The sequence below is a fragment of the Paenibacillus planticolens genome (assembly GCF_013141725.1).
GTDB lineage: Bacteria > Bacillota > Bacilli > Paenibacillales > NBRC-103111 > Paenibacillus_E > Paenibacillus_E planticolens.
In genome coordinates this window covers 1-57,671 of sequence record NZ_WHNZ01000085.1, presented here as the reverse complement: position 1 = coordinate 57,671, position 57,671 = coordinate 1, and the positions used below count along the sequence as shown (strand labels likewise).

Annotated in this window: 55 protein-coding genes and 1 pseudogene (1 of these 56 running past the window's edge); 40 read left to right on the top strand and 16 right to left on the bottom strand. The window is 48.4% G+C overall.

The genetic code is table 11. The features are described 5' to 3' along the window. On the bottom strand, positions 1 to 176 hold the beginning of the coding sequence (locus GC097_RS32300; RefSeq protein WP_171687370.1) for a sensor histidine kinase. 2,101 nt of this gene lie to the left of the window's left edge; the window shows 176 of its 2,277 coding nt (coding positions 1-176); the start codon lies at positions 174 to 176; its stop codon lies beyond the left edge, outside the window. A 123-nt stretch (positions 177 to 299) separates the two neighbouring features. On the opposite strand from GC097_RS32300, the gene GC097_RS32295 reads away from it, so the two are divergent. From GC097_RS32295 to GC097_RS32280, 4 genes are all read left to right on the top strand, one after another. Continuing rightward, complete coding sequence (locus tag GC097_RS32295) at positions 300 to 485, top strand: hypothetical protein (RefSeq protein ID WP_171687369.1); 186 nt, start codon at positions 300 to 302, stop codon at positions 483 to 485. 224 nt (positions 486 to 709) lie between these two features. Further along, the gene (locus GC097_RS32290) at positions 710 to 880 is read left to right on the top strand and encodes a hypothetical protein (RefSeq protein ID WP_171687368.1); all 171 of its coding nucleotides are present in this window, start codon (positions 710 to 712) and stop codon (positions 878 to 880) included. Beyond that, positions 870 to 1,244 carry a hypothetical protein gene (locus GC097_RS32285; protein ID WP_171687367.1) on the top strand — a complete coding sequence of 125 codons (375 nt, stop codon included), beginning with the start codon at positions 870 to 872 and terminating at the stop codon, positions 1,242 to 1,244. The genes GC097_RS32290 and GC097_RS32285 overlap by 11 nt, the downstream gene beginning before the upstream one ends. A 154-nt stretch (positions 1,245 to 1,398) precedes the next feature. After that, positions 1,399 to 3,165 carry a methyl-accepting chemotaxis protein gene (locus tag GC097_RS32280; RefSeq protein ID WP_171687366.1) on the top strand — a complete coding sequence of 589 codons (1,767 nt, stop codon included), beginning with the start codon at positions 1,399 to 1,401 and terminating at the stop codon, positions 3,163 to 3,165. Positions 3,166 to 3,547: 382 nt separating this feature from the next. Here GC097_RS32280 and GC097_RS32275 read toward each other — a convergent pair whose 3' ends face one another. Beyond that, positions 3,548 to 4,765 (bottom strand): Stk1 family PASTA domain-containing Ser/Thr kinase, encoded by a 1,218-nt coding sequence (locus tag GC097_RS32275; RefSeq protein WP_171687365.1) that lies wholly within the window; start codon positions 4,763 to 4,765, stop codon positions 3,548 to 3,550. Positions 4,766 to 5,189: 424 nt separating this feature from the next. Between GC097_RS32275 and GC097_RS32270 the strand changes: the two genes are divergently transcribed. The 3 genes and pseudogenes from GC097_RS32270 (at position 5,190) to GC097_RS35385 (ending at position 12,128) form a co-directional block, all read left to right on the top strand. Next, positions 5,190 to 6,842 carry a hydroxysqualene dehydroxylase gene (locus GC097_RS32270; protein WP_171687364.1) on the top strand — a complete coding sequence of 551 codons (1,653 nt, stop codon included), beginning with the start codon at positions 5,190 to 5,192 and terminating at the stop codon, positions 6,840 to 6,842. 90 nt (positions 6,843 to 6,932) lie between these two features. Further along, positions 6,933 to 11,621: pseudogene (locus GC097_RS32265) on the top strand (AAA family ATPase); the annotation flags it as partial. Positions 11,622 to 11,675: 54 nt separating this feature from the next. Continuing rightward, the gene (locus tag GC097_RS35385; protein WP_376768442.1) at positions 11,676 to 12,128 is read left to right on the top strand and encodes a sensor histidine kinase; all 453 of its coding nucleotides are present in this window, start codon (positions 11,676 to 11,678) and stop codon (positions 12,126 to 12,128) included. A 57-nt stretch (positions 12,129 to 12,185) separates the two neighbouring features. On the opposite strand, the gene GC097_RS32260 is transcribed toward GC097_RS35385, so the two are convergent. Beyond that, positions 12,186 to 12,524, bottom strand: coding sequence for a L,D-transpeptidase (locus GC097_RS32260; protein WP_171687362.1), 339 nt, complete (start codon positions 12,522 to 12,524; stop codon positions 12,186 to 12,188). A 132-nt stretch (positions 12,525 to 12,656) separates the two neighbouring features. On the opposite strand from GC097_RS32260, the gene GC097_RS32255 reads away from it, so the two are divergent. From GC097_RS32255 to GC097_RS32235, 5 genes are all read left to right on the top strand, one after another. Beyond that, positions 12,657 to 13,823, top strand: coding sequence for an iron-containing alcohol dehydrogenase (locus GC097_RS32255; protein WP_171687361.1), 1,167 nt, complete (start codon positions 12,657 to 12,659; stop codon positions 13,821 to 13,823). Next, positions 13,820 to 14,740, top strand: coding sequence for an EamA family transporter (locus GC097_RS32250; protein ID WP_246294592.1), 921 nt, complete (start codon positions 13,820 to 13,822; stop codon positions 14,738 to 14,740). Before GC097_RS32255 ends, GC097_RS32250 begins: the two co-directional genes overlap by 4 nt. A 259-nt stretch (positions 14,741 to 14,999) precedes the next feature. Beyond that, the gene (locus GC097_RS32245) at positions 15,000 to 16,463 is read left to right on the top strand and encodes an RICIN domain-containing protein (RefSeq protein WP_246294591.1); all 1,464 of its coding nucleotides are present in this window, start codon (positions 15,000 to 15,002) and stop codon (positions 16,461 to 16,463) included. A 117-nt stretch (positions 16,464 to 16,580) separates the two neighbouring features. Beyond that, a complete protein-coding gene (locus GC097_RS32240; RefSeq protein WP_171687360.1) occupies positions 16,581 to 17,342 on the top strand; it encodes an AAA family ATPase in 762 nt (253 codons plus the stop codon). A 2-nt stretch (positions 17,343 to 17,344) separates the two neighbouring features. After that, positions 17,345 to 18,139 (top strand): sporulation protein, encoded by a 795-nt coding sequence (locus tag GC097_RS32235; RefSeq protein WP_171687359.1) that lies wholly within the window; start codon positions 17,345 to 17,347, stop codon positions 18,137 to 18,139. 559 nt (positions 18,140 to 18,698) lie between these two features. On the opposite strand, the gene GC097_RS32230 is transcribed toward GC097_RS32235, so the two are convergent. Together GC097_RS32230 and GC097_RS32225 are read right to left on the bottom strand one after the other, a co-directional pair. Continuing rightward, positions 18,699 to 20,507, bottom strand: coding sequence for a cache domain-containing sensor histidine kinase (locus tag GC097_RS32230; RefSeq protein ID WP_171687358.1), 1,809 nt, complete (start codon positions 20,505 to 20,507; stop codon positions 18,699 to 18,701). After that, positions 20,508 to 22,151, bottom strand: coding sequence for a response regulator (locus GC097_RS32225; RefSeq protein ID WP_171687357.1), 1,644 nt, complete (start codon positions 22,149 to 22,151; stop codon positions 20,508 to 20,510). A 220-nt stretch (positions 22,152 to 22,371) separates the two neighbouring features. Here GC097_RS32225 and GC097_RS32220 point away from each other — a divergent pair, with 220 nt between their 5' ends. From GC097_RS32220 to GC097_RS32195, 6 genes are read left to right on the top strand one after another with little or no spacing between them, the layout of a single operon-like run. Next, complete coding sequence (locus tag GC097_RS32220) at positions 22,372 to 23,757, top strand: ABC transporter substrate-binding protein (protein ID WP_171687356.1); 1,386 nt, start codon at positions 22,372 to 22,374, stop codon at positions 23,755 to 23,757. 56 nt (positions 23,758 to 23,813) lie between these two features. Next, the gene (locus tag GC097_RS32215; protein WP_446686400.1) at positions 23,814 to 24,731 is read left to right on the top strand and encodes a carbohydrate ABC transporter permease; all 918 of its coding nucleotides are present in this window, start codon (positions 23,814 to 23,816) and stop codon (positions 24,729 to 24,731) included. A gap of 9 nt (positions 24,732 to 24,740) precedes the next feature. Next, positions 24,741 to 25,634 (top strand): carbohydrate ABC transporter permease, encoded by an 894-nt coding sequence (locus tag GC097_RS32210; RefSeq protein WP_171687355.1) that lies wholly within the window; start codon positions 24,741 to 24,743, stop codon positions 25,632 to 25,634. A gap of 47 nt (positions 25,635 to 25,681) precedes the next feature. Beyond that, entirely contained in the window at positions 25,682 to 26,608 is a 927-nt protein-coding gene (locus GC097_RS32205) for a dihydrodipicolinate synthase family protein (protein WP_171687354.1), read from the top strand. Beyond that, on the top strand, positions 26,605 to 27,282 hold the full coding sequence (locus tag GC097_RS32200) for an N-acetylmannosamine-6-phosphate 2-epimerase (protein ID WP_376768441.1): 678 nt from the start codon (positions 26,605 to 26,607) through the stop codon (positions 27,280 to 27,282). The genes GC097_RS32205 and GC097_RS32200 overlap by 4 nt, the downstream gene beginning before the upstream one ends. Positions 27,283 to 27,297: 15 nt before the next feature. Further along, positions 27,298 to 28,263 (top strand): ROK family protein, encoded by a 966-nt coding sequence (locus GC097_RS32195; RefSeq protein WP_171687353.1) that lies wholly within the window; start codon positions 27,298 to 27,300, stop codon positions 28,261 to 28,263. 293 nt (positions 28,264 to 28,556) lie between these two features. Here the strand turns inward: GC097_RS32195 and GC097_RS32190 are convergent, their stop codons facing one another. Further along, on the bottom strand, positions 28,557 to 29,039 hold the full coding sequence (locus GC097_RS32190; protein WP_512699058.1) for a phage lytic cycle repressor MrpR family protein: 483 nt from the start codon (positions 29,037 to 29,039) through the stop codon (positions 28,557 to 28,559). A 224-nt stretch (positions 29,040 to 29,263) separates the two neighbouring features. On the opposite strand from GC097_RS32190, the gene GC097_RS32185 reads away from it, so the two are divergent. After that, positions 29,264 to 29,866: a stalk domain-containing protein gene (locus tag GC097_RS32185; RefSeq protein ID WP_171687351.1), complete on the top strand. Its 603-nt coding sequence runs from the start codon at positions 29,264 to 29,266 to the stop codon at positions 29,864 to 29,866. 25 nt (positions 29,867 to 29,891) lie between these two features. Here GC097_RS32185 and GC097_RS32180 read toward each other — a convergent pair whose 3' ends face one another. From GC097_RS32180 to GC097_RS32170, 3 genes are all read right to left on the bottom strand, one after another. After that, positions 29,892 to 30,779 (bottom strand): LysR family transcriptional regulator, encoded by an 888-nt coding sequence (locus GC097_RS32180; RefSeq protein ID WP_171687350.1) that lies wholly within the window; start codon positions 30,777 to 30,779, stop codon positions 29,892 to 29,894. A gap of 82 nt (positions 30,780 to 30,861) precedes the next feature. After that, a complete protein-coding gene (gene tatC / locus GC097_RS32175) occupies positions 30,862 to 31,620 on the bottom strand; it encodes a twin-arginine translocase subunit TatC (protein ID WP_171687349.1) in 759 nt (252 codons plus the stop codon). 28 nt (positions 31,621 to 31,648) lie between these two features. Then, entirely contained in the window at positions 31,649 to 31,879 is a 231-nt protein-coding gene (locus GC097_RS32170) for a MerR family transcriptional regulator (protein ID WP_281364431.1), read from the bottom strand. Positions 31,880 to 32,117: 238 nt separating this feature from the next. Here GC097_RS32170 and GC097_RS32165 point away from each other — a divergent pair, with 238 nt between their 5' ends. The 6 genes from GC097_RS32165 to GC097_RS32140 all read left to right on the top strand — a co-directional run bounded on the left by GC097_RS32165 (position 32,118) and on the right by GC097_RS32140 (position 37,361). After that, positions 32,118 to 33,725, top strand: coding sequence for a flavin monoamine oxidase family protein (locus tag GC097_RS32165; RefSeq protein WP_171687347.1), 1,608 nt, complete (start codon positions 32,118 to 32,120; stop codon positions 33,723 to 33,725). Positions 33,726 to 33,745: 20 nt separating this feature from the next. Further along, positions 33,746 to 34,306: a RidA family protein gene (locus tag GC097_RS32160; protein WP_171687346.1), complete on the top strand. Its 561-nt coding sequence runs from the start codon at positions 33,746 to 33,748 to the stop codon at positions 34,304 to 34,306. Between the two features lie 21 nt (positions 34,307 to 34,327). Continuing rightward, entirely contained in the window at positions 34,328 to 34,540 is a 213-nt protein-coding gene (gene tatA, locus GC097_RS32155; protein WP_167063262.1) for a twin-arginine translocase TatA/TatE family subunit, read from the top strand. 218 nt (positions 34,541 to 34,758) lie between these two features. Next, positions 34,759 to 35,604, top strand: coding sequence for a helix-turn-helix transcriptional regulator (locus GC097_RS32150; RefSeq protein WP_171687345.1), 846 nt, complete (start codon positions 34,759 to 34,761; stop codon positions 35,602 to 35,604). 365 nt (positions 35,605 to 35,969) lie between these two features. Then, on the top strand, positions 35,970 to 36,812 hold the full coding sequence (locus GC097_RS32145) for an SDR family oxidoreductase (protein WP_246294590.1): 843 nt from the start codon (positions 35,970 to 35,972) through the stop codon (positions 36,810 to 36,812). Positions 36,813 to 36,851: 39 nt separating this feature from the next. Next, the gene (locus tag GC097_RS32140; RefSeq protein WP_171687343.1) at positions 36,852 to 37,361 is read left to right on the top strand and encodes a hypothetical protein; all 510 of its coding nucleotides are present in this window, start codon (positions 36,852 to 36,854) and stop codon (positions 37,359 to 37,361) included. 399 nt (positions 37,362 to 37,760) lie between these two features. On the opposite strand, the gene GC097_RS32135 is transcribed toward GC097_RS32140, so the two are convergent. Both GC097_RS32135 and GC097_RS32130 read right to left on the bottom strand, forming a co-directional pair. Then, positions 37,761 to 38,072 (bottom strand): hypothetical protein, encoded by a 312-nt coding sequence (locus GC097_RS32135; protein WP_171687342.1) that lies wholly within the window; start codon positions 38,070 to 38,072, stop codon positions 37,761 to 37,763. Further along, the gene (locus GC097_RS32130) at positions 38,069 to 39,094 is read right to left on the bottom strand and encodes a LacI family DNA-binding transcriptional regulator (protein ID WP_171687341.1); all 1,026 of its coding nucleotides are present in this window, start codon (positions 39,092 to 39,094) and stop codon (positions 38,069 to 38,071) included. The genes GC097_RS32135 and GC097_RS32130 overlap by 4 nt, the downstream gene beginning before the upstream one ends. A gap of 131 nt (positions 39,095 to 39,225) precedes the next feature. Here GC097_RS32130 and fucU point away from each other — a divergent pair, with 131 nt between their 5' ends. The 9 genes from fucU to GC097_RS32085 all read left to right on the top strand — a co-directional run bounded on the left by fucU (position 39,226) and on the right by GC097_RS32085 (position 50,767). Then, positions 39,226 to 39,651 (top strand): L-fucose mutarotase, encoded by a 426-nt coding sequence (gene fucU, locus GC097_RS32125; RefSeq protein ID WP_171687340.1) that lies wholly within the window; start codon positions 39,226 to 39,228, stop codon positions 39,649 to 39,651. Between the two features lie 81 nt (positions 39,652 to 39,732). Beyond that, entirely contained in the window at positions 39,733 to 41,523 is a 1,791-nt protein-coding gene (locus GC097_RS32120; RefSeq protein ID WP_171687339.1) for an L-fucose isomerase, read from the top strand. A gap of 19 nt (positions 41,524 to 41,542) precedes the next feature. After that, positions 41,543 to 43,042: a rhamnulokinase gene (locus GC097_RS32115; protein ID WP_312875758.1), complete on the top strand. Its 1,500-nt coding sequence runs from the start codon at positions 41,543 to 41,545 to the stop codon at positions 43,040 to 43,042. Positions 43,043 to 43,049: 7 nt separating this feature from the next. Beyond that, positions 43,050 to 43,709, top strand: coding sequence for a class II aldolase/adducin family protein (locus GC097_RS32110; RefSeq protein ID WP_171687338.1), 660 nt, complete (start codon positions 43,050 to 43,052; stop codon positions 43,707 to 43,709). Positions 43,710 to 44,148: 439 nt separating this feature from the next. Beyond that, positions 44,149 to 45,471 (top strand): response regulator, encoded by a 1,323-nt coding sequence (locus tag GC097_RS32105; protein WP_171687337.1) that lies wholly within the window; start codon positions 44,149 to 44,151, stop codon positions 45,469 to 45,471. Between the two features lie 113 nt (positions 45,472 to 45,584). Further along, a complete protein-coding gene (locus GC097_RS32100) occupies positions 45,585 to 47,009 on the top strand; it encodes an ABC transporter substrate-binding protein (RefSeq protein ID WP_171687336.1) in 1,425 nt (474 codons plus the stop codon). Positions 47,010 to 47,075: 66 nt separating this feature from the next. After that, positions 47,076 to 47,987, top strand: a complete 912-nt coding sequence (locus GC097_RS32095) for a carbohydrate ABC transporter permease (RefSeq protein ID WP_171687335.1) — start codon at positions 47,076 to 47,078, stop codon at positions 47,985 to 47,987. Beyond that, positions 47,984 to 48,865, top strand: a complete 882-nt coding sequence (locus GC097_RS32090; RefSeq protein WP_171687334.1) for a carbohydrate ABC transporter permease — start codon at positions 47,984 to 47,986, stop codon at positions 48,863 to 48,865. The genes GC097_RS32095 and GC097_RS32090 overlap by 4 nt, the downstream gene beginning before the upstream one ends. A gap of 138 nt (positions 48,866 to 49,003) precedes the next feature. Further along, positions 49,004 to 50,767: a sensor histidine kinase gene (locus GC097_RS32085; RefSeq protein WP_171687333.1), complete on the top strand. Its 1,764-nt coding sequence runs from the start codon at positions 49,004 to 49,006 to the stop codon at positions 50,765 to 50,767. Positions 50,768 to 50,856: 89 nt separating this feature from the next. On the opposite strand, the gene GC097_RS32080 is transcribed toward GC097_RS32085, so the two are convergent. Then, a complete protein-coding gene (locus GC097_RS32080; RefSeq protein WP_171687332.1) occupies positions 50,857 to 51,051 on the bottom strand; it encodes a hypothetical protein in 195 nt (64 codons plus the stop codon). A 294-nt stretch (positions 51,052 to 51,345) separates the two neighbouring features. On the opposite strand from GC097_RS32080, the gene GC097_RS32075 reads away from it, so the two are divergent. The 5 genes from GC097_RS32075 to GC097_RS32055 all read left to right on the top strand — a co-directional run bounded on the left by GC097_RS32075 (position 51,346) and on the right by GC097_RS32055 (position 53,954). Continuing rightward, positions 51,346 to 51,561 carry a hypothetical protein gene (locus tag GC097_RS32075; protein ID WP_171687331.1) on the top strand — a complete coding sequence of 72 codons (216 nt, stop codon included), beginning with the start codon at positions 51,346 to 51,348 and terminating at the stop codon, positions 51,559 to 51,561. 25 nt (positions 51,562 to 51,586) lie between these two features. Next, positions 51,587 to 51,910, top strand: coding sequence for an HPr family phosphocarrier protein (locus GC097_RS32070; protein ID WP_171687330.1), 324 nt, complete (start codon positions 51,587 to 51,589; stop codon positions 51,908 to 51,910). A gap of 95 nt (positions 51,911 to 52,005) precedes the next feature. Continuing rightward, entirely contained in the window at positions 52,006 to 53,013 is a 1,008-nt protein-coding gene (locus tag GC097_RS32065) for an LLM class flavin-dependent oxidoreductase (RefSeq protein ID WP_171687329.1), read from the top strand. Positions 53,014 to 53,111: 98 nt separating this feature from the next. After that, the gene (locus GC097_RS32060; RefSeq protein WP_171687328.1) at positions 53,112 to 53,330 is read left to right on the top strand and encodes a hypothetical protein; all 219 of its coding nucleotides are present in this window, start codon (positions 53,112 to 53,114) and stop codon (positions 53,328 to 53,330) included. A 150-nt stretch (positions 53,331 to 53,480) separates the two neighbouring features. Further along, complete coding sequence (locus GC097_RS32055; RefSeq protein ID WP_171687327.1) at positions 53,481 to 53,954, top strand: GlcG/HbpS family heme-binding protein; 474 nt, start codon at positions 53,481 to 53,483, stop codon at positions 53,952 to 53,954. Positions 53,955 to 53,998: 44 nt separating this feature from the next. Here the strand turns inward: GC097_RS32055 and GC097_RS32050 are convergent, their stop codons facing one another. From GC097_RS32050 to kduI, 4 genes are read right to left on the bottom strand one after another with little or no spacing between them, the layout of a single operon-like run. Continuing rightward, positions 53,999 to 54,829 carry a sugar phosphate isomerase/epimerase family protein gene (locus GC097_RS32050; protein ID WP_171687326.1) on the bottom strand — a complete coding sequence of 277 codons (831 nt, stop codon included), beginning with the start codon at positions 54,827 to 54,829 and terminating at the stop codon, positions 53,999 to 54,001. Then, entirely contained in the window at positions 54,830 to 55,582 is a 753-nt protein-coding gene (gene kduD, locus GC097_RS32045) for a 2-dehydro-3-deoxy-D-gluconate 5-dehydrogenase KduD (RefSeq protein ID WP_171687325.1), read from the bottom strand. It abuts the gene before it with no gap. Positions 55,583 to 55,600: 18 nt separating this feature from the next. Next, a complete protein-coding gene (locus GC097_RS32040) occupies positions 55,601 to 56,356 on the bottom strand; it encodes a DeoR/GlpR family DNA-binding transcription regulator (RefSeq protein ID WP_171687324.1) in 756 nt (251 codons plus the stop codon). Positions 56,357 to 56,391: 35 nt separating this feature from the next. Continuing rightward, positions 56,392 to 57,225 carry a 5-dehydro-4-deoxy-D-glucuronate isomerase gene (gene kduI / locus GC097_RS32035; protein WP_171687323.1) on the bottom strand — a complete coding sequence of 278 codons (834 nt, stop codon included), beginning with the start codon at positions 57,223 to 57,225 and terminating at the stop codon, positions 56,392 to 56,394. A 173-nt stretch (positions 57,226 to 57,398) separates the two neighbouring features. Here kduI and GC097_RS32030 point away from each other — a divergent pair, with 173 nt between their 5' ends. After that, on the top strand, positions 57,399 to 57,554 hold the full coding sequence (locus GC097_RS32030; RefSeq protein WP_171687322.1) for a hypothetical protein: 156 nt from the start codon (positions 57,399 to 57,401) through the stop codon (positions 57,552 to 57,554). Positions 57,555 to 57,671 lie beyond the last annotated feature (117 nt).

Below are 57,671 nucleotides of genomic sequence, written 5' to 3'. Positions count from 1 at the left end.
TCATTGGGATCTTTCCCATTAATGGAAACAATTTTGTCTCCAACCTGCAGATCGAGCTCCGAACGTATCTCTTCAATTTGAAATAATTTGATGCTCCATTCCATTTGTTCATTTCTTTGCAGCTGAATGCCAAAAAACGTATGTTGAAACGTTACGAACAAAAACCAGATTTGCATGCCTATTAAACAAAAGGATAATAGGATTTTATATAATTTATGATTCAACCACTATATCTTCCTCTCAATCACTGCTATAATAACAGTGGCTACTTAATCTTAATTCAATTAGGGGGTATGGGTATGATCAGTGCTACTTGGTCACCAAATTTATCAACAACGATTGCTTCTCTCACAAAGCTAGATTTAAGTGAAAGATTGACTGCCTTGAAAAGCATCACAAATGTTTCGGATTTAGAAAAACAGGCAATTTTGAAAACGTTTACCAAATCTAGGAAAAACGAACCAAAAGAAGATTTTTGGTTTTAGTTTATTACACCGTTCCTTAATTTTACCAAATCTCTCAAAAAGATTGCAATTAGATTTTTAAAATCTAGCTGCAATCTTTTTTTATTGCGCAAAAAAATGTGCGTTTTTTCGAGAATCGGAGGTGTTTTTACGAAAATAATTATTGCGCTGATATTCCGGACGCTTCGAGATATGATGTAAGTAGGTAATTTTCCAATATCATGTAAATAAGGAGGGAAATCATAATGAATAACGAACAGTTTGAATGTATGTTTGATACGGTGTTAACGGAAGTTGTTAAACAAACCTACAGCACGCTTTCCTTGCCCTCAAAGGAACAAATTCAAATTTCAATGAAGAAGATGATGGACATCATCGAAGCGAATCATCGCTGGAATACAGGAAATGAACGGTAAAAAGCTGAATCGGTGGAGTACTTACGAGCCTTTTGCCGCAAAGTTGGCTGGTAAACAAATAGCCGGCCTCGTTGTTACCGGTCATGCCCAATCCCGCTGGGGCGAGCGTGTCACGCATAAAATAGCGGAGCTTGAAGAAGTTAATTTATTTGTGAGAAAAAAGCTGCAGGACGAACGGATCAAACCCAGTGACGGCAACGAACCGACGGTATTTATCATTGATGATGACGTACAGATGGTTGCTGAATTTGAGTTGATGGAAGAAAACGAGCTGCAACCGGATCATTCGCACTACAAGATGATCGTCGTTACCTTTCTTGAACGGCTGTCTAATAACAATGAATACAGGGATTTAAAATCTTAATATATACGTGTAAAAATGGTTAGGCAGGAGTATTTCTGTCTAGCCATTTTTTTATGGTGTGACTTTTGAACTAAATAAGTTGATGGAAGAAGAAGGTATTGGTGTTATTTTGTCGAAAATAATCGAAGAAAGAAAAAGTAAAGGGGAATTTCTTATGTTGCATAGTGTTGCATGGTTTAGAAGACACTTGGTGGTTCGACTTGTAACCGCTGTTATGATCGTCATATTGGCATTGTCAGCCGGTTATATCACGATGGAATTCCGAAATGCCAAGCACGCAGGAGTGGAAGCGATATCCAGTTATGGCATGCGGCTTTCGGAAAGCTATGCCAGAGGGATGGATGCCGGTAAATTGGAGCAGTTTTTAAAAGATCCGAAAGAAAACGATCTCTACTGGAATATCAGACAGGAGCTGGATCAATACCGCACGCAAATTGGAGCGCTATATGTATATATCGTGCGTTTTGACGAGCAGCGCAAACCATTCCTCATGATCGACGGGCAGCCAAAAGGATCGGACGTCGCTTCCCCCATCAATGAGGAAACGGATATTACGGACGCTGAAATTGATATCCTGTTGAAGGGAGATTCGGCCAGTTCCGAGATGATTGATAATCCCAAATATGGGAAATACATATCGACCTATACGCCCGTGAAAAATGCAGAGGGCAAAGTCATCGCTGCCTTTGGTATCGATACGGCGGCAGGGGTGACGGAGCAAATTTCCTCACGCGTTATTAAAAGCAATCTGCCAGTCTATGGGCTCATGCTTGTTCTTACTATTGCTGCGCTTGGACTTGTTATGCTGTTTGTGTCCCGTGCACTTCGCCCGCTTCAGTGGGTTGGGGCAGGTGCGGAAAGCATTGCCAAAGGCGATTTCATAAGTGCAAGACAGCAATTAGCCGCGAACCCGGTTCGGTCTATTGACGAAATCGGCACGGTGTACAATGCGATGATGAAGATGTCAAACGAGATTAATGATATGCTTCGTACGATCGTGTCAAACGTTTCGCACACATCCCATCAATTCGTTGTGACGACCCAGCACTTCAATGTGCAGGCGCATCGTTTGCTCGAGATGAACACGAACGTGAATGCCTCGCTGCAGGTGGTCGCCGACGGCGCGAACACCGTACAGTTCAGCACCAGCGAAAGCGCGCGCTCTATGGAGGAAATGGCAACGGCCATTCAGCGCATATCCGAAGCTTCTTTAACCGTTTCCGATGCGTCGGACAATGCGCTGCAGAGCGCACAATCCGGACAAACGATCGTCCGGAATATGAATGGCCAATTCGTTACGATTACCACGGCGACGGAAGAAGCTCTTCGCCGGGCAGCGCTGCTGCGTGGTCATTCGCAGGAAATTGGCGTAGCTTTATCCGCCATCTCCGATATCTCGGAGCAAACGAAATTGCTGGCTTTGAACGCATCGATTGAGGCGGCAAGAGCAGGCGAACACGGAGCGGGCTTCGCCGTCGTAGCCGGGGAAGTACGCAAGCTGGCTGATCATGCTGCGGATTCGGCGAAGCTTATCGCCGCTTTGCTGCAAAATATTCATCGCGAGATTGAGCGGATGGGAGAAGCGATGGAAGCGGGCATGAGCGAGATTCAGACAGGCGCCGATTTATCCAAAAAGGCAGAGGAGTTTTTCCGACATATCGTGGAACAGTTCCGTTTCGTATCTGAACAGATTCAAGATATATCCTCAGTTACGGAGCAAATGTCAGCAGGCTCCGAAGAAGTAGCCGCCTCGGTGGTCGATATCGCGCACATTGCCAAATCGTCATCGGACGGAACGTCGAACATCCATCAATTGACGTATGAGCAGCTCAAAATCGCTCAAGAGATTGCCGATTCGGCAGATGCGCTGAGCGGGCTCACGGATGAAATGAGAAAGTCCATCGAACAGATTAAAGTGTAGCTCGTGAGAACCGCCTGATGGAGGGAACACTGTTCCCTTATTTCGGCGAAAAGCTGGATTTCGGGCGCCTCAGGGGAACTACAGGGTCTTAATTCACCTCAAGTACCTAACGATCAGTTAGGAATGGTGAAATAGCGGCCCCTAGTTCCCTTCCCTTTGCCCAAAGGGCTGTTTCTAGCAAAATAGCGCCCTGTAGTTCCCCTTCTATTCCAGCGGGGCATTATCACGGGGAGAGGTAAGGTTTGCTTTTTATTGCAAGCTTACATGCAAAAGGACCGTCAGGAATTTCCCTGACGGTTTTCTTATGCAACAACAGCAGCGGCGTTGCGCGCGGTTTGCATGTTGCCCATAGGACCCGGATTACCTACGGAATTACCACGCCCTACTGACCCTCTTTACTCACCCAGAACGTAACATTGTCACCCTGCATGCCTTTTGCTCCTGGCTGCGGGTCCTGTCGAATGACCGTTCCTTTGGGAAGATTACTCGCTTCGATCACATAGTTATAGTGGAGCCCCATAGCTAAAGCTTGTTGCTCGGCATCCGCCAGCGATTGCCCGACCAAATTGGGCACTACGATTTCCTCTAATTGCTTGTTCGCAGTCCCTCCAGCCTTGGTTGGAACAGGTGTTGCTGAGGGGCTGGTCGTCGGCGCAGCCGGAGTGGAGGTTTGTACCGGTGTCACGGCAGCCGGACGTTCCTTCTCCGAGGATGGCCAAAGCACCCAGCCGGCAGTAGCTGCAACGATAACGGCAGCCGCACCGATTCCAGCCTTGCGCAAGCGGCTCTTGGTGGAGCTTTGCTCTGTTTCATCTTCCGAATCCGTGGCGTCCTCTGCTTCGACGGCTACTTGGACCCTTTGGGACCTGGATGGCCGCAGAAGTACAGGAGGTGCCGCTTCTTCGTTCTGAACGGAAGGCTGCAAGCTGCGCAATCCAAACACGAAGGAGGACAGGGAAGCTTGACCTTGACAGATGAGCTTCACCAGCTTCACCAAAGCATCTTTCTGCTCAGGCGAGGCGGTTGTGATTGGCGTACGCTCCAGCTGCGTGTGCATTACTTCAAATGCGCTCGTAACCGGCTGCGTGCCGCTAAAGAGTTGAAGCATCAACCGGCATAGGCCAACGGCTCCTTGCGCCTGCGGATCTCCTTTGTCCCAATAATTAATGACAGTAAGCTTATTATGATCGTCTAGCCATAGATTGTCGGCGGCAACGGAAAATCCTGTTATCCGCTCCTCCAAGGCGTCAAGCAGGGAGACACCCAAATCAGCGATCATAGCGGTAATCTGATGGAACGACCACGCTTTCTTATGAACTTGCCGGGAAAATAAAGAGCCTGGTTTTGCTTGCAAAATAATGGTTACCGAATCTTCCTCTACGGAAGTATCAAGGATATGCTGAAAACCGTCATGAATAAATGCGGCTTTGTGATGGAGAGTTCGCATATAATCTGCGCCAATCTGTCCTGGTCCAAGCTTTATGTTATAAAGAAGAACTTTACGAGTCAGAAATAAATCTTCTCCATCATGAAGAGCACCCTGAGGTAAGCTGATGATTTGGGTCCCAGGTATGTAACGTGTACCCATCTTGTTATGCATGGAATTTCCATCCTCTCTTGATGGCATCATGAAGCAGTGCCTATATTATATACGATTCGAAGAGATATAGGAATTTTGGTAGATTGTTAGCAAAAATAACATGGAAATCCGAATTTTTTGTTAGAATGATATTACAATTGTTCGGGTTGGATGAGGTGGAGAAAGGAGTAATGCCGAGTTTAACAGCTTGAGGTGGAAAGCATTTTATTTCGTTGACTTTACTGTACACTTTTTTCTCCGAATTTGGAATAAGACTTTACCAAATAATCATAGAAATCGTTGCAAGACCTAATTAAGCATGAAATCCGCACCTGGTTTCTGCTTTTTCTGTTTCTATTGAACTAAAAGTCTATGATTCAAATGGCCTAAATGTTATGATAGTTTACAGATAATTTTACAATATGATCCAATTTGAGGAGGAAAAATGGTGAAAAAAGTCGCAATTTTGGGTGGCGGCGTCGCCGGGATGAGCGCTGCGCATGAATTAATTACAAGAGGTTACGATGTATCCGTTTATGAGTTCAAGAACATCCCTGGAGGCAAAGCAAGATCGATGCCATTCGTTGGCAGCGGCGTCGATGGGAGAAGGGATCTTCCAGGCGAACACGGCTTCCGACTTTTTCCACGATTTTACAGACATGTTATTGATACGTTGAAACAAATTCCTTATGAGAGCGGAACCGTGTATGATAATTTAATGGAAGTAACGCGGCTGGATATTGCTACCTATACGGCTCCCTTGCTGCCTTTGCTCGCGAAGATCGAGTTCAGTCTCGATAACTTCCTTGTTGTTATTCGAGATCTGTTCGATAATAACTTGGGCTTGACGATGGACGATATGGAGCAATACGGGCGAAAGCTGTGGCAAGTTATGACTTCCTGCGAGGAGCGCATTCGCGAGGAATATAATCTGATCGACTGGTGGACGTTCATTGAAGCCGAACAGCAGTCGCCTGCTTTTCAAAAAATATTTGCAGGCTTCACGAAGACACTTGTAGCTTGTCAGTCCAAAATCGCCAACACGCAAACCGTAGGCCCTGTAGCGGCCCAAATGACACTGGATATTACGACGCCGGGGACGAGCTTCGTCCGTCTCTTGAACGGTCCTACGAATGACAAATGGGTGAACCCTTGGTTATCCTTTCTAACGGAAAAAGGCGTTGACTATCATTTGGCTGCAAAAGTAGAAAGCATTGATTGTGTCGACGGCGTCATTCGCAGCGCCAAGGTAACTGAGAACGGAGAAACTTTTGACGTTGAAGCGGATTATTACATAGCAGCCTTCCCGGTCGAGGTAATGGGGAAATTCATTACGGGCGCAATGCTGGAAGCAGATCCAGGCCTCGCCGGTGTGCAGAGGCTGGTTGATTCCGTGGCGTGGATGAACGGGATTCAGTTTTATTTGAACAAAGATGTGACGATTACACACGGCCACGTCATTTATTTGGACGCTCCGTGGTCCCTTACGTCCGTTTCGCAGAAACAATTCTGGCCTGACGTTCACTTGAGCGAGTACGGCGACGGCAAGGTACGGGGGGTGCTTTCCGTTGATATTTCCGATTGGGATACGCCGGGAATCTTATTCGGCAAGCCGGCTACGCACTGCAGCGCGGAAGAGATTAAAGCCGAAGTTTGGGCGCAAATGAAAAAGAGCCTGAATGTGGACGGAGCGGTCATTTTAGAAGACGAAGTTCTACATTCTTGGTTCCTGGATACCGATATACACTTCGAGAACCCTGACCAAGCCTGCACGAATATGGAGCCTCTGCTCATTAACCGCGTAGGGACTTGGGATGATCGTCCCGAAGCATTTACCGCTATTCCGAATCTGTTCCTGGCGGCTGATTACGTACGTACGAATACGAATCTGGCTACGATGGAAGGGGCCAATGAAGCGGCACGCCGTGCGGTTAATGCGATTTTGAAACAAGACGGATCCAAGGAAAAACCTTGTAAAATATGGGAGATGTACACCTTTGAGCTGGCTCATTTCGATGTGCTTAAGGGGTACCATATCCATGACAAGCACCGTTTTGAAAAGGGACTGCCTTGGGATGGCAAAATTTTCAGTTGGTAATGCATGAATCGTGACATGCGCGCTCCGCGGGTGCGGGGTGCGTTTGTCCTGTTAAACGGTATGTGGCTGCAAGGTTACTAGGAGGATTTTATGTTAATTTTGCCGGAATATGAATTGATCAGACAGATTTATCAAGGCGAACGGACCGTGCTTTTCCGTGCCATCCATAGACCGACTATGGAGAAAGTGATTATTAAAACACTGCGGTCCGACTTTCCGGTTTCTGCGGATGTGGCACGATTGAAGCGCGAGTATGAAATCGGTAAAATGCTGGACATCCCCGGCATTGTGAAACCGCTGGGGCTGCCTAAGTATCAGAACAGCATTGCGCTCGTTCTGGAAGATTTCGACGGCGATACGTTGTCGGCTTTTTTTCCTGTCTTTCGCCAGTCGCTTCAAGCCTTTTTAACCGCAGCCATTCAATTGGTCAAAGTCGTCGGGGACATTCATCAGCGATACGTTATTCATAAAGATATTAAGCCAAGCAACATCATTATTAATCCGGATAAAAAGATCATGAAGCTGGCGGATTTCAGTATTTCCTCCTTTACGAGAGAACGTCAAGAAATGTTGGACCCGCTGCTGCTGGAGGGAACGCTCTTCTACATGTCCCCTGAGCAAACAGGCCGAATGAATCGGATCATCGATTACCGCACGGACTATTACTCGCTTGGGGTTACGTTCTACGAAATGCTCACCGGCCGGCTTCCCTTCCAAACGGAAGATCCCGTGGAACTCATTCACTGTCATTTCGCGGTGACGCCAATTCCTCCGGACAGCATTCGAATGGACATACCAAAGCCGCTCTCCGATATCGTGATGAAGCTTCTCGCTAAAAATGCGGAAGACCGCTATCAAAGCGCCTACGGCATCATTCAGGATCTCGAGCATTGCCTCATGATGGTTAACTCACCGGACGATTTCCAAGACTTTACCATCGGTCTCTACGATATGACGGATATGTTCCAAATTCCTCAGGGGTTGTATGGACGAGCCCAGGAAATTGACAGGCTGCTGCATGTTTACGGACGTGCCGTGCATGGCTCATTGGAAGCCGTGTGGGTCACCGGGGAGTCCGGTTTCGGCAAATCGTTTCTCATCGCGGAGACGATGAAAGCGTCCATGAAGGACAACACGTGGTTCATATCGGGACGGTTTGAGCCCGGTAAACAGCATGTGTCCTATCATGCGCTGTCCAGAGCGCTGCGGCAGCTCGTCCGTCAGTTATTGACGGAGAAAGATCAGCAAATTGAAGAATATCGCGGACGTTTGCTCAAAGTGTTGGGAACAAGCGGCAAAGTCTTAATCGATCTTATTCCTGAGCTCGAACTGCTGATCGGCGAGCAGCCCAATGCGAAGCAGCTTCCCCCGCAGGAAACGCAAAACCGGCTGCATTTCTTACTGCAGCAATTTCTGCTTATCTTTTGCACGAAAGAAAGACCGATTGTCCTGTTCCTTGATGATTTGCAGTGGGCGGATGCGGCATCCTTGCATTTCATCGATCTGTTGTTAAGCGACTCGCAAATGAGTCATTTCCTCTTTATAGGCTCGTACCGCAGTGAGCATGATACTAACTGGCTATCCTCCATGCATGTTCAATTATTGGACAAATTGCCGGAGCGGCTTGTTTCGGAACGCATTGTGCTGAAGGCTCTGGAACTATCCGCTGTCAAGCAGTTGGTTGCCGAGTCGTTGAAGACGGAGCAGCAGCACGTTGCTGAATTGGCGCAGCTTGTTCTGCAAAAAACAGGAGGCAATCCTTTTTTCGTCAAGCAATTCCTGACCGCCCTGTATGAACAAAATTTGGTCGCCTACAGCTATGAAGCCAATCGTTGGATTTGGGATATGAATGAAATTCAGAAGCTCCGAATTACGGACAATCTCATGTTCCTCCTTGCAGAGAAGCTGCTGCGCATGCCATCCCGAACGCAATATTTATTGAGGCAGGCTGCTTGCTTAGGAGCGACCTTTGACCTGGAGGCGCTCGGCATCATTGCCATGACATCGTTTGAAGAGGTTTTGCAGGAGCTGGAAGTTTCCATTCAGACGGGACTGATCATCCCGGTCGGCACGGATTATAAATTTTATACGGATATGCCTGGCAATTCAGCCGCACAGGACATTCGTTTCATGTTCGTCCATGATTCCATTCAAGAAGCTGTCTATGGCTCGATCGAACAGTCCATTCTGCCGGAGAAACACTTGCACATTGCCCGCAAGCTGTTGGAATTTTTGCCAGAAGCACAAATCGAGCAGCGCTTATTCGATATTGTGAATCATATGAACATCGGTTCCGGCTTGTTAGTTGAACGTCAGGAGATTATTAAGCTGCTGGAGTTTAACCTTCGCGCAGGCCGTAAAGCCAAATCCTCGAACGCCTATCGTTCCGCACTCCAGTATTACAATAAGGCTTTGGCTCTGCTGAAGCTGGTTGAGGATAAAGAGATGGCGGATCTCAGCTTCTCTATCCGGCTTGAGAAGTCTGAGGTGCTATATTTGAACGGCCAGGCCGATGAGGCGGAAACCTCCTATGAGCAATTGCTCCTCGACGCGCGTACGAACGAGCTGAAGCTGGAAGTGTATAACTTGCAGGTTATTTTGTACACAAACGTGGGGAAACAGCGCAAAAGTGTGGAGGTGGGCCTAAAAGCGTTAGCTGAACAAGGGCTGCGCATCCCGAGTGAGCCAACCAGTTTGAACATATTTCTGGCCTATGTGAACCTTAAAACAAAGATCGGACGTAAAAATACGCTTCAACTTTACGATTTGCCGATCATGGAAGATGAGTACCGTTTCAAATTAATGAATTTGATGATGAGTATCGCGGTATCGGCGTACTTCGTCAACACGAATTTGTTCGTGCTTTTCATGTTCATTATGACTAAGCATGCGTTGAAATATGGCAATACGCCAGTTATGTCCTACGTGTTTGGGTCCTACGGATTAATCCTGGGTTCAGGTTTCGGAGATTACCAGCTCGGCTATCAGTACGGGCAGCTCGGACAGCGATTAAATGCCCGCTTCCAATCCCATCAGTATCGCAGCAAAAGTCACTTTTCCTTTGGATTGTTTGTTACGCCTTGGGTCAAACCGCTGCCGGTGTGCTTGGAGCAATTGAACGAGTCGTTCAAAAGCGGAATCGAAGACGGAGATCTCGTTTTCGCCGGTTATGCGCTGACCTATCAGGTGCTGACGAAAGATTTTCAAGGCGTGCCGCTCCCGGAAGTGCAGGACGATCTCAGCAAAAATTACCGCATCCTGGAACAAACGAACCATCACGATACGCTGCTCATGCTGGAAATGCTGCGCATGGTGATTCAGAATTTGGAAGGGAAGGCCGGGAATCCTCTGATTATCGGCACGGATGAGGAGCAGGAAGAGCGTTTTGTCCGGAAGCTGGAAATCCATCCGAATCAAGTTATTTTGCATGAATATAAGGTTAAAAAAATAATGCTGTACTATTTGTTCGGTCAATACGAAGCGGCTCTAAAGACCAGCAAAGAAGCAGAGCCTATGCAGTCTGTATCCTTCGGCTTGTTCCATATTCCTGAAAACTATTTCTATCATGCTTTGTCGATTGCGGCGATGTATAAGGAAGCATCGATCCTTGAGCAGAAGGCGTTCGCCAAGCAGATGGGCAAAATGCTGCGCAAAATGGACAAGTGGGCCTCCCACGGCCGGGAAAATTTCTCGCACCTCAGCTCATTGATGCATGCCGAGTGGAGCCGTGTCACGGGGAATTTCCAGAAAGCCGAGCAGTACTACGAATTGTCCATCCGGCAAGCAAGGGAACAGGGCTTCATTCAACATGAAGCGATAGCCTGCGAGCTGGCGGGAAAACTGTACAAAGACGCAGGCCGCGAGAAGATTGCCAAAACCTACTTCATAGACGCGTATTACGGTTATTTAAGTTGGGGCGCAAAAGCGAAGGCTGACGAGTTGAAGCTAAGATATCCGAACTATTTAACCTCCCTGAAAGAGCAGCAGGACTGGAGTACGACGAATATTAGCGACTACTCGCTGCAGGCGCTGGATTTTATGACGATTATGAATACGTCCAGGTCTTTATCCAGCGAAGTCAACTTGGAGCAGCTGATCAAACGTTTGATGGAAATTGTAACCTACTCCTCAGGCGCTGAGCGCAGCATCCTTGTCCTCAAGGAAAAAGACAGCTTGTACGTCGAGGCAGAAATGCTGGCTACAGACGGCAAAGACTCCTGTATCGTTAGTCCGGTAGCTCTTGAAACGAGAGAAGATCTTCCGGCTGCTGTGATCCAGTTCGTTGCCAGGACCAAGGAAGGCGTTGTTTTGGATGATGCGGCGAATAAAGGCATTTTCACGCATGATCCCTATATTCGGGCAGCCGAAGGCAAGTCGATTTTTTGCGAGCCGATCCTGCACCAGGGCAATTTAGTCGGCGTTTTTTATCTTGAAAACAATTTAATTCGCAATGCCTTTACGTCGGACCGTCTTGATATTATCAAACTGCTGTCCGCGCAGGCGGCAATTTCGATTGAGAATGCGAGACTTTATAATGATTTGGAGTCCAAAGTCAAAGAGCGGACGAACGAATTGATTCTCATGGAGACGTCCCGGCGCGACCTGCTGTCCAATATTTCACATGATTTGGGTACGCCGCTAACGTCCATTCAAGGTTATGTAGAGGCGATTCTGGACGGGGTTATTCAAGAGCCGGAAGAGCAAAGAAAGTACCTTTCGGTCGTCCATATGCGGATCGTCGGCATTCAGCGGTTGATTACTGATCTCTACCAGTTGAGCCGCTTGGAAACGAAGCAGTTCCATTTCCAACTTGCGCCTACTTCCTGCCAATCGATGGTGTGTCAACTGTTTGCCAAGTATGAGCTGGATTGCGCCAATGCAGGCATCACCTACACACTGGACATGGCGCAGTCGGAAGGCGAAGAGATGCTCCTAACCGTAGATATAGACCGCATTGAGCAGGTGTATGCGAATATTATTTACAATGCCATAAAGTTCTCGGCTAGAGGCGGTTTCATTCATGTACGAGTGGAAATCAAAGGCGATCCCAGCGAGCTTGTAATCCGGGTTACCGATACTGGCGTGGGAATTAGCGAAGAGGATTTGCCGCACATTTTTGAAAGGTTTTACAAAGTGTCCAAATCACGCAGTACGTCGGGCGGCAGCGGTCTTGGTTTGGCGATAGCCAAAGAGATTGTGCAATACCACGGCGGACAAATCTGGGCGGAAAGCCGCCTGGGCAAAGGCTGCAGCATTTCGTTCTCCTTACCTGTACACCGGATCTAGCAATGCTTACAAGAGCTGTCCTCATGCAAAGAAGCTGCATGGAAGGACAGCTCTTTGCTATGGCCGAATTGTCACACGGGTGTGGATGGGGACAAGTGCGGCCAATTCCAGCACATCCTCGTTGTACATTCGGATGCAACCGTGAGAGGTAAGCTTGCCAATGGAGGAGGGATCGTTCGTCCCGTGGATGCCGTAATGCGGCTTGCTTAACCCCATCCAGAAGACGCCGAAGGGTCCGCCGGGATTGGGTTCTTTATTGATAATGGTAAACTCCCCGGTGGGTGTTTTGGTTACCATTCGGCCGATACCTACAGGGAAGCTCCGCACGACGCGGTTTACATCGAGCAAATGTAATTGGAAATGAGACAGATCGACGATGATGCGGTATTTGGGCATAGGATTTTCACCTCCGTCTATCCTATGTGGGTATTCCTGAAGGGAACAGGGCGCTTCTGTTTTTTTCAAATTGAAACGGACTTGTGGTATACTGCTCTAGTTAGATATCAGTCATCCAAGGGAGCTACAGACATGCAATCTTTTTTACAATTCAATCCAACCAAATTATGGTTTGGAAAAGGGCAAATCGAGCAGCTAGCGCTCGAACTTGGCACTACGGGCAAAAAAGTATTGCTCGTATATGGCGGCGGAAGCATCAAGAATAATGGCGTCTACGAAGCTGTTAAAGGACAGCTTGACCATATGCAAGCAGAAGTGTTTGAGCTGTTCGGCGTTGAGCCGAATCCGCGGCTTACAACCGTAAAGAAAGGGATTAGCCTTTGCCGGGAGCGCGATATTGATCTTATTCTTGCCGTAGGCGGGGGCAGCGTGATCGACTGTGTCAAAGCGATTTCGGTCGGCGCTTATTATGAGGGGGATGTTTGGGACATCATTACGCGCAAAGCGGTCCCTGTTAGAGCGCTGCCGTTCGGTACGGTGCTGACGCTCGCGGCTACCGGCTCGGAGATGAACAATATTTCCGTGATCACGCATTGGGAGAAAAATGAGAAACGCGGCTGGAGCAGTCCTCTGGCTTATCCGGCCTTCTCTATATTGGACCCGGAATATACGTATTCGGTACCTTTAGATCAAACGGTATATGGCATCGTCGATATGATGTCCCATGTGCTTGAGCAATATTTCCACCTTACGGAAAATACGCCGATGATGGACCGTTTCATGGAGTCTGTCCTCCTGACGGTCATGGAAGCTGCGCCTAAACTGCTTGAAGACCTGCACAGCTACGAGCATAGAGCGACAATCATGTATGCGGGAACTACCGCCTTCAACGGACTTCTGTCAAGCGGCACGGATGGCGGAGATTGGGCATCCCATCAGATTGAGCACGGCTTGTCTGCGGTCTATGACATTCCGCACGGCGGCGGGCTGGCCATTGTTTATCCGAATTGGATGAAGCATTGCGCGGAAGATGATCCTTCACGAATGAAAAAGCTGGCCTTGGCTGTTTTCGGTGTCGATCCGGCAGGCAAAACCGATCACGAAATTGCGAGTGAAGGCATTGACGCCCTGCGTCAATTCTGGAATTCGCTAGGCGCCCCGAATTGTTTGGCGGATTATGGGATCGATGATGCCAGACTTGAGGAGTTAATTCATAAGTCCTTCATGAAGGACACGGTGGGGAATTACAAAATGATGACACGGGATACAGTCAGAGATATTTTGACGCGCTGCCTATGATGAAATATTATTTGTTCGTGCTCGCTGGCGCCTGCAGCTTTGGCTTGTTATCCACATTTGTCAAAAAAGCTTATGAATCGGGTTTCCACGTAGGGGAAGTGGTTGGCAGCCAAAACTTGTTCGGTGTGCTGATGATTTGGACGATGGCTTTCGTTGCGTCCAAATCCAATCGCGGCGGCCAGAGCCAGCCTGTGAAGACGAAAGTAGCGCCGCGGCAAGCTTTGTCGCTCATGGCGGTGGGAACCACCTCGGGATTAACCGGTATTTTTTATTACGCGGCTCTGCAGTATATTTCAGCATCTTTTGCCATTATCCTTTTGTTTCAATTTACATGGATTGGAATTCTGCTTGAGGCTGTAACGGAGCGGAAGCGTCCGGGGAAAGATAAAGTCGTTGCGCTCTGCATTTTATTTATCGGAATTATTATGGCGAGCGGGTATTTGCAGGGCGGTCAAGAAGCGCCGGCGTTGATCGGTATTGGACTCGGACTGCTCTCTGCGCTGACTTATGCGCTTTTCATTATGTTCAGCGGCAAAGTTTCCAGTACGCTTGCGCCAATTACACGCAGTGCAATTATGCAATCAGGGTCATTGATTTTGGTTATGCTCGTGTATCCGCCACACTTTCTGTTCAATGGCTCCTTGCATCAAGAGCTACTGCCATGGGCGCTGCTGCTAGCCTTCTTCGGCGTCGTCATACCGCCATTGTTCTTCGCGATCGGCGTTCCAAGGATTGGCGGGGGAATTGCCACCATCATGAGTGCGGCAGAATTGCCGACGGCCGTCATCATGTCTTTCGTTGTGCTTCACGAAACTGTTTCTGCGCTGCAGTGGGCAGGAGTGATTATTACCATGTTCGGTATCGCTCTGCCTGAAATGATGAAGCTTTGGAAGAAGAAGCAATTGGATATGAATTAGGATCAGGTGGACTCTGCATCGTGACGATGAGGAGTTCACCTTTTTTGTATGCTCAAAGTTCACTTCAAAAAGTATGAAAAGTTCATAGTTGTGCGGGATTATGCAGTGGAAAGAGGGCTGGATTTCTTATATGGTGGAAGCGAAGGAGGTGGTTGGCGGATATTGTTGTAAGCGCTTAATTAGAGTGATGTTAACGCTTAAGCCTTTGTCAAAAGGACTAGTCCGACAAAAACAATCATTGAGAGGATGGATTCATTTGATGAGAAAACCTGGTTTGCGCTTGTTCAGCTTCATGCTTGCAGCTTTGTTGGGTCTGCTAACGGTGGGCAGTTTCCTGTTTGCGAAGGAAACAGAGGCGGCTGCCGTCACCGTGCAGAGTGGCATCCAATTTAAGGATACAAGCGGAAATGTGATTCACGCACATGGCGGAGGTGTCCTTAAAGTTGGCAGCTACTATTATTGGTTCGGGGAGAACCGCAATGCGGATGGGACTTTTAAAGCCGTTTCCTGCTATCGCTCCAGCAATCTTAAAACATGGGAATACCGCGGCGATGTTCTCACAAAAAATTCCGCAGCGGAGCTGGGGGTATCCAATATCGAAAGACCGAAAGTCATTTATAATAGTTCAACGGGCAAATACGTATTGTGGATGCATTGGGAAAATGGCGTCGATTACGGGCAGGCCCGCACGGCGGTTGCCTCGTCGAGCACTGTGGACGGCGCGTACACGTATCATGGCAGTTTCCGCCCGCTTGGGAATGATTCCCGTGATATGACGGTGTTCAACGATAATGGAACGGCTTACTTAATTTCAGCAACTCGCGTGAATGCCGATATGAATATTTATAAATTGACTCCTGATTTCCTTGGCGTGGACTCGTTGGTTCAAACATTATGGGCTGGTCAGTATCGAGAAGCTCCGGCCATGTTCAAACGAGGCAGTGTGTACTTCCTAGTAACCTCGGGCGCAACCGGCTGGGATCCTAACCAAGGCAAATATGCCACAGCGAGTTCCGTTACCGGCACGTGGAGCGGACTTAGCAATTTTGGCGATGGGACGACTTACGATTCGCAAAGCGCTTACGTGCTACCGGTCGATGGCTCCAGCACAACGTCTTATTTATATATGGGTGACCGATGGGCAGGAGCTTGGAGCGGGAAAGTGATGGAATCCCGTTATGTGTGGCTGCCGCTGCAGTTCCCGACGAACACCTCGCTATCGCTGAGTTGGGGCAGCAACGTAACGATCGATACAGGCACGGGAACGATAACAGCCTTATCGCCGGCGATCGATACGAGCGCTTATTATATTCTTGAGAACCGCAACGGCGGCAAAGCGCTGAATGTGGTGAACCAAGGCACGGCGAACGGGGATGATTTGGAGCAGTATATCGACAGCGGTTGGTACAGCCAGCAGTGGCAGTTCATTAGCGCGGGAAGCGGGTACTATAAAATTCAAAACCGCGGAAGCGGTAAAATTATCGGCGTGGAAAGCGGTTCGACCGCTGACGGCGCTGTGATTGAGCAGTGGTCTGACGGTGGCTGGACCAGTCAGCATTGGCAAGTTGTCGATAGCGGAGCCGGCAATTTTAAATTGAAAAATCGGGCGACCGGTAAGATTATTGACATTTCCGGCGGCTCCAAAGAAAGTGGCGGCGCAGCCATCCAGTATACGGACAATGGCGGCAAAAACCAGCAATGGCGGTTGTTGAAGGTTGAATAGGCGATAGCGGCTGCCCTGCTGTAGAGGAATCTATAGCGGGGTGGATTTTTATGTTGGCTTTCGTGTAAAGTGAAAGGGAAGCACCCTAAATTTTGGGATTAGTAAAAGGAGGCTTATATGCCATTCTTGCAGCGAATTGCTTTGGAGTGGTCTGAGCTGTCCGAAGCGGAGAAAAAGTTCTTTCCTTTTAACATCAAGGCAATTCAACATTTTAGCGAATACAGATTTCGATCCAATGTCACCTTCTTTATCGGGGATAACGGTTCGGGCAAGTCAACGCTGCTGGAAGCGATCGGCGTCTCCTGCGGATTCAGCGTGGTCGGCGGCAGGGATTTAACGATAAAAAAAGAAAAAGATGATGAATCGCTAGCGAATATCATGAAACTGTCGTGGCTCCCCAAAGTAAGTCAAGGGCTCTTTTTTCGTGCGGAGACCTTTGACACATTTGCCGGTTATATCGATGAGATGGCGAAGGATCCCTATATCGGGTACCAAGCCTACGCGCCATATGGGGGCAAATCCTTAAATGAGCAGTCGCACGGTCAAGCTTTTTTGACTTTTTTCAAAAATCGGTTGGATCGCAAGGGCTTGTACTTGCTGGATGAGCCTGAGTCGGCGCTTTCGCCGCAGAATCAATTGACATTCCTAAGAATTATTCAGGAATTGGACAAGTCGGGTCAAGCGCAATTTATTATTGCGACGCATTCTCCCATTATTATGGCCTATCCGGACGCGCAAATTTTGCAGTTCACTGAAACCGCCATTGAGCCTGTCGCGTATGAAGATACGGATCATTATAATTTAACGAGAGATTTTTTGAATCATCGAGAGCGGTATTTCCGGGCTCTTTTTGAGGATGAAGAGGGGGAGGATTCGTAGTCATGTCATTCTTCAAGAAAATGATGGCCAAAGTTGGGATCGGGAACATCGATATCGATGCGCAGTTTCATACGGAGGCATTCATTCCCGGCGAGCTGGTAGAAGGTGTTGTCCTTGCCAAAGGCGGCAGTGCCCCGCAAAAAGTAGACAAAATTTACTTTCAAATTATGACGGAATACCTCAAGCCCGCGGATAACGATTCGAATCGCATGAACAGAGAAACGGTCGTGGTAGCTAACATCCTGCTGGGGGAAAGTCTTGTTCTTGCGCCGGGAGAAACGGTGGAGATCCCTTTTCACTTCGTGCTGCCGCATGAGACGCCAATTTCGATTGGCGTGAGCCCGATCTGGATACATACGGGAATGGATATTGACAACGCGGTTGATCCGTCCGATCGCGATCCTATCGAGGTGCTGGCTCACCCGCACACGTCGGTTATTTTTGAAGCGCTGGAAGAACTGGGCTTTCATCTGCGTAAGGCAGAGAACGAATATTACCCGCAGCGTAATTATCATCTGCCATTTATTCAAAACTTTGAGTTTGTCCCTTATCAAAATGGGGAATACCGCAGCTCGGTGGATGAGTTGGAGCTTGTTTTCTATCCGGACGCGGAGGGCGTTGAGGTCCTCCTGGAGCTTGACCGCAGAACGCGCGGCTTCGGCGGGCTGTTGTCGGATTTGCTGGACACGGATGAATCCCATCACCGTTACTATTTCAGCAGGGAAGAGCTGGAGGAGGGCGCTGAATCGGTGGCGGATCAGTTCAGAGGCATTTTTGACGAGCTGCTGGATGTTTAATTGCATGGGCAAATGAGGATTGAAGTGCCGTGAGTAAAAAGGGGTTGTCTCCAAGGGTCTGAATGACTTGGGGATGGCCCTTTTTTGGCTTGAGCACAACTGCTCTACGCATGCTGCTAGTTGCAGGCCGGTATAGGAGGAGCCTACTCAGCTCAACTGCAAAAAGTACATCAAAATCAGCATCCTCCATCCAGTATCAAATCATTACCTGTATTTTGTGCAGGTAAATTTACTAGAAAGGGCCAAAATGGCTCATTTCAACGAAATTACCTGCACTATTTACATCAAAGTTAGCTAAAAAGCACTAAAACATTCAAATTACCTGTACTTATTGCAGTTACCACGTGGAAAGGGGGAGCGCGAAGACTAGCAAGGGGAACTACAGGACGCTATTCTGACGAAAACAGCCCATTAGGCGAAGGAGAGGGAACTAGGGGCCGCTATTTCGCCACACTGGACACGTAGCAGGAGGATGGAGGCGAAATAAGACCCTACAGTTCCCCTCCACGCCCCGAAACTTCGTTTTTCGTCTAAATAAGGGAATGGAGTTCCCTTTCTCTTATTTCATCGGAAGACGAATGATGACAGTCGTGCCTTCTCCCAATTGACTGTACAAAGTGAGGCCGTACTGTTCGCCAAAATAGAAGCAGATACGATCATGTACGTTTTTAATCCCGATATGGGCTTCGTCTAACGTGTCGGAAGGCTGGGCGAGCCTTAGTTGCAAGCGCTGCAGCTTTTCCTCGTCCATGCCCACGCCATTGTCCTTAATCATAATGAGCATGTCGTTGCCGGATTTGACGGTAGATACTTCAAGCAAACCCGGCCCTTTTGAACGTTCCAATCCATGTACGATGGCATTCTCGATCAGGGGCTGGAGGGAGAAATGAATAACTTGCAGCTCGGAGCTGTCCTCCGCAAGCCGCTCGGTATACTGAATTTTATCACCGAAGCGAAGCTGTTGAATTTTCACATATAACCGGATATGCTCCAGCTCTTCCCGCAGCGTCACCGTCTCTTTGCCGGTCTGGATATGGATGCGGAACAGACGTCCGATCATGCCGACCATTTCACTGATATCCCGCTGTCCGTTGATAATCGCCTTCATTTGAATAGATTCGAGCACATTAGCGAGAAAATGCGGATTAATTTGGCTCTTTAAGGCTCCGAATTGAGCTATTTTTTGCTGCACCTTTGCCATGGCCGAGCGCTCGATATAGCTTTGGAGGTCCTCCACCATTTTACGGATGCCCTGGTACAAGACGCCGAATTCATCCTGCCGGTCGCTGCTCAAATCGACGTCGAATTTTCCTAACCCGACCAATTTGACCTGCCTGCTAAGCAGGATGATCGGTTTGGTCACCCGCGCTGATAGGATGAACATGAAGAGTAGCGCTGTGCCCAGGGAGAGGAAGGCTAAGGCCAGGACAATTTTGATCAAAATGTTGGCTTGCTTGGTCATTTCCTTCTCATCGATATATTGAATGACTTTCCAGCCGGAATACGAAGAAGTGACAAAGTTAATATACGAATCGACGCCGGAAAAATTGGCATAAAAGCTTCCGGAATCGTGCTCCAGGACGGATTGAATGGCCTGATCCTTCAGCGTTGCCGATAAATTAGTCATCGATTGGTTGCGGTCCGAATTGTAAATAATGCCGCCTTTGTCGTCAATGATAAGAAAAGAGCGTTGGCGGTTCTCCGACAGTTTCAGAATTTCCCGCAAGGAATCCAAACGGATGTCGATCAGCATGACGCCGATCGGCTGCTTGCTGCCCACTTTGTTAATGACTCTGGCGATGGAAATGACGGATTCCTTGGCGTTCACCCGATGAAAGGGCAGATGCGCGCCGAAAAGCACGATGCCGCCTGCTCTTTGCTGTGTTTGCATATACCAGTCTTCATGCGTAAAATCCTTCACATCGTAATCCGAACGATTAAAATTCGTCGAGTAGAACATTCGTGAACCTGCGTAAATTTGAACGCTGTCCACGTTCTTGATTGTCATCTCGATGGAACTGATAAAATGCTCGATCGTGTTGCCGTACACAATCATCTGATCGTTGCCGTTGTCTTCACCGGCTAATGTCCAATGTTCCAGCGCAATTTGGAGCTGCCCGTCCATTTGCGCATTCAGCGTGCCTTTTTCGATGCTCTGCAGGTACTGATCAATGTTAAAGGACAAATTCGTAAGAATTAAGTTGGAGCTGCTTTGGTACTCGTTTTTGACGGCCTGTATGGAAAATAAATAGATGATAACCGAAATGATCAATAAAGGTATCGTAATAATCAGGATCATCAGCACGAAGATTTGATGATTGACATGCTTCATCCGGACTTGCCGGGTCAGCTGTTTCCAGTTCAACATTTAGGACCAACCCCATTTTTTGCGATATTCGGTGGGTGTCATTTGGGCGATGATGCCAAAGGTTTTGACGAAATGTTTGTAGCTTTTGTAGCCGCACATCGTACAGATGTCCGTTATTAAATAGTCGGGCTTTTTTAACAGTTCCTGAGCGTAGGCAATTCGGATTTCCGTAACAAAACGCATGTAATTTTTGTCCAGCTTTCTTTTGAACAGGCGGCTTAAGTAAGAAGGATTGTAGAAGAAGCGGTCGGCTACCATTTGCAGCGTCACGTCTTCGGCAATGTTCTGTTTAATGAAGGATGCGATGTGTTCAAAAATGAGCACGTCCTGCTGCTGATCAGACAGCGAGCCGTCCCTTGATATCGTGGCCAACTGCACCATCCAATCGCCGAGCCAGTCGAAGAGCGCCTCAAGCGTGGGGAAATCATCCACGAAGGCAAGACTTAACAACTTGTCGCTGTAGACGCTTTCAAAAGGGATGCTGTTTTTATTGGCAAAATTAATGCATAGTCCGATCAATTCTTGCAAAAAGGCAAGCCAGCGTGAGGGCGCAATCTGCGGCATATATTCCAGTTTGTCCTTCACAAAGCGCTGCAGGAGCTGCTTGAGTTCCCGCTCATTAGCGCTCTCCAAGCTTTCATAGAGCTGCTTCCTATCCAGATCATTCAATCGTATAGGAGATACTTTGCCTGGATATACAGTTTCGCAGGCAGCTGCAAGGAACAAATGGCGCTCAGATTGATAATAACGCGACCACAATGCCTTGTCCGTCCCCTGCAGCAAATGGCCGAGGTCTGACAGCCTGTCCGTCGATGCCCCGATCGCCATAAAGAAGGAAGCTTGCAGCCTTTCTCCGGCTTGCTTTATAAGGCGCTCTTGCTGTTGAAGCGCGAAGTCTTGAGCGCCCTCTGCGAGCGGGGTATTCAGCATGGCAATTCCGTATAATTTGGATTTGAACGTGTAAGTAATGAGTTGACGTGGCGCGTCAGGCCGATACAGCGATGTTATCGCATGATCGATCAGCGTGGCGGACAATTGTTTGATCTCGCTCTTCGCAAGCGGTGCAGCAGCATTCACTGGCATCCACGTGATGACAAAAGGTTGATACCAGCAGCTTTCGCTCCTGTATTCAAAAAGATGCCGTAGCAGCTCCTCATCGGCCACGGCCTGATCAGGCTCCTCAAGCAGGAGCTGAATCCATTCGCTGCCCTTGAACAGCTTGCTTTCCTGGACCATTTCCGAGTGGGTCTGACGCTTCTTATGCTTCGCGACGACTTCCTGGATGCAGCTTTGGATGGTTGCCAAACTTTCTTCATATTCAAGCGGTTTAAGCAAAAAGGCATGCACACCGCCCAACCGAATGGCTTGCTGCGCATAGGCGAACTCATTAAAACCTGTCAAAATGACAAAAACCGTATCAGGAAGCCGGGAGCGCAATTGCTCGATCATCTCCAGCCCATCCATCTCCGGCATGCGGATATCTGTGATAATGAGATGGGGCTGTTCCTGCAGCGCCAGGGTTAAGCCGTTGATCCCGTTGTCAGCTTCCAAGATAGAAGTGATATGAAGATCCTGCCAGTCAAAATAGTGCTTGAGGCCTGTTCGAATGAGTGGTTCATCCTCGACAATGAGTAGTTTATACATGATATCCCCCGAAAGATTATGGCCTGATCTGTTCTTTTTCTAAATTATATACTAAAATCGCTACAAAACGTGTTTGAAAAAGGTCGAAAAACAAACAGGTCAGAATACGACCATAGAAGTAAAACCAGTGGGATTTTGCCATTGAAAGTAATGTTCTATGCTTAGAGCAAGGAATGAAAGCGAGCTCATTTGTTCCTAAAACGATAATGGGGGTACTTAGATGAGAGCAATGAAAAAAGGATTGTTGACAGTTCTAGGCGTCGCGCTGGTAGGATCCCAGCTTGTTGCATGCACGAATAATTCGGTGCAAAGCCAACCGGCAGCATCGCCGGATGCATCGAAGCCTGCAGCGACGCAAGCGGCTGCAAAGCCTGTCGAGATTACTTGGTGGAACTTCCCTAACTTCCAAACGTTGGATGGCGAAGTCGGCAAATACGAGAAACAAATCATTGCGGCTTTTAACCAGAAGTATCCCGAAATCAAAGTCAATCTTGAAATGATTACATTCGACGGCGGCCCTCAGAAGCTCAATGTTGCGATTGCCTCCAACACGGCGCCTGACGTCATCTACGATGCTCCCGGACGCATTATCGACTGGGGCAAAAAGAAGCTGCTTGCACCTTTAAACGACATGGTTACCCCTGAAGTAAAGAATGACATCGCTCCGGCTTTCTGGAAGCAATCGACCGTTGGTGATCAAATTGTGATGTACCCGCTGAACACCGGTCCGTTCATGATGGCTGTGAACAAAACGGTGTTTGAGAAAATCGGCGCCGTTGATTTGCTTCCGCTAAACAGACCGGACAGAACGTGGACGGTAGCGGAATACGAAAAAGCGCTGCAGGCCGTAAAAGAGAAGGCGCCGGAAATCATTCCGACCGGCTTTTTCGCTAAAAGTACGGCAGGTGATCAAGGCACTCGCGCTTATTTGGCTAACATGGGCGTTTCCCGCTTCCTTACCGAGGACAACTCCAAAGTGGCGATTAATACCGAGAATGCCGGTAAGGCGCTGGATTGGGTCGTAAAAGCAACGAAAGACAAAATCAGCGTAGCAGGAGCAGCTTCACTGGCCGCTTCTGACGTCAACGACTTATTCTTGCAAGGTAAACTGGCATTTACCCTGAACTACTCGCCGGTCTTGAAAGCGCAAAACGTCGCGAACAAAAAAGTGCCGTTTGACGATATTTTGCTGCCTTTCCCGACGCTGGACGGATCGAAGCCTAAATTGGAGCCGTTCCTAGGCGGACTTGCTATCTTCAACAACGGCAATGCTGACAAAATTGCGGCTTCCAAGAAATTTATTGATTTCGTTGTGAATGATCCTGTATGGGGCAAAAAGAACGTCATTCAGACCGGCGGTCTATCCGCACGCACGTCTGTAACCGGCTTGTATGACGACCCTGAGTATAAATATGCGGATTTAGCGCGTCAATTCATCACAGATCCTCCGACAATCGCAGACGGCTATGCGGAAATCCGCACGTTCTGGTTCCCTGAACTGCAGCGCGCATTAACAGGTACGGCAACAGGCAAAGAGGCGCTGGACGCATTTGCGACCAAAGCTAACGAGGCGATTGCCAAGGCAAAAGCGCAAGTTTCAAAATAAGGCAGCAGTTGCCGGGAGGAGCAGCGCAGCAAGCGGCGCTGCTCCTTTCACTAAACATGAGAAATGGGGAAAAGGAAATGGAAGCAACGGTTAGCAAATCGAGAAAAATGGTCCGGCGCGACTGGCTGATGAGCTATCTCTTTTTACTTCCAGCTTTTGGATTTTTTCTGGTTTTTGTCGCATATCCGATGCTAAAAGGAATTTATATCAGTTTTTTCGATTACTCATTAAGAACTTTTGATTTTATCGGATTAGATAACTACGTTTCCTTGATGCATAACGAAACATTTCTAAAGTCTATGCGAAATACGATATTGCTGGTCGTTATCGCAGTGCCGATTGTGATTGTATTTTCCATCTTTGTAGCCGTTAATATTTATAAAATGAAAGAGCTCTCCAGATCGTTTTTCCGTGGCGTTTTTTATTTGCCTGCCGTATCCTCGGTTGTCAGCATCACGGTCGTGTGGGGCTGGATTTATCATCCGAACTATGGAATTTTGAACTATCTCACCGGACTGTTCGGTTTCGAACCGACTTCGTGGCTTGGCGACACAAGAACGGCGCTGCTTGCGATTATTGCCGTTTTGATTACAACATCTGTCGGACAGCCAATCATCCTGTATGTCGCTTCACTAGGTAACATTCCTACCTCGTATATTGAAGCTGCGGAAATCGATCGCGCAACGCCTTGGCAAATTTTCATCAAAATCGTGTGGCCTATGCTGATGCCGACGAATCTATATGTCATTGTCATTACGACGATTAACACCTTTCAGTGTTTCGCGTTAATTCAGTTATTGACCTCGGGCGGGCCGGTTTACAGCACATCAACGGTCATGTACGGCGTGTATGAGCAAGCATTTCTGCTCGGGCATTTCGGTCTTGCTTCCGCAATGGGCATAATACTAGCGATCGTAATCGGAATCATATCCACGATTCAGTTCAAATATTTTGGCAGCGATGTTGAGTACTAGGAGGTCACAATGACAGCAAATGCACATGTGCACGCACACCCCGGCAGTGTCAGAAAACATCGTCATTCCGGCATAAAACGAAAATGGACGCCGACGAAAATAGTCTCAGCCCTTTTGTTGATTCTTTCCACGATTGTGTTTATATTTCCTTTCTATTGGATTATGACCGGTGCGTTCAAAATACAGACGGTCGCCACGGCGATCCCACCGGAATGGTTCCCGCTTAAACCGACGCTCAGCAATTGGCAGGAATTGTTTAAGAATCCGATCTGGCGTTGGACGCTGAACAGCTTCATCATCTCTGTTGTGGAAATGATTGCGGTTTGTCTCGCTTCCTCGACAGCCGGTTATGTGCTTGCGAAGAAGCTTTTCCCGGGGCGCAAAATTATTTTCACGATGTTCATCGCAGCGATGGCGCTGCCAAAGCAAGTTATTCTCGTTCCGCTTTTTACGATGTTGGCAGATTTCGGGTGGGTTAATACGTATTATGGGCTTATTTTGCCGGCGATCGGTTGGCCGTTCGGCGTATTCTTGATGAAGCAGTTCGCTCAGACGATTCCGGGAGAGTTGATGGAGGCGGCGAAAATGGACGGCTGTTCGGAGATCCGTTTGTTCTCCACCATTATTTTGCCATTGCTTAAGCCAGCTCTGGGGGCACTTGCCATCTTCACGTTTATCGCCTCTTGGAACGATTATTTCAGTCAACTTATTATGATCCGCTCGACTACGATGATGACATTGCCACTAGGTGTGTCTATGATGACGACGCAGAGCGAATTTATGACCAACTATGGCGTTCTTATGGCAGGAGCTGCGTTGGCATCCGTTCCGATGATTGCCATTTTCCTAGTGTTTCAGAAAGCATTTACGCAAGGGATTACGATGGGAGCTGTAAAAGGTTAAAGAAAGGCATTACATAGATAAGCCTAAAAAACGGAGGTAAATGCAGCATGAAATCCTATAATTTAGATGGATTTAGAGGGATTACAATTGCGATGTATTCCTGTTACGACGCATCGGGTGAAATTGACGTGGAGGCAGCTCGGCGGTTAGCCAGATACTACGCCGAATCAGGCGTAAAGGGCTTGTATGTAGGCGGCAGTTCCGGCGAAGGGATGCTCCAGTCTGTGACAGAACGCAAACGTATGCTCGAGGCTGTTGTCGGCGAAGTTGGGGATGAGCTGACCATCATCGCCCATGTCGGCGCGCCTGCTACACGCGACAGCGTAGAGCTTGCCATTCATGCGGAGAAAGTCGGGGCGCATGCGGTTTCAACCGTCCCGGCGATTTATTACCGTTTGCCGGCGCCAAGCGTAGAGGCGCATTGGCAGGCCATTATCGACAGCACGGATTTGCCTTTCATCATCTATCATATTCCGCAAACGACGGGATTTCAGCTATCTGTAAGCTTGCTGTCCAAAATGGCGGCTCAAGAGAAAGTCATCGGTGTCAAAATATCCGCCGAGAGCACGTTCGAGCTTCAGCAGTTCAAAGCGGCCGGAGGCAAAGATTTCCTCGTCTTAAACGGGCCGGATGAACAGTATTTGGCCGGAAGAAGCATTGGCGCGGATGGTGGGATCGGCGGCACGTACGGGGTTATGCCGGAGCTCTTTCTCCGCATAGAGAGCTGTTTCGAGCAAGGCCTGCTAGCGGAGGCACAGAAATGGCAGTTTATTGTGAATGAATTGATCGTGGAATTATTATCATTCCCGTCTTTATATGGCGCTTGCAAAGCGATTTTGAAGCTGCGCGGTTATGACACGGGCGAACCGAGACTGCCTCTGCTGCCGGTCGCTGAATCGGATCTATCGCGTATTCATGCATTGAACGAGCGAATTCTAAGCCTTGCTGCGCAAGCGAAAGGAGCCGGGCTGTGATACAGAGATCAGGCGATCTGTTTCCAAAGAGGGGTTTGATCGTATCTTGCCAGGCGCTTCCTCACGAGCCTTTGCGAGGCGGAGATACGATGGCCAAAATGGCCAGAGCCGCCGTGGAAGCCGGCGCGGTCGGAATCCGGACGAACGGCGTATTTGACATTTTGGCCATTAAGCAGGAAGTGTCCGTGCCGGTTATCGGCCTTATTAAACGCGAGATCGCAGGCTCGGAGATTTTCATAACGCCAACGATGAACGAAGTGACTGCGATTGTCCTGGCTGGCGCAGACGTCGTAGCGCTCGACGTGACGGATCGCGAGGACCGTCTGGAAGCCGTCCAGCCATTGATTGCCCTCGCGCACAAGATGGGCGCAGCGGTCATGGCGGACATTTCCACGCTGGAAGAGGGAATTGCCGCAGAGCGGCTGGGTGTGGATTTCATCGGCACCACGCTCTCGGGGTATACCTCCTACAGTCGGCAATCTCATGAGCCGGATTTTGAGCTGCTGCGGGAGCTGAGCAGGGCCGTCAAGGTTCCGGTAGTCGCAGAAGGGCGTATCTGGAAGCCTGAAGAGGCGGCGAAAGCACTGGATTGCGGAGCGGTCAATGTCGTAGTCGGCAGCGCGATTACCCGACCGCAATTGATTACGGCCCGATACATCAAGGCGATGGGCTAGGGCGGGGAGGATTCCATGGAGTCAGCGATATTTGATCCCGATTCGGATTATGCAATCGGTGTCGACATCGGCGGTACGAAAATGAATGCCGGCGTTGTCAGCTCATGCGGGGACGTATTGCATACGGTCAGTTTGGCTACGATGGCCGGACAAGTGAACACGGCGGACCGCGTCATACAGACGATTCAGAAGTTACTCTCAGAGGTTGAAGCGGTCAACCCTGATATGCGCTACAAAGGAATTGGCGTCGGCAGCGCAGGACAAATCGATTGGTCGGCCGGACAAGTCCGGTCCGCTTCCGAGCTGCTCCCGGGCTACGCCGGGACGCCGCTGAAGGCGCTGCTGCAAGCGCAGTTTCAGATGCCAGTCACAGTCGATAATGACGTGAATGTCCTGGCTCTGACGGAGAAACACCTTGGCGCAGGCAAAGGGGTTAAGCATTTCCTGTGCGTGGCGTTGGGCACCGGCGTAGGCGGAGCTGTTGTCGTTGATGGGCATCTCGTGCACGGCTGCTGGGGCGCAGGCGGGGAATTAGGCCATCTTTCGGTGGATTGGAAGGGAGCTCCCTGCTTATGTGGGGGCAAAGGATGCCTGGAACAATATGCGTCGGGCACCAATATTGCCCGAAGAATGACCGAGAGGCTGGCTGCAGCGGGGATGGCTCCTGTGTCTATCGACTCGCGGGAGGTTTTTTCCCGCTGGCAGTCTGGCGACAGGATGGCTGCCGAAGTCATGAAGGAAACGATCGCAGCGCTGGGTTCGGCTATGGCATCGCTTGTTCATATTTTTAATCCTGAACTGATTATTATTGGCGGCGGTGTGGCCGAGGCGGGCGATGAATTCCTGGAGGGCATCAGGAAAGAAATAGCCGCCAGAACCATGCCTTCCATGCATGATGGCGTCAGGATTGAGAAGGCCTATCGCGGGAACTGGAGCGGGATGATTGGCGCTGCTTTGCAGGTATGGGAGTATGCAAGGTGAAATAGCACAGCAAGAGGCTGCCTTGAGTAGATGATTCTACTTAAAGGCAGCCTTTTGCGTTTATGAATAAGGGGAAATTTCCCTCTAATAGGACTTCAGAAGCTTGTCAGATCCATTTAGAAGGAAAAACTCCCTCTATTTGCGCCGATTTCATGAGAATTCTCTGAATCCGGTCACATTAAGGGAGGTTTTCCTTCTATTTTCCTTACGAGGTCATCTTTCGATCCGTTTAGAGGGAGGGAGATTTTCCAGCTATCTTACTTCGCCTTCTTCGTGGGACAGGCTCGTTCCGCTTATGCATGTGCAAACTGTTTAATCTCAAGTTTGGTCGTCGTTAAATATGTAAGCTCCGGCGTAGCGAACAATTCAGCCAACTGCCGAAGGCGCATATAGATCGTCCGTAAAATGACACAATCCATCTGTGTAATCAGACAGCGATTCGCGATAAAATCGTGCATGCCCACTTTAATCAGATCGTCGCTTGCCCGCAGATCGACTATCTTTTGTTTCGTTGGATGTCCGCTATTGACAACATATTTGGTTTGTTCCAGTGCGAATTGATACAATTCGGCGCATCTTCTGGATATGCGGACTTGTCTTTTTGCCCCATAGGCATCCGTGACCGTGAGCAGGCATTTTTTTGGATCTAAGGAGCTCTTTTTCAAATAAACAATTTCATGAGACTCAATGCCCTCAGCGAGCAGGCGGATAATAATGGCGTCTTGCGGATTCGTACAACCGGCTTCGATACGTTCAATTTTCTCTAGAGTAAGAATACGAAATCAACTTCCCTTCCCATAGCAAGTCATGATTTTCTGTAAAAGTTTCATGTGGCTTTCAGCGATAAGCAACTATATAAACTATGCAGGGAAGGGGGTGGTTTATGACAGTTAACAAAAACTTTATTTCATCACTCACTGAAATTAAATTATACTCCCATAATTATCCAGAATGTGTTATCGTATAAATTGGAAATATTACCTATTTTAGGAGGTTCGAATTGAAAAAGTATAATATATTCATTCTAGGAATTGCAGTTGGAGTCGTTGCAGTTGTTTCAACATCAGGTTTTGCAAATTCAGCGCTTGAAAAAATTGAAGCCTATCTTAACCCGAATATGTCAGTAGAGCTCGACGGGAATAAGTTAGCTTTAGAAAAGCCGGTTGCAATAATTGACGGAAACTCTTACTTGCCCCTGAAGAGCATCGGTCAGGCCTTAGGTAAGGAGGTAAAATGGAATGAGCAAACTAGTACTATAGAGTTGAGATCTATCAGTCCATCAGAATTGATTGATAAGCAAAAGAACACAATCGATAAAAAGATTTATTATAAGCATTCGGATGTAAATAATAAGTACCCAATTTCATTTAAGGAACATTTTAGTGATCATAGTGCGCTGATCGTTTTTAATGGAAAAGAGTATCATATTAAAGTTGCAGAAGGTGACATCTATCTTGACACCTTTAATATAGCATCCGCGAGTGAAGCCGTAACTTACCATTCTTCAGATTTATTATTGCAATATTTAACAGAAGATCAACTGAAGGAGTTTAAGAAATACAAAATGGATTCTTCAACAAATAGAATCTCGCCTATCCAATGAGATAGGCTTTCTTTTTTTTCATGGATTAACTTGTCGCAATAATGGCTTTTAATTGTTTGGCAAATTCTTTGGAAGCGATGGACTGATGCCGGTTCTTAACTCTGATGGAGCAGAAGGTCACTTCCATGTCTTCTCCGGTAATGTCCAATGCCACTGTGCTGCCTGTGAGTATGTAGGGGTCATATTTCAAGCCGAGCTCTGTGTAAAAGCCAATCGCGATGCCTTCGGCGATCACGCGCTTTGCCGCTTCTGAATTTCCCAACTTGAACAAAATGTTAGGTTCCCCGTGCTTTCTTAGCTTCTCAATCAAGTAATCGGAATTTAGCAGGATGGGCTGATTTACTAGTTCCAGGGTGGAAATGGTTGTCCGGTGAGCGAAGGGCGAATTTTTGCCTACACAGGCCATGACTCTGTTGTCCATTAGCTTTTCTACGGTTAGCTGATGATTCGGCTCTTCATGGTGCTTTGGCACAGCGATTAAGCCCATATCAACGTTTCCGGAAAGCACTTCCTGTTTAATTTGCTCATAATCAAGCTCCAGCATTTCCAGCTCGACTAACGGGTGTTTCTCTTTGAAAAGCGCTAACGTTGCGGGGAGCACGCTTAAACATAAGCTTGGCACTGAAGCAATGGAGAGGAGCCCGGAAAGCTCTCTGGCATGATGGCCGACGGATTCCCGGAGTTCCTCTACTTTGCTAATAATTTCTTCAGCTTTACTTATGATCCTCTTGCCTTCTTCTGTCGGTACAGCGCCAAAGCGCGAACGGTTAAAAAGCTTGACGCCAAGCTCCTCCTCCAGCGAGACGATGGCTTGGGAAATGTTCGGTTGGGAAACGTGCAGCTTTTCGGCTGCCATGGAAATAGACCCTGCTTGGTTGATCTCGATCACATACAGCAGTTGTTCGATCCGCATAGTTCACCCTGCCCTTGAAGGATATATTGGTGTAAATATATCCCAATACCTTAGGGGAAGGCAATGATAGCGAAGGCCTATTTTAGTAGGAAGAGACTTCTATGTTCAGTTTGCTGCTCTCCCGAATTTGTGCGTTAACAACGAAGCGGGAAAGCACTACGCTAATTTCATATAAAGCAAACAAGGGCACGGCGACCATCAGATGGGAAATAAGGTCAGGCGGCGATATGAGGCTGGCCGTGATGACGAGCAAGAGATAGGCATACCTGCGAAATTTGTGCAGCAGCTTCGGATTCAGCAGCTTAATGCGGGTCAGAAACATCACGACGATAGGCAATTCGAAGGCGATGGATAACGGCAGCACGATGTTCAGCATAAAGCCGAAATATTGGGCAACCCCGTAGGTCTGGGTTAATCCAAGATTGTCCGTGATGCGAATCGTGAAGGTCATGCACATGGGGAAGACGACAAAGTAGGCAAAAGAAAGCCCGATCATAAAACAAAGGAACGTATAGGGGATATAGCGGAGTGTGGCGCTTTGTTCTTCTTTGGTAAGACCCTCCTTCACGAACCCCCATGCCTGGAAAAGGATAAAAGGCAGCGTGATTGTAAGTGAAATCACGAACGCAATCATCATATAGATGCGAATGCCATCCATAGGGGAGAATACGTGCCAGCTCATGGCGGACGCCGGGGGTGTTTCTTTGAAGTACAGGAGAATTTTCTGGGCTGCGAAAAAGCCGCCGATCATCGTCAGAACAAGAACGATCAAAACCCGAATGATGCGGGTTCGGAGCTCGGATAAATGGTCCATCAGTGACATCATTTCTTTGATTTGCATAGACGGCGCCTCCAACTCTTTGTTTGGTTTACGAACCTGCCAGCATGCGCTTGAGCTCGACGGTTTGAAAGCCATTCATCATTTTGGTATGTATATCCATAATCATTTCAACGTCTTCGAATGAGTATTTGCGAACGCCCCCTTTGCTTCTCTCCGGAAAAATGAGTTTCCGATCCTCGTAGTAGCGAATTTGCCTTTCCGATAGTCCGGTTAATTCACTGACAACACCGATTTGAATTACTTTTTTTTGAGTCATCATCTTCGTCGTCATCATCATGATTATCCAACCTCCAGTTAATGTTAGTTAAATTAACATATACGTGACGTTAACATAAGTAAACTCTATCATTTCATCAAAAACGGATCAAATAATCCATATTTATCTGGGTATAAGTATAATTTATGTAATGTAATCTTACACAAAATAATGACGAAACCGTTTGCCATTGATATGTTTAATGTGCGGTTTATCCAAACATGAACGAGGAGATGGGAGCATGGAGAAGACACCGATCAAAGAAGAGCAAATTACACGCAGACAATTTTTGACTACAGTCGGAAAGGTAGGAGGGTCGGCCGCACTTTTCAGCGTTATGGGAACGTTAGGTTTGTTATCCCCAGAGACCATGAAAGCGGCCGATTATACGCCCCCTTCAGGTTGGGATCTCACATCGACAAATCGCAACGGCAAGAAAGTCATCATTCTCGGCGGAGGGATAGCCGGTTTAACGGCTGCCTATGAACTCGGAAATGCTGGGTATCAATGTACCATTTTAGAAGCTAGAGCTCGAGTGGGCGGTAGAGCGTGGTCGGTGCGCAGAGGAACGGCGGTTGCAGAAGTAGGGGGAACGAAACAAGTTGCCCGTTTTGATAATGGCATGTATTTTAACGCCGGGCCGATGCGTATTCCGCAATTTCACGTAACGCTGGACTATGCCCGCAAATTTGGCGTTGCGATTGAGCCTTTTAACAATGTGAACGAAAGCGGCTACTACTATAACGAAAATGTCGGCGAGCTGTCAGGCGTGAAAATTCCGAAGCGCCAAGCGAAAGCGGACGTTAGAGGCTATGTGGCCGAAATGCTGGCTAAAGCCGTGAATCAAAAGGCGCTGGACCTCCCGCTAACGACGGAAGAAAAAGCGAAGCTCGTCGCCTATTTGAAAGCCGAAGGGGATTTGAGTGCGGATTTGTTCTATAAAGGCTCGGAACGGGCCGGATATACCGAGGAGCCGGGCGGGAAATTTGACGCAGGCGTTCGGAGAGATCCATTCAGTTTGAAAGCCATCATCAACTCCGGTTTCGGACAATTTTTTAGCAGCGAATATTCGTATGATCAGCAAATGATGATGTTCCACCCGGTTGGCGGGATGGATATGATCGCGAAAGCTTTTGAGAAGCGGGTCGGCGACAAGATTGAGTTTCATGCCGAGGTTCAAGAAATTAAACAGTCTTCGGAAGGCGTACGCATTTTGTATAAAGATTTGAACACGGGCGCAAGCAAAGAAGTTACAGGAGACTTCTGCATCTGTACCATTCCGCTCCCTGTTCTTAAAGATATTAGGGCTGATTTCTCCGCGGAAATGTCAACGGCCATCGCCAAAATCGCTTATGCTTCTGCGGGTAAAATCGGTCTCCAATTCAAGCGCCGGTTCTGGGAGGAGGATGAGCAAATTTACGGAGGCAGCACGCTGACGAATATGGATATCGCCAGTATTTATTACCCGCCGACCGATTATTTTGCTAAAAAAGGACTGCTCTTAGGCTACTATGCCTTCGGCGGCAATGCCGACAAGCTCGGCAAAATGACGCCTGCCCAAAGGGAGGATTACGCGCTAAGCCAAGGGGCGAAAATTCACCCGCAATATCACAAAGAATTTGAAGCCTCCTTCTCCGTCGACTGGAAGAGGATCAAGTACAATCTTGGCGGATGGGCTTCGTATACGTCGGATGACCGTAAAAATTATTATCCGACCTTATGCAAGCCGGATGGCCGCATTTACTTGGCCGGGGAGCACATCAGCTATATTACCGCTTGGCAGGCAGGAGCTATTGAGTCTGCAAGAAAAGTGGTCACCGAGATTCATGAGCGCGTCATGAAAGAGTAGACGAAGAGGAGCGATGAACGATGATCTTAACTAAAAAAGTGAAAACGATAGCTGCTGCAACGATAGCTTCATGCCTCATCTGTGTCAGCGCTTATGCGGCAGGCGCCGAAAAGACGAACAAATATGCATCGGAACCGATTCATGAGGTTGAGTTCTACGGCAATCCGGCCTCCTCGATCTCGGCAGGTGTGTCCGTTCCATCGGGATCCTCGTATTTGTTCACAAGCGGAACCGTACCGCCGGTCCTTAATAAAGAGGGCAAAACGGTTTATGAGCGCTATGGGGATACCAAGACGCAAGGCATCGGTATTTTGAAGGAAATTGAGAAACAGTTAAAGGACAAAGGATTGACGCTTGCCGATGTCGCTTATTTGCGCGTATATGTAACAGCCGACACAGCCAAAGACAATAAGTTTGACTATCAAGGCTGGTTTGATGCTTATGCGCAATTTTTCGGCACGGAAGCGAATCCTGTTAAACCGGCGCGTTCGACGGTTGGCGTAGCAGGCCTCGTCAGTTCTGACTGGCTGATTGAAATTGAAGCTGTAGCGGTATATCCGAAGCATCATAACCAAGACTAATGAAACGGAGTTGATGATCTTATGCTGCAAAATATTGGATTCCCAGGTCTCATGTTAATTTTAGTCGTTGTTCTGGTGCTGTTTGGCCCATCCAAGCTTCCGGAGCTTGGCCGGGCTGTCGGCCGCACACTGCATGAATTCAAGAGCTCGGCCAGGGAACTGGTCTCCGACGGCAAAGAATCGGCGGATCATATCGAGCCGGATGATAAGCGGCTTGATAAGGCGAAAGCTTAATTTGGAGCATGAATAACCGTAACCTGTACCTGCGATTCCGTTTGTGAGGAGCGCAGCGTACAGGTTTATTCTATTTTATCAGACGGATGGAGGGGGAAGGGGGCCTATAAAAAACACTGCCATGCCTTGTTTTAACACAATTATTTGGCAGAGGAATGTGGTATAGTGTGCTCACGTGAAAAACTGCCATTTCATTCCATTATTTGGAGGGATCGCGATTGAAGCTAAGCACGAATGTCGACGTTAGAAAGGAACCTTTTCATCTGAACCATTGCAAGTCCAGCCCTAAACACACTTGGGAGATTCATCATGCTCACCCTAGCATGGAATTCTTGTATGTCTATGAAGGTGAGGGCCGTATTGAGGTGAATAAGCAGGTGTTTCTAGTCGAACCCGGCACACTGCTTCTGTTTCAGCCCTTTCAATTGCACCGGATTTATATGAAGGGGCCTTTCGTCCGTACCGTACTTATGTTTGATCCCTACAAGCTGGACGCTGCGCTGCAGACTTTCAGCGGAATTCGCAGTTGGTTTAACATTCTCTGGAAGCAGCCTTTGCAATGTCAAGCCTTAGCGAAGCAGCAGCACTTGGAAGCATTGTTCGAGCGCTTGCATCAGAAGTTGACGCGTATTCCCGTTCATAAACAGCACGAAGAGTTCGTTTTATGTTTATTGGCCATTATCCAAGGGCTTGAACCGTATGAAAAAGCGTTCTATAGCGGGTTCGAAGACAAGCTGAAGACGCGATACTCCCACACCGCTGTGCAGATGATCGACTGGATCGAGCTTCATTTTAAAGAAAAATTTGATTTGAATCAGATGTCGGAGGATTTGCATCTGTCGACATACTACTTGTCTCATACATTTCGACAATCCATGGGCAGCTCCATTACGGAATTTATCGTTGCACGAAGGTTGAAAGAAGCTTGTTACCTGCTTGAAACAACAAACAAAACGGCCAGCTTCATCGCGCAGGAGGTCGGCTTTCTAAATGCTTCTTATTTTTGCAGAGTGTTTAAAACAGTGCTCGGCATGACTCCAAAAACGTATCGTCTGCAGTTGTAAAGACAGCAATACAATGCGACTTCCAGGCAATAGAGGGACACATGCCATGATGGCTATATTATATACTCTTTGTTGTAAGCGTTATCAATATTGTGGCGAAGTGGGAGCCCTCTGGTTTTGGGGCTTCTTTTTTGGCTTGATAGGGGGCTATGGGGCTCTATTTCCCCGGAAATAACCCATTTTGCTTCTTCCGATATTCGCCAAGATAGCGGACTGCTGTTCACTGGAATGGAGGGCTAAAACGTCGGAGTTATGGGCATGTATGAGAACGAAGCACGTTTTTCACAACTTTTGCATATCGACATGATGAGGTTTGTGTGGGATTATGAAGGGTAGTAAGTGGAGGGATGAGGGGGAAGTCGGACATGAGTTCTGCGCGTGGGGTCGCACTGGTGACGGGCGCATCCAGCGGATTCGGCTTATTGACGTCGATTGCGCTTGCTGGGCAAGGATATCGCGTGATCGCAACGATGCGCGATTTGAGCAGAAGCGAGTCATTGCTTCTGCAAGCTGAAAAAGTAGGCGTAAGCTCGGCTATCGAGACCATGTTCCTAGATGTAACGATTCAGACATCGATTGAGGCGGCTGTTTCTGATATCATGAAGAAGTATGGACGAATCGATGTGCTGATTAACAATGCCGGCTTCGCTGTTGGCGGTTATGTGGAAGATGTCCCGATGGAAGCTTGGCGATCCCAGTTGGAAACGAATGTGTTTGGCGTCATTGCGACCACAAAGGCGGTTTTACCATACATGCGCGCCAGTCAGTCAGGCTGTATCGTCAATGTGAGCAGTGTGAGCGGGCTGTCCGCCTTTCCGGGGTATGCACCGTACAGCACGTCCAAGTTCGCGATTGAGGGATTTAGCGAATCCTTGCGTTTGGAAATGATGTCTTTCGGCGTTCGCGTTGTTCTTATAGAGCCGGGAGCCTACCGAACGGACATATGGCGCAAAGGCTTCGAGGGCATACATACGACGGAAGCTTCGCCATACTGGCGGCGGCTCAGCAGCATGCTGGCGTACTCGCGGAAAGTGTCCATGACCGCACCCGACCCGCAGGAAGTTGCCGATGCAATCGCGCGGCTGGTGGACAAGCGTGAGCCTAAGCTCCGGTACCCGCTTGGTCGCGGCGTGAAGATGGGGCTGTGGGCGAGAAGTTTTTTGCCGTGGAAATGGTATGAAAGCATTTTGAATCGATTGTTGAAATGACAGGGAGTCCAAGAACGCAGAAACCAAGGAGTGAAATGAATGTCTCGCAAGTGGGAACGAATGGTTAGTAAAAATGCAAAGAAAATAAATAAGGATAGGTCTAAAAGAGGGATTGCTCCGATTTCTACAGACCCTGACCGGGCTGAAGTATTCAAGGGCAGAAGCATTATGTTAGCGTTGTTTTTCGTTCTGATTTCGGTCTTTCTATTGTTGACTTTGACCAAAACGAGCGGGGATACGATGTATTGGTATACAACCAGCGCTTACATGGTGGTAGGCTTGTTCGTATATTTCATTCGCCGGCCTTATTTGAAGGTGAGCAAGACGAGCCTGTCGAAGCGCGGCTTTGCCAGAGAACTCGTGCTAGGTGCGGAGAGCATTAACGAGATCGTGTATGCACCGGGGCAAGTCGTCATTCATCTGAAAGGCAAGTCGCCGCGCTGGGTCTACAACAGGACGCTGAACCGTTTTGATGTGGCGGCGATGGCGGGCAAATTGAAGAAGTTTGCTGAGCAGAATCAAGTTGCTTTTGTAGATAAAACGGTGTAAACGTGCACGGGGGTTGCCCTTGAAGGTGTGAAAGCTCTTCTGGGGCGGCAAAAAGAGCCTGTTCCCATAAGTACGAACTAGGCAAGGTAAGATAACGGGAAAAACTTCCTCTAAATTGCTCGAATGATTGCCTCGTAGGGAATTTAGCAGGAAAACCTCCCGCTAATTTAACCGGATTTCGTGAATTCTCACGGAATCTGTGCAAATAGAGGGGGTTTTTCCGGCTAAATGGATCTGACAAGCATCTGCAGTCCAATTAGAGGGGAATTTTTCCCTTATTTCGACCATAGCAGCATAACTGCACAAAAGGCTGTCCCACAAGTCATAGAAATGACTAGGGATAGCCTTTTGTTATCTCAGGGATTCGGAATCGGAGTCGACGTTACCGTTTGTCCTTGCTTAATCATACTTATCCTCATCAATTCGAAGGACATTGTCCATGGTCAGCTCGGCTTCCGTCTCGAAGTTGAGATGAAGCGGCGCAGGAAGCGCATCAAGGATTTCCTGCACGGCATCCATACCCATCAGTTCATCGAAGGTTTGCGGTCCCGGCTCCAGTTCGTAGACCCACTCGCGGAAAGCATCGATAAATAAGTAAAAGGAGGACTGGAATTGGTCCGCGACGGCTTCCTGCTCATCGCTTTGGTAGGACGACATGGCGTTCCAGTTCTGGATGGTTGTTTGAAGTGCTTGCTCAACGTTTGTGTTCATGTAACCTCCTTGGATGCAGCCAACGCTTGCGTTGACGAGCGAATGAGCAGCTCTGACGGCAGGATCATCTTCCGGCTCTCGGGCATTGCCTCGCCTTCAATGCGCTCGATCAGCAGCTGCATGCCCAGCGCGCCGAATTGGTAGGCTGGCTGGGAAGCTACGGTCAGAAATGGATTTATCGCGTCTGCGTGGCCAAAATCGTCGAAGCAGACGACCGACAAATCGCCGGGAACCTGCAAGCCGCGCTTTCTCAAGGCTTGAATCACGCCGACGGCGAGCATGTTGTTGGCGGCAAAGATGGCGGTAGGCGGATCTGCATGATGGATCAGCGCATCTAAGGCCGATTCATCGTGAAAGTCCCGGTAGTTCAGGTGGACAACTAGCGAATCCTCAACAGCCAGACCGTTCAACAGGTGAGCTTCACGATATCCGGTGTATCGTAAGCGGGCAGTAGAGACATCGGGTGAACCGTTAATCATGGCAATACGGCGGTGCCCTAGCTTTATTAAGTGCTCCACAAGCTTTCTTGCGCCTTCCTTGCTGTCGCCAAGCACAACATCCGCTTCGATGCCGGGAATTTCACGATCAAGCACGACGAAAGGAATATTGTGCTTTTGAAGCTGCTGCAAGTTCTCCAAAGAGTGATCCCCCGTCGGCGCGAAAAGGACGCCATCCACGCGAGTCGATAGTATCATATCGACGTAGCCTTTCTCCTTCGCATAATCTTCGTCGCTATTGGCGAACAGCAGCCGGTACCCGGCGCGCAAAGCGGTGTCCTCCGCACCTCGCGCAAGCGTCGTGTAGAACGGATTCGTAATATCTGTAATGAGCAATGACAGTATTTTCGTTTTTTGCAAAACGAGACTGCGAGCCATCGAGTTCGGAATATAGTGGAGCTCCTCCATGACTTTTTTTACACGCTTGCGCGTAGCCTCGCTAATGCGGCCTGTGTTATTGATAACCCGGGAAACGGTCATGGCCGAAACGCCGGCTTTTTCAGCGATATCATAAATTGTAATCAAATAGCGTCACCTTTTTCAGTCCATGTCTCATTCTATTTGTCTATTGTATAGAAATTAAAGATTGACAGCAAGGTTTAAAGTTGATAATTTTGAGTTATCGATAACACACATTTTTGAAGGAGGATTTGAATATGCTAAAAGGGATACCTGCCATTCTTTCGCCTGAGCTTTTGAAGGTGCTGATGGAGATGGGCCATGGCGATGAGATTGTTTTGGCGGATGGGAACTTTCCTGCAGCGAGTCATGCGAATCGTCTGCTTCGCTGTGACGGCCATGGCGTACCGGAATTATTGGAAGCGGTTTTATCGTTGTTTCCGTTGGATACTTACAGTGATCAACCGGTCGCTTTAATGGCAGTGGTCCCGGGCGATAAGGTGGAAACGCCGATCTGGGGCACATACGAAGAGCTGATACAAAAGCATATGAAACCGGAGATTGCGTATGTGGAACGCTTTGCTTTTTATGAACGGGCGAAGAAAGCTTATGCCATTGTGGCAACGAGCGAAAAAGCGCTATACGCCAATGTAATTTTGAAAAAAGGTGTCATTAGCACATAGTTTGAATTACCGATAACTCTAAACAAGTCGAAATTTGGCAGCATATATCCCAATAACCCAAAACTGAGGAGGCTACAACAAATGGCACACAGCACACACAGATGGAACCAGGAGTTCCCGAAGATCGGTATTCGACCAACGATTGACGGTAGAAGAAAAGGGGTTCGTGAATCGCTTGAAGAGCAAACGATGAACATGGCGAAAGCCGTTGCCGCACTATTAAGCGAAACTTTGAAATATCCAAATGGCGAGCCTGTCGAATGTGTCATTGCGGACACGTGCATTGGCGGCGTGGCCGAGGCGGCGGCGGCAGCGAACAAATTCACTAGATCAGGTGTAGGTGTATCCATTACGGTTACTCCTTGTTGGTGTTACGGAACAGAAACGATGGATATGGACCCTTCCACGCCGAAGGCGATTTGGGGCTTTAACGGAACGGAGCGTCCGGGCGCGGTTTATTTGGCTGCTGTTTTATCAGGTCACGCGCAAAAAGGAATTCCCGCATTTGGCATTTACGGCAAGGATGTGCAGGATGCCGGTACGACAGATATTCCGCAGGACGTTCAGGAGAAGTTGATCCGTTTCTCTAAGGCAGGTCTTGCTGCCGCTTATATGAAAGGCAAATCGTATTTGGCGATTGGCTCCGTTTCCATGGGAATTGCGGGTTCGATCGTGAACGAGGAGCTGTTCCAGAACTATTTGGGCATGCGCAACGAATATGTTGATATGTCTGAGCTGGTGCGTCGCATAAATGAGGAAATTTTTGATCCTGAAGAATATCAACTAGCTTTGAACTGGGTAAAAGAGAATTGTGCCGAAGGACCGGATAAAAATCCAGCCGAGATCCAAACAACCCGCGAAAGAAAAGATCAAGATTGGGAAACCGTGGTGAAAATGTCCTTAATCGTCAGGGACTTAATGGTGGGTAACCCTCGTCTGGCCGATCTTGAGTTCGGAGAAGAAGCGCTTGGTCACAACGCGATCCTTTCCGGTTTCCAAGGGCAGCGCCACTGGACAGATCATTTCCCGAACGGCGACTTCATGGAAGCTATTTTGAATACATCCTTTGACTGGAACGGCAAGCGCGCGCCTTATTTGGTCGCAACCGAGAATGACAGCTTGAATGGGGTTTCGATGCTTTTCGGTAACCTGCTCACGAATACCGCGCAAATTTTTGCAGACGTAAGAACATACTGGAGTCCTGATGCGGTCAAACGTGTAACCGGGCACACTTTAAGCGGTGCGGGGAAAGACGGCATTCTTCACTTAATTAACTCAGGTCCGGCGGCACTCGACGGGACAGGCGAGCAGACGCGTGACGGCCAGCCCGTTATGAAGCCTTACTGGGAAATCACCGACGAAGAAGTGGGCAAATGTCTCAAAGCGACTTCTTGGCGTCCGGCTTCCGTTGAGTATTTCCGCGGTGGCGGCTACTCGTCAGATTTCTTGACCAAGGGCGGCATGCCTGTCACAATGTCACGGATCAACCTTGTGAAAGGCTTAGGACCTGTGCTGCAATTGGCGGAAGGCTACTCGGTGGATCTGCCTGAAGATGTTCATAAAACCTTAGATGATCGCACGGATTCAACGTGGCCGACGACATGGTTTGCTCCTATTTTGACTGGGGAAGGTTCATTTACGGATGTGTATTCGGTGATGGATAACTGGGGCTCGAACCATGGTTCGATCAGCTATGGTCACATCGGAGCGGATTTGATTACGTTGGCGGCGGTCCTAAGAATTCCGGTTTCCATGCATAACGTGGCCAAAGAGCACATCTTCCGCCCGCGTGTCTGGAGCAATTTCGGAACGTCCGATCCTGAAGGCGCGGATTTCAGAGCTTGCAGCTCCTTCGGTCCTTTATACAAGTAACAGGAATTGAGGTGCACCTGTGGGAGCGAACTCTTTAAATATGCTGGCCGTCGATTTCGGCGCTAGCAGCGGCAGAACGATACTTGGGCGATGGGATGGCTCAAAGCTTTCGGTAGAAGAAATTCACCGTTTCGCCAATGATCCTGTTGCGTTGAACGGTAGGCTGTATTGGGATTTTCTAAGGCTTTTTCATGAGTTGAAAAAAGGGATCCATGCCTTTAAGCAGCAGGCTTCCGGAAGTCCGGCATCGATTGCCGTCGATACGTGGGGTGTGGACTACGGTTTTGTGGACGGCAAAGGGAGGCTGCTCGGCAATCCGTATCATTACAGGGAAGCTCGCAATGCACAGGCCATGGAGGCCATGCTGCAGCAGACAACTCAGCAAGAATTATACAGCAGGTCGGGTATTCAGCCCTTATCTTTTAATACGATTTTTCAGCTTTATGCCGAGCGCAGCGAACAGGGATTAACGCTGCCTGAGGATGTTCGCCTGCTGTTGATGCCGGACTTATTCCGCTTCTATTTATCCGGCATCCGCTCTACGGAGTACACGATCGCCAGCACGACAGGGCTGCTCGATTCGGCGGCAAGGGACTGGGATAAGGGCTTGCTGCACAAGCTCGGTATTCCGGCCGGTTTGTTCACCGACATTGTGATGCCAGGAACGATTGAAGGGAATCTGCGCAAAGACATTGCCGAGGAGCTGCAAATCGGCGGTATGTCCGTCATCGCGACGGCTTCGCATGACACGGCTTCGGCGGTTGTTTCTATTCCTTCTTTGGAGAAAGATTACGCGTTTATTTCCTGCGGCACTTGGTCGCTTATGGGCGTTGAAATCGATCAGCCGATCCTTACCGAAGAAAGCCTTCGCTACGGCTTTACGAATGAAGGCGGAGCCGAGCACAAAATTCGCATGCTGAAAAATATTATGGGTCTTTGGCTGCTCCAAGAATGCAAAAGACAGTGGGAACTGGAGGGAGAATCCCTCAGTTACGCTCAAATGCAGGAGATGGCGAAGGCGGAGCCTGGGCTGCAAAGCTATGTGGATGCGCAGGACCCGGTCTTCCTGGCTCCAGGCAATATGCCTGAGCGCATTCGGCGATATTGTGCCCAAACGGGGCAATCCGTGCCCCAAACAAAAGCGGAGCTCATCCGCTGCGTAGTAGACAGTTTGGCGATGAAATTCAAGCAAACGCTGGATGAAATCGAAGAGCTGCTCGGTACAAAGCTCCAAACGATTCATATGGTAGGCGGCGGCATTCAAAATCAGCTGCTCTGTCAGCTAACCGCGAATGCGACCGGTCGTCCGGTCATCGCCGGTCCAGTCGAAGCGACGGCCATCGGCAATATCATGATGCAGGTTAAAGCGCATGGCGAGGTACAGTCGCTGGATCAGATTCGCCAAGCCGTCCGGGATTCCTTTCCTCCGGATCGATATGAGTCTAAGGATGGGGCCGAGTGGCAGGAGGCTTACCAAACTTATTTGCAAGTCATTGCCAAGAGAATTGTAAGGAGCTGAAGACGCGATGTCTGAGCAACATATAAGAGAAGAATTAACGAAGTATGCCCGTAAAAGTGTAGCCAAAGGCCTTGTCGTAGGTCCGGGCGGCAACATCAGCGCAAGATTCGAGGATACGATGTATCTTTCGCCGAGCGGATTTGCCCTGGAAGACATTGAGCCGGAGCAGTGGGTGCCGGTTGATATCCCTTCGGGAAGCATTTTGGATAAAACATTTCGCCCGTCGTCTGAAGTGCTTATGCACTTATTCTGCTATCGCGTGAACCCGAACATGACGGCAATCGTGCATACGCACCCGGCTTATTGCATTGCATTGACGCTTGTTGACGACGAGCTGCCCATGCTGTTCCCGGATCAAGCTGCGCTTGTCGGCGATGTGGCTTTCGTGCCGTATGTCGTGCCGACTACCGATAAGCTCGCCAATCTTGTAGCGGAAAAAGCGGATCGTTACTCCTCTATTTTGCTGAAAAATCACGGACTCGTCACCACCGGCAAAAATTTGCGCGAAGCTTACTACCGCACCGAAGTCATGGAAGAAAGCGCGAAAATTTACCTCATCGCCAAGTCGGTCGGTACGCCGAGAAGGCTGACCGAGGAAGAGTACAAGGAAATTCAAGGCTTGGAAAGCGAAGCTTACCGCGTCAATTTACTGCAGCAAATGAAATAATGAACCATGCGATAAACCCGTTCTCATCGATAAATGATGGGGGCGGGTTTTTATTTGGGTTTGGGCGTGCCCAGCGGCGCAGCTGCACCAAAGTAGAAGAAGTGATCTTGCAACCAGCACGATATGGAACAAAGTGTGTATAAATAAAAGCAGCAGTCAACTCCAAGTAGAACAAAAAGGGAATGGATATGGGGTGGAAAAGCGTAGCGCCCGTATTTGAAATCGTGTTCCAACAATAAAAATCCATTCAAAGGAAACACGATTTCAAGAAACGGTTGGAACCCCATATCCAATTCCCTCCCCGTGCTCTAACGTTTGGGTCTAGTAAGGTTCTCCATCCCATATATCCGACACGAAATTCGTAATAAAACACATAGGAAACCCATCTGTTGTACAATAAAATGAAATAGATGCTTGAAAAGAATGCCGAGGTGGCCCCATGGTTAATATTTTAGTCGTAGATGACGAGCCGATGATTTGCAAAGGTGTTGCGACCATATTGAAGCAGTCCAAGCTGGATATCGGCGAGGTTTTTATGGCATATAACGGTTTTGAAGCGCTGGATTTTATTCATTTGGAGAAAATTGATCTCGTGTTTACCGATATTCAAATGGAAAAGATGAACGGCATTGAATTAATAGAAAACATATTCATGGAAGATCCGTCCATTCCGATCGTCATTTTGTCCGCCCACGGCGAGTTTGAATACGCCCAGAAAGCGATCCGTTTCGGAGCCAAAGAATACTTGGTTAAGCCGATTACTCCGCCCCATCTTATTGCTATTACTGCTAAGCTGCTCAAGGAAAAGGAAGAACGGCAGCAGCATTTTTCCAATTGGGAAGGCAATCGAACATTGGCGGACATTACATCGCTGGAGATGAACTATTATTTAAGCGAGATCGTCACGGGAACCGTCCATGAATCCGAAGTGCAAGGCATCGTCGAGAAGATCGGAAACCGCTTGTCCGGCCCGTATTACAGCATGCTCGTGATCAAGTTATTTCTAGACCGTGGCGGCATCCGCGATGAGCAAATTTCCACAATGAAGGACCGCAGCCTTTTGAAATACGCCGCTTTAAATATTATTGAGGAAACCGCGAGCCAGTGGAGCCATCTTGTCTTCAATACCCACAACTCGACCTTCTCCTTGCTGATGCAAGTTCCCGAGGAAGAGAAACGAGGCACGCTACGTATTAATCAAATGCTGATGGTAGCCCAGATGACGCATGCGAATTTGCAGAAATACGTCAATGTGAAATGCCAAATCGGCATCAGCCGCATCCGGGAAGGCATCACCCAGTGGCCTGTCATTTATCAAGAAGCGATGGAGAGCTTAACTTGGGGCGAGACGCGGAAAGACCACTACATGTTCTACATCGAGGACATCGGCAAAACGACCAATGAGCAGAGTTTAACGAGCACACAGGTGGACGAGGCGAATAATCGCATTGTTTTTGATACGAAAACGTACATTGAAGGCCACTTTTGCGACAAAGGGCTGAAGCTGCAGGACATCGCAGATAGTGTGCATTTGAGCCCGAATTATTTGAGTTATTTGTTTAAAAGAGTGATGGGCCTGGGCATTTGGGATTATGTGACCCAACTGCGCATGGAGAAAGGGAAACAGCTCATCCTCACGACCGACAAACGCCGATACGAGATTTCGGAGGAGATCGGGTACGAATCGCCGGAGCATTTTAGCAAAATATTTAAAAAGCATTTCGGAGTGAATATTTCGGAGATCAAACAGTCGGGACCGTAATATGCGACATGATTAGCGTAACAAGGCACATCGCAAGGACGCGAGGGCACCCCTTATAATCGAAATTGTAGCAGCAAACGAAAGATCACATGATTTTGAAAGGGGAACCAAAGATGCGAGGTAAAAAGACATCCGCAATCAGTGCGATAGCACTGACGGTCCTATTGGCAGGATGCGGCACGCAAACCGCTACAACGAGCACGCCAAGCGCCAGTCCGGCCGCTAGCAGTGCAACCAATGCGCAAACAGCAGCACCTGCTCCCAAAAAGGTGACCATTACCGCCCAAGGCTTCAAGCCGGACCAAAAAGAAAAGAATGATCAGCTTGATCAACGGATCGCCCGGTTCAAAGCGAAAAACCCGAACGTAGAGTTTAAAAAGGACGACTGGCAGTACAATCCGCTGGAAATCGGTATCAAAATGGCTTCCAACAGCGCTCCGACCGAGTATACGACGTATGCAACCGAAGGTAAGGTACTCGTTGACAAGAAATGGGTAGCGGATATTACGGATTCGATGAATGCTTGGGAACATGCGAAAGATATGAATGATCTTCTCTCCAAACCGTTTGTGGTGAATGGAAAAACGTACGGCGTGCCGATTGACGGATACGTGATGACCATTACGCTCAACAAAAAGCTGTTTAGAGATAAAGGCGTAGAACTGCCGCCAATGGATTGGACATGGGACGATCTGCTCGAAGCAGCAAGAAAAATCAATGATCCTGCCAAAGGCATCGCAGGTTTTATCCCCATGGGGAAAGGCCCGGAAGCAGGCTGGAACTGGACGAATTTCCTCTATGCGGCCGGCGGGGATGTACAGAAGCTTGATGGCGGTAAAGTAGTCGGCATTTTCAATTCGGACGCGGGCTTGAAAGCGCTTGAATTTTATAAAAAGCTGAAAGACGAGAACTTGATTCCGCAAAACTGGGCGCTCGGATATGGCGACGCATTAAGCGCATTCTCGCAAGGACGCGGCGCGATGGTTATGTGCGGAAGCGGCAATGCGGCGGATACGGCGATTAACGAAGGCGGTATTCCTAAAGAGGATATGGTTGTGTATCCAATGCCGGCTCTGACCAAAGGCGGCAAGCATACGGGGGTTCTCGGAGGCAACTACCGCGTAATCAATCCGAAGAGCGACAAGGATCAGCAGGCTGTTGCTTTCAAATGGATCACGGATGAGTATTTCACGGACGATTTCTTAAACTCCACGAAAAAAGAGATCGAAGACCGTAAAACGAAAAACCGTGTCTACATTCCGCAGCCAATCAACTACTGGAAAGATTCCTCCGATTTCGGTAAAAAGTATACCGATCTGTTAGCTAAATACGACAATGTCTTCAAATATGATCCGCAGCTTCTCAGCCTGTGGGACGGCAAGCCGGAAGCTCAGTATGAAGCGCAAAAATACTATACAGAGATGGCCAATGTGATCCAAAAAGTGTTCACAACCAAAGATGTAGATTTGAAAAAGGCTTTAACTGACGCGTCGAACAAAGTGCAAACGGAAGTGTTTGATAAAGTGAAAGTCGAATAGTGACCGGATCGATCGGATCTAAGCCGCCCTCGCGGTTTAGGTCCGATTTCATAAGGAGTGTTGGAGATGGATGCAGAATTACATGTACAGCCTGTTGCAGCGGCAAGCTCCGTAAAGAAGAAAATCAATTGGTATCTATGGGGGACTCTATTTATCGTCCCGGAGATTGTGTTCTTTATTATTTTCTTGTGGGTGCCGATTATCAAAGGTATTTTCTACAGCTTTTACAACATAGATTTCGTGGATGGCAACCATTTTATTGGTTTGGCCAACTATCTGAGTATTTTTCAGGATGAGCTGCTCCTTACATCTGTCAAAAATACGTTGTATTATATGGGCCTCGGTATTGTGCTGGGCTTCTGGGTTCCGCCGCTCATTGCCATCGCTGTCTCGGAATTGAAATGGTTTCAGGGGGGAGCGCGCATTATCGGATACCTGCCAAGTGCGATTCCCGCTATCGTCCTGTATGGGATGTGGATGTGGTTCTACGATGCCGTAGGTCCGATCAACTCCTTTTTGCAAACGCTGGGTCTCCCCAAACTGGAATTCTTCAGCCCTAAACTGGCCATGGGTTCCATCGTCGTGCTTGAAACATGGCAAAGCTTCGGCGCAGCGACGCTCATCTATATCGCGGCAATCGTAGGAATTCCGAGGGACATCTACGAAGCGGCTGAAATTGACGGGGCCAGCGTATGGCAGCGTATCCGCTACATCACGCTCCCGAGTATCCGAACATTGATGCTGCTCTTGCTGCTACTGCAGGTAATTACTACGTCACAGGGCTTCCAGGCGCAATTGTCCATGACGGACGGCGGGCCGAACAATGCTACGTTAACGTACCTGCTGTGGCTCAATCATACGGCATTCCGCGATCTTGACTTCGGCAAAGCGAGTGCCATGGGCAGCTTAATGTTTTTCGTCTTAATCTTGTTGTCCGTGTTATATAATCTGCTGCAGCGTAGAGGTGAGAAGGCATGAAGCAAGAAGAACGCGGCATTATTTCAAGATATGATATGAAAAAAGGCACCGTACGCACAGGCTACACCATCATGGTGGTGCTGATGCTCTTGATGGGAGCAACGATGCTGTACCCTTTTTTCGATACGTTCTTTGGGTCGCTGAAAACACGCGAGGAATTTTTTGCTTTTCCTCCGACCTTTTTCCCGGAAAGCTGGATCTGGACGAACTATAAGGATGCTTTTACCGGATTTGACCTGCCATTGTTGACCTTTCTCAAAAATACCGTGTTCATCTATATCGGCAACGTGGTCGTTTCGCTGCTGCTGATCGGATTGGCGGCTTACGCGCTGTCACATTTAAGAGTTCCGTTCAAACGTTGGGTGACGCTGTTTTTCTTTTCTACGCTGCTCATTCCGCCGGCTACGTACATCGTCCCGAATCTGCTCAATCTGAAAAGCTTGGGCTTGCTGAATACGTATTGGGCCTTCTGGCTGCCGGCTGCGGCGAACGCCTACTTCATGCTGCTGCTCAAAAACTTCTTCGATGGCATTCACAAAGAAATCTTGGAAGCCGCCAGGATGGACGGGGCAAGCGAGTTCAGCTCTTTTATCCGAATTGCGGTTCCGCTCTCCACTCCGATCATCGGTACGCTGTTGATGTTATCTTTTTCGGCGACGTGGAACGATTTCTATTGGCCTAGTCTTGTGATGACGGAGAGAGGGATGTACCCGCTCGCAACAGGTATCTATCTGTATGTGGTGTACTCGACATCGGTCATTCCGTGGAGCGTCCGCTTTGCCGTATTGACGATGGCGATGCTGCCGCCGGTGGTGTTTTTCCTCATTTTTCAAAAATTTATTATTCGCGGCATTTCGGTTTCCAGTGTTAAAGGGTAGCGAAGAACGTCCATCAGAAGCTATTTCTGGTGGCGTTTTCTTTTGCTTAAAGGAGAATGTCCCCGCGATCGCGAAACTAAGACGAAATGGAAGGGCTGGAAAGGAAGGAAAGTCAGTATGCGTAAAATGCTGCGTAATATGAATCTGATGAAAAAGCTGATCGTCCTGCTCATCTTATTCGTCGTCATCCCGATATTGGTCTTGGATTTGGTCGTCGCGAAGAAGCTGGAGTCCATCACAGAAGAGCAGGTGGGAAATGCGCTGCTGCAGCTAGTGCGGGGAAGCCATTTAACATTAGATAGGGAAAGCAGCGATTTCGAGGAAAAAACGGAGAAAATTATGATCTCGCAGGAGATTCAACAGCTCGCCAGCATCCCTTCATCGTCGGAATACGAGCGTTTTGAGATTTTTAAGACGCTTGATAAATATTTAAGCAATTATTCAACGAATGCGATCCGCTATTCCATGTTCTTTTCAGATACCGATAAGCAGTATTCCTTTGTGCCGAATTCCGATATTTTGAACAACGGCATTTTTTACGCAACGGATTTGAATGCGCTCTCCTGGTACAAATCGGTTAGTCAAGCAAAAGGGAAAGGTGTTCTTCGCGTTATCGATAAGTTCGGCTTTAATCCGAATAGTGTGCAAACCGTTGCCTACCTGCGGCAGCTCAACAGCATTTATAACGGTGAAACCGTCATCGGTTACTTGCTTGTGTCGGGAATTGAGACGCCTTTGCAGCAAGATTTTTTGCCATTTGACAAGTATGCGGATGCCCAAGTCATGCTGTTGGATCAAGAGAACACGGTGCTCGCTACCAATACGGAGAAATTCCAAATCGGCTCCACAATGCCCGTTGCTTCGGATAAAGTGGAGGGGGTTTATAAGCTGAAAGAAGGCGGCGTAGAGTATATGCATGTGCTTCATACCAGTGAAGCTACGAATACGAAGCTGCTGATGCGGGTTCCCGTGCAATCGATCATCATCGATCACATCAGTGTGCAGCGCCTAGTGGATTGGATCATGTTTATCTATTTCTTTATTTTATTTTTGGCGAGCATGTATTTTATTCAATCGATTCTGAAGCCGATTTCGAGGCTGGCCCGCATTACGAATTCCTATCATCCGGGCAGGCCGCTGGCAATATCCATGCATTCGGAAAGTAAAAACGAGATCGTGCTGCTGAGCAATCATTTTATCCGGATGACCGACCGTTTAAATCAAACGATTTATGATCAATATGAGCTGGAATTAAAGCATAAAGAAATTGAATTGTCGATTCTCCATACCCAAATTAATCCGCATCTCCTTTACAATACGCTGGAGTCTGTCTACTGGCATACGTTTATGGAAGGGGCGACGGAGTCTGCTGAAATGATTAAGGATTTGTCGCTCATTATGCGGATCGGGCTAAGTAAAGGAAAGCTGTTGATCCCGGTGATGGAGGAAATCAATCATGCAGAGGCTTATGTACGGTTGCAATTGTTCCGGTACGAGTACGCGTTTAAGGTGCATTGGGACATTGAAGAGGATGCGAAAAAGTATCTCGTGCCGAAGGTCATTTTGCAGCCCATAATTGAGAATGCGATTCTGCACGGCATTAAGCATATGAGCCAAGACGGAGAGTTATGGATTAAGGTGCGAAGCCGCGATGGTCAAGTCATCATCAGTGTCGAGGACAACGGTTACCGGCAGGCCGATATCGACATGTTGAATGCGATTCTGCAAGGGAAAGAAAGCAACCGGGGCTTCGGAATTATCAACGTTCAAAAGCGGATTCAGCTGCACTTCGGGGGCAGCTACGGCTTGCATTACAGCCATCGAGAAGAGCAAGGCGTACGTGCCTGGATTGAGATTCCGGCGATTCTTGATGAGAATGAATGGAAGCAGCCTCCGGCTTAAGGCCTGAGTTAGTCTGCTAGATAAAGAACCTAGCGGTAAGAATACCGCTAGGTTTCTTTTGCATACGAAGTAAGTAGCTATGATTAAGTTTAGTTTTGGGGCAAACCAAATTCGGTATCTGTTGACGAGTTGTGATCGGTAATATCCACATATTGATCAACTGTATCCAAGACTTGACTCAGCTGCCAGCGGCTGAAAACAACATGGTCTGAAGAAATGGCATTATAGGTGCTCTCTTCTTTGCAAATTTTAAAGCCTCGGTAATTCTCATAAATGGTTCTCATTGAGATCTCTCCCTCGCTTTGATGTATATCTTAAACTATCATTAAACGCCAATTTTTGGTAGAGGTGTAAATTGAGAGATATTGTCTATTTCTGGCAGCACCTGCGAAAATAAACAATTTGTATCGCCATTGAGGCGGTTGACAAATGGTGAGCGACAGTGTTAAAATACAAACAACAGTTAATTCATAGTAAACTTATTGGAATTTAATGAAATCTAATTCTGACCGGAAAACCGGAAGCGTGGATGCTGAGTCCATGCTTTTTTTATTTTATGAAATGGAGGTTTTGCTGTAATGAATCGTACAAACATTTCGTATAATGACGTCCATGTCGTCGTGAACTTAATGGGGACGGATCATAAGCTGATCCCATCCTTGCTGACTGCGCTAAAGCACAACAAAATTACGTTAAACGCGATTCAAAACCCGCCGCTGCAAATCGATCTGTTCAGCTCTGAAGCACACCTTTACTCCGAAGAGGGAGACAAGTATCGGATTCCGATTTTTTAAATTGCACAACAAGGAGGAGAACACCTTGAAAATTGAGTGGTCATTTGAAATGTATCGTCCTTGGACGATAGATCAAGTTTTGAATTTCGTCGCGATTGCTAGCCGCTATTCCAGTCAAATTTATGTAGGCACGAAGGGGGAGTTGCTGAATGCCAAGGGACTATTGGGCGTAGTGACATTAAGCCTTTCGCTTGGCGCGCACGAAACGATTAAGCTGCTGGTAGATGGGGCGGATGCGCAGGAAGCGTTCACAGCGGTATCCGTATTTTTGCAAAATGAAGAGCGGCGTCAACGAATATATAGATTGCCGTCACGCTATACACTAAAGCGCTCCCGGGTAGCGCAATAAAAGAATCGTTGCAAACAGTCAAGATATCGAGCTTGGCTGTTTTTTTTGCTATTCTGTGCTTGTTTGTGTTACAGTTAGTGAAGAGGTGATTAACGATGTTGAAATTGGGTATTTTGGACCAATCACAAATAGGGGAAGGTCGCACAGCGGCACATGCGCTGGCTGAAACGACGGAGCTGGCCCAAGAGGCAGACAAATTGGGATACACCCGGTATTGGGTATCGGAGCATCACGCCTCGCAGGCGCTCGCACACTCAAGCCCAGAGGTGCTTATCGCACATTTGGCCGCCAAAACGAATCGGATACGATTAGGATCAGGCGGCATCATGCTGCCTCATTACAGCGCTTATAAAGTAGCTGAAAATTTCCGCTTGTTGGAGGCGCTGCACCCGGGGCGGATTGACGTCGGACTCGGACGCGCTCCCGGCGGGATGCCGATATCAACGCGCGCACTGCAAGAGGGGAAATACACGAGCGTAGACCAATACCCGCAGCAGGTTGCTGATCTGACGGGTTATTTATATGATGCGCTGCCGGCGAATCACCGTTTCGCGGCCCTGCACGCATCTCCGGTCATTTCAACTGCACCCGAGATTTGGCTGCTCGGTTCTTCCTACGACAGTGCCCGAATTGCGGCGGATAAAGGGGCTGCTTTTGGCTTTGCGCAGTTTTTTGGCAATGCGGATTGCGAACAGGCCTTGCGGATTTATCGCGAGCATTTCAAGCCGTCGATTTTGAATGAACAAGCTCATTCGTTAGCGGCGATTATGGTTATTTGTGCGGATACGGAAGAGGAGGCGAAGCGTCTGGCTACAAGCACGGATTTGTTTTTCCTGTCGCTTGGCCGCGGCGCACTGCTGCCGTCTTTTCCATCCGTTGAAACAGCGATGAATTATCCCTACACACCAGGGGATCTGGCTATGATCCAAGATCGCCAGCATAAGCGGATCGTCGGCACGCCGGAGCAAGTGAAAGCGGAAATGCTTAAGCTGAACGAAGCCTATCAAGCCGATGAAATTATGGTTGTGTCACCTATTCATGATGTGGCGGCGAGAATACACTCGTATCGATTGCTTGCAGAAGTGTTTGAACTGAAGGGGTAATGGATTTATATGACTGCTGAATGCTGTGCCATTTCTAAGTAATTATTTGCGTTTTTCTCTTCTTGCCATTACACTTAAACCTAAAATGGAGTGGTGAAATGAGCAAGAACAGAGTTTGGAATAAGGGAAAGCGGAATGGCGGCGGTGGGCCGGCACCTGGAACGGGTTATAAGGAGAAGCTGGCTGAGGAGGCGAGGGAAGAAGGCAAAAACCCGGAAATTGATTATGCCAACCCCATTAATCAAGTTCGGCCAATGAAACGCGATAATTGGGTGGAGCGGCCTGTTCGCGTCGTTCGGCAACAACCTAACAAATAAGTGCAAAAAAGCCTATTCGGACTTGTGAAAAGCCGGATAGGCTTTTTTATTGCGCGAACATAAAAACTGCACATTTCCATATGAATGGAAGGAGGAGACTCAAAATTCACGTCATCATGTGTCGACAAGCAGCAGGGAGGGGAACTACGCATGAAGTCGGTTTTTAAGCTGGAACTTGAAGAAGCGCGGGTTATGATTTTTGCAGGCATACAAGCCGCTATAGAGGCTAATGCGGCAGAAACGATATGTATCGTAGACGATGGCGGCTATGTAATCGCCTTGGAACGAATGAATGGCGCTCGCAACACGAGCCCTGAAATGGCGATGGCGAAAGCTTTTACAGCAAGCGGTCATCGGCGCTCGACGCATTTGTTCAATCAGCCCGGAGGACCGGCGACGATTCATGGCGAGGCGTTTGGCATACATGCCATGATGCCCGGAAAGTTTGCTATTTTTGTCGGAGGATTCCCGATTGTCGTGAATGGCTGTGTCATTGGGGGAGTCGGTGTCAGCGGAGGTGCCGGCGAGGATGACATTGCCGTAGGCGTCGCGGTGCTTAAGGCTTTGCAGTGTTATTTAGGCGATGAATATGAAGTGATGACTGATCCTGATATCAAAAAATAAAACAAAGCCCCGGATCTCCCTAATCAGGGCGAGCGGGGCTTATTTTAATGGATAAGGCTTCTTACATATTGAACGGTGCTGTCAATGGTTTCATGGGAAAGCTGTTCCAAAGAAATGTCGATACCCGGTTTAACCCGGTGGAGTTGTTCCAGGAACGACTGGGTTTGGAAAATGCCTTGTCCGGAGCGTACCGCTTCCAACTTGCCGTCACGAACGACAACATCCTTCAAATGAGCAAGAACGATGCGGTCGCCGAAAGCTGCAAAGGCCCCAGCCAAGAAATCTTCTTGATCATCCACAGCAGCAGGGGGGAGCAGGTTCACAGGATCAAAGACAACCCCTAAGTTGCTCGACGGGATTTCTTCCATGATGCGTACCATTTTTTCTTTGCTGGATAACGTGTGAGTGAAAACGGGCTCAAGTCCGATGTGAACGCCCCAGCGCTCCGCTTCCTCGGCCAGTTCCTCAACCGTTTCCTTGAGCAGCTCCCAACCGATGGCTTCATATCGCTCCGCATCTTGCGACAGGTATGTCGTCAAGTCTGCCGTTTCTGTGGCGACAATGGACGTTCCGAAATCTCTGGCGTACCGCAGGTGCTCTTTGAACCGGTTGATTTCGTAGCGCCGCTGCTGCGGATCCGGGTGAATCGGATTGATATAGCAGCCAAGAACGCCAATGCGGATACCGGCGCGCTGGAACTGTTCGCCAATATGATTGGCGAGACCTGGACTAAGCTTGCCCAGGCTTGTGTCGATATCGCTGATGGCTTTGCTGAGAGCCAATTGTACGAAGTCAATGCCCCGTCCGCGTAGCTTCTCTGTTAATTGGTTCAGTGGAAGATGGCCGACGGCATGAGCTAGCGTACCGATACCCATTTATCTCGCCATCCATCCGCCGTCCACGCATAAAACGTGACCGTTCATGTAATCGGAAGCGTCCGAGGACAAGAACACAACGGGTCCTTTCAAATCTTCCGGCGAGCCCCACCGTCCTGCCGGGATACGCTCTGTAATAGACTGTGTGCGCTTCTCATCTTTGAGGATTGGCGCTGTGTTATTCGTCGTCATGTAACCTGGCGCGATGGCGTTGACTTGGATGCCTTTGCCTGCCCATTCGTTCGCCAAAGCTTTCGTAACGCCTGCGATCGCATGCTTGCTTGCCGTATAGCCCGGTACATTGATGCCGCCTTGGTAAGTCAGCATGGAAGCAATGTTCACGATTTTGCCGCTGCCGCGCTCGATCATATGACGGCCGATCAACTGGCACAGGAAGAAAGCGGAGTTTAAGTTCAGGTCGATGACGTCGTGCCAATCTTGACGCGCATGATCGACAGCTGGCGTACGACGGATGATTCCGGCGTTGTTCACAAGAATATCGATGCCGCCGTAAATGCCGACAGCTTTATTAACAACATCCTCAAGGATGTCTTCGTTGCTTAAATCCGCTGCGATTAGCTCAGCTTTGCCGCCTAATGCACGGATCGCTTCAACCGTTTGCACGCTTTCGGAAGAGGATACGGCAATGACGTTAGCGCCAGCTTCGGCAAGACCGATAGCCATCGCTTGGCCCAGGCCGCCGGAAGCACCGGTTACGAAGGCTGTTTTTCCTGCTAAATTAAAAAGTGTCATGAAAGATACTCCTTTTCACTAATGAGTGACGATTTGAATGCCGGCGTCACGGTACTGCTTGGCCGTTTCTGCGGGCAGATTGCTGTCGGTTATAATCATGGCGACCTCAGATAAAGAAGCGAACGTGCGTAAAGCGCACTGGCCGAATTTGTAATGATCGGCAACGCCATAGACGGTTGCGCTGGACGCGATCAACGCACGTTTGTAATCGGCGTGATCACTCGTATAAATGGTAAAGCCGTGCTGAAGATGAACGCCGGTTGCAGAAATGAACGATTTCTGTATGTTCAGCGAATTTACATAAGCAACGGCCTCAGGACCCACAAGCATGTTACGGGTTCTGTACCCGCCGGGAACAACGAGCCGGATTTCTTCCTTAGGCAGGAGCTCGGAAATAATATATAAATCATTGGTCACAACTGTAAGCGGCTGATTGTCCAGCCGCCTGGCAATTTCAAGCGTTGTGCTGCCGCCGTCGAGGGCAATGATGTCCCGCTGCTGAATGTAGCGCAGAGCGATTGTCGCAATTTCCGATTTCTGATCGGCGTGTTTAACAATTGGCTCTTTCGCCGAGAGAATGCCAAGCTGATCGCTTTGGGCGAGCATGGCGCCGCCATGAATGCGGACGAGCAGCCCTTTTTCCTCCAGCTTGGCCAAGTCTTCACGTATTGTTTTGCCTGTTACATCCAGTCGTTCGCTAAGCTCGTTAACGGTAACTTCTTTCTGCGCCAGGAGTATTTCCATAATGGTTTCGTACCTGCGTAAAGGATTCATCGATGATCATCACTTTCCAAAAGAGAGATTACCGATTATTTTAAATCTTTCATAGCCACGGCGTCCATATCGTCGAACATTTGATTTTCGCCGGCCATGCCCCAAATGAATGTGTAGTTGTTCGTGCCTACGCCGCTGTGGATGGACCAGCTTGGGGAAATGATAGCTTGCTCATTGCGCATAACGACGTGACGCGTTTGTTGCGGCTCGCCCATCATGTGGAAAACAACCGCATCTTCCGGCATGTCGAAGTAGAAGTAAACTTCGGAACGGCGGTTATGCGTGTGAGATGGCATTGTGTTCCACATATTGCCTGGTTTCAGAAGCGTCATCCCCATAACGAGTTGACAGCTTTGAATGCCGTCCAAGTGAATGTATTTGTAGATTGTACGCTCATTGGATGTATTGATGCTGCCCAGGTGAGCCGGAGTAGCTTCGCTAATCGCCGCTTTTACAGTTGGGTATGTTTTGTGAGCAGGCGTTGAGTTGAAGTAGAATTTGGCAGGTTCAGCTGCATTTTCGCTAGCAAATGTAATATCTTTCGCGCCAAGGCCGATGTAAATGCAATCTTTGGAATCCATGTTGTACGCAGTGCCGTCAACTGTAATGGTACCGCGGCCGCCAACGTTAATGATACCGATTTCGCGACGCTCTAAGAAGTAATCAGCCGCCATTTCTTTCTTGTCCGCTTGCAGTTGAAGGGTGTTGGTCGTTGGAAGCACGCCGCCGATGATAAAACGGTCAACGTGGGAATATACTAGTTTAATTTCGTTCGGCGCAAACAAAGCGTTGATTTGGAACTCAGCTTGCAGGCGTTCTGTGTCAAATTGTTTAACTTCATTCGGGTGTGATGCGTAACGGATATCCATGTGATAATCGCTCCTTGGTACGGTTTATTTGAGTTGATATAGGTTCATATAGGTTTAATTTACTCCAATCATGAGGATTAAGCAAGTGTTTTCGGCAGATGGTTCAAATCGTCCGCAATGGGTGAATAAAGGGTGACGATTAAGGAAACAACAAGCCTACAGGAGGTTAGCCTATGGATAAAAGTCATTATTTCGAACACGTCTGCAACGACACGATTCCGACTAAACCGGAGGAAGAAGATACAACGCCAACGGATATGGTAAGTGAAGCGGTCGAGGAAATTATGGACAATATCAAGAGCGCCTTTTCGACGGGCGATCGGGAGTAGAGAAAAGGACGAGACAGGTTTCTGCTTCGTCCTTTTTTATTTGCTGGTCAGCGGCTAGCACGATCATAGCCGGCAAGAGTCGCTGGTATTCAACAGCGCCAATCTCACCCCGTCAAA

Excerpts from the sequence above, each read along its gene's own strand:
- GC097_RS32100 (WP_171687336.1), top strand. The coding sequence starts at position 45,585 with ATGCGAGGTAAAAAGACATCCGCAATCAGTGCGATAGCACTGACGGTC.
- GC097_RS32230 (WP_171687358.1), bottom strand. The coding sequence starts at position 20,507 with ATGTTGAACTGGAAACAGCTGACCCGGCAAGTCCGGATGAAGCATGTC.
- GC097_RS32205 (WP_171687354.1), top strand. The coding sequence starts at position 25,682 with ATGAAATCCTATAATTTAGATGGATTTAGAGGGATTACAATTGCGATG.
- GC097_RS32280 (WP_171687366.1), top strand. The coding sequence starts at position 1,399 with ATGTTGCATAGTGTTGCATGGTTTAGAAGACACTTGGTGGTTCGACTT.
- GC097_RS32250 (WP_246294592.1), top strand. The coding sequence starts at position 13,820 with ATGATGAAATATTATTTGTTCGTGCTCGCTGGCGCCTGCAGCTTTGGC.
- GC097_RS32060 (WP_171687328.1), top strand. The coding sequence starts at position 53,112 with ATGAGCAAGAACAGAGTTTGGAATAAGGGAAAGCGGAATGGCGGCGGT.
- GC097_RS32030 (WP_171687322.1), top strand. The coding sequence starts at position 57,399 with ATGGATAAAAGTCATTATTTCGAACACGTCTGCAACGACACGATTCCG.
- GC097_RS32220 (WP_171687356.1), top strand. The coding sequence starts at position 22,372 with ATGAGAGCAATGAAAAAAGGATTGTTGACAGTTCTAGGCGTCGCGCTG.
- GC097_RS32105 (WP_171687337.1), top strand. The coding sequence starts at position 44,149 with ATGGTTAATATTTTAGTCGTAGATGACGAGCCGATGATTTGCAAAGGT.
- GC097_RS32050 (WP_171687326.1), bottom strand. The coding sequence starts at position 54,829 with ATGGGTATCGGTACGCTAGCTCATGCCGTCGGCCATCTTCCACTGAAC.
- GC097_RS32160 (WP_171687346.1), top strand. The coding sequence starts at position 33,746 with ATGATCTTAACTAAAAAAGTGAAAACGATAGCTGCTGCAACGATAGCT.
- GC097_RS32235 (WP_171687359.1), top strand. The coding sequence starts at position 17,345 with ATGTCATTCTTCAAGAAAATGATGGCCAAAGTTGGGATCGGGAACATC.
- GC097_RS32260 (WP_171687362.1), bottom strand. The coding sequence starts at position 12,524 with ATGCCCAAATACCGCATCATCGTCGATCTGTCTCATTTCCAATTACAT.
- GC097_RS32120 (WP_171687339.1), top strand. The coding sequence starts at position 39,733 with ATGGCACACAGCACACACAGATGGAACCAGGAGTTCCCGAAGATCGGT.
- kduD (WP_171687325.1), bottom strand. The coding sequence starts at position 55,582 with ATGACACTTTTTAATTTAGCAGGAAAAACAGCCTTCGTAACCGGTGCT.
- GC097_RS32170 (WP_281364431.1), bottom strand. The coding sequence starts at position 31,879 with ATGATGACTCAAAAAAAAGTAATTCAAATCGGTGTTGTCAGTGAATTA.
- GC097_RS32215 (WP_446686400.1), top strand. The coding sequence starts at position 23,814 with ATGAGAAATGGGGAAAAGGAAATGGAAGCAACGGTTAGCAAATCGAGA.
- GC097_RS35385 (WP_376768442.1), top strand. The coding sequence starts at position 11,676 with ATGGTGTGTCAACTGTTTGCCAAGTATGAGCTGGATTGCGCCAATGCA.
- tatA (WP_167063262.1), top strand. The coding sequence starts at position 34,328 with ATGCTGCAAAATATTGGATTCCCAGGTCTCATGTTAATTTTAGTCGTT.
- GC097_RS32040 (WP_171687324.1), bottom strand. The coding sequence starts at position 56,356 with ATGAATCCTTTACGCAGGTACGAAACCATTATGGAAATACTCCTGGCG.
- GC097_RS32095 (WP_171687335.1), top strand. The coding sequence starts at position 47,076 with ATGGATGCAGAATTACATGTACAGCCTGTTGCAGCGGCAAGCTCCGTA.
- kduI (WP_171687323.1), bottom strand. The coding sequence starts at position 57,225 with ATGGATATCCGTTACGCATCACACCCGAATGAAGTTAAACAATTTGAC.
- GC097_RS32110 (WP_171687338.1), top strand. The coding sequence starts at position 43,050 with ATGTCTGAGCAACATATAAGAGAAGAATTAACGAAGTATGCCCGTAAA.
- GC097_RS32075 (WP_171687331.1), top strand. The coding sequence starts at position 51,346 with ATGAATCGTACAAACATTTCGTATAATGACGTCCATGTCGTCGTGAAC.
- GC097_RS32055 (WP_171687327.1), top strand. The coding sequence starts at position 53,481 with ATGAAGTCGGTTTTTAAGCTGGAACTTGAAGAAGCGCGGGTTATGATT.
- GC097_RS32285 (WP_171687367.1), top strand. The coding sequence starts at position 870 with ATGAACGGTAAAAAGCTGAATCGGTGGAGTACTTACGAGCCTTTTGCC.
- GC097_RS32085 (WP_171687333.1), top strand. The coding sequence starts at position 49,004 with ATGAATCTGATGAAAAAGCTGATCGTCCTGCTCATCTTATTCGTCGTC.
- GC097_RS32240 (WP_171687360.1), top strand. The coding sequence starts at position 16,581 with ATGCCATTCTTGCAGCGAATTGCTTTGGAGTGGTCTGAGCTGTCCGAA.
- GC097_RS32135 (WP_171687342.1), bottom strand. The coding sequence starts at position 38,072 with ATGAACACAAACGTTGAGCAAGCACTTCAAACAACCATCCAGAACTGG.
- fucU (WP_171687340.1), top strand. The coding sequence starts at position 39,226 with ATGCTAAAAGGGATACCTGCCATTCTTTCGCCTGAGCTTTTGAAGGTG.
- GC097_RS32270 (WP_171687364.1), top strand. The coding sequence starts at position 5,190 with ATGGTGAAAAAAGTCGCAATTTTGGGTGGCGGCGTCGCCGGGATGAGC.
- GC097_RS32065 (WP_171687329.1), top strand. The coding sequence starts at position 52,006 with ATGTTGAAATTGGGTATTTTGGACCAATCACAAATAGGGGAAGGTCGC.
- GC097_RS32225 (WP_171687357.1), bottom strand. The coding sequence starts at position 22,151 with ATGTATAAACTACTCATTGTCGAGGATGAACCACTCATTCGAACAGGC.
- GC097_RS32295 (WP_171687369.1), top strand. The coding sequence starts at position 300 with ATGATCAGTGCTACTTGGTCACCAAATTTATCAACAACGATTGCTTCT.
- GC097_RS32290 (WP_171687368.1), top strand. The coding sequence starts at position 710 with ATGAATAACGAACAGTTTGAATGTATGTTTGATACGGTGTTAACGGAA.
- GC097_RS32180 (WP_171687350.1), bottom strand. The coding sequence starts at position 30,779 with ATGCGGATCGAACAACTGCTGTATGTGATCGAGATCAACCAAGCAGGG.
- GC097_RS32090 (WP_171687334.1), top strand. The coding sequence starts at position 47,984 with ATGAAGCAAGAAGAACGCGGCATTATTTCAAGATATGATATGAAAAAA.
- GC097_RS32245 (WP_246294591.1), top strand. The coding sequence starts at position 15,000 with ATGAGAAAACCTGGTTTGCGCTTGTTCAGCTTCATGCTTGCAGCTTTG.
- GC097_RS32255 (WP_171687361.1), top strand. The coding sequence starts at position 12,657 with ATGCAATCTTTTTTACAATTCAATCCAACCAAATTATGGTTTGGAAAA.
- GC097_RS32210 (WP_171687355.1), top strand. The coding sequence starts at position 24,741 with ATGACAGCAAATGCACATGTGCACGCACACCCCGGCAGTGTCAGAAAA.
- GC097_RS32080 (WP_171687332.1), bottom strand. The coding sequence starts at position 51,051 with ATGAGAACCATTTATGAGAATTACCGAGGCTTTAAAATTTGCAAAGAA.
- tatC (WP_171687349.1), bottom strand. The coding sequence starts at position 31,620 with ATGCAAATCAAAGAAATGATGTCACTGATGGACCATTTATCCGAGCTC.
- GC097_RS32165 (WP_171687347.1), top strand. The coding sequence starts at position 32,118 with ATGGAGAAGACACCGATCAAAGAAGAGCAAATTACACGCAGACAATTT.
- GC097_RS32195 (WP_171687353.1), top strand. The coding sequence starts at position 27,298 with ATGGAGTCAGCGATATTTGATCCCGATTCGGATTATGCAATCGGTGTC.
- GC097_RS32140 (WP_171687343.1), top strand. The coding sequence starts at position 36,852 with ATGTCTCGCAAGTGGGAACGAATGGTTAGTAAAAATGCAAAGAAAATA.
- GC097_RS32275 (WP_171687365.1), bottom strand. The coding sequence starts at position 4,765 with ATGCATAACAAGATGGGTACACGTTACATACCTGGGACCCAAATCATC.
- GC097_RS32145 (WP_246294590.1), top strand. The coding sequence starts at position 35,970 with ATGAGTTCTGCGCGTGGGGTCGCACTGGTGACGGGCGCATCCAGCGGA.